This window comes from Bradyrhizobium vignae (assembly GCF_004114425.1).
Classification (GTDB): Bacteria; Pseudomonadota; Alphaproteobacteria; order Rhizobiales; family Xanthobacteraceae; genus Bradyrhizobium; species Bradyrhizobium vignae.
The window spans coordinates 1-57,671 of sequence record NZ_RDQF01000028.1 but is presented as its reverse complement, the minus strand read 5'-3'; the positions used below and the strand labels follow the sequence as shown (position 1 = coordinate 57,671).

The following is a 57,671-nucleotide window of genomic DNA, read 5'->3' as shown; positions in this document are numbered from 1 at the left end:
TTTGGAACATCGGCAAGGGGGCCGGTTTGGATTCAACCTTTGCTTTACGCCAGGGTTGCAGAATGCGCGGCAGTATGCACTTAGTTTACGGAATTCGCGACAGCCACTCGCGGAAGGTAGCCGATGACCCCGCCAGCTTCGGATCCCAACAAGGCCAGCGCCGAGACCTCGATCGTGAAAGTGCTCAACCCAGAATGGGAGAACGCCCGGCGCGTGGACATGCGACAGCTCGGGTTTAAAGGATCGGTGTCCGAGACCGCTCTCGAGCAGATCGAGCAGACGGACGCGCGCGCGCAGCGCGTTGTGACGACCGCGACCCGCTTCGCTTTCCGGTAGATTTTAGGATCCGTTAACCCCTTTTTTGTTCCGCACGGTATAAGTGTGGAATGCGCGTGATTCTAAAGGGCGTAGTGCTTACGCCGCGAGGCGCACAGTCGCTGCGCCAACAGATTGCAGGCGATAGGTCTAACGCCAGCGTGGATGCTCTGCTCGACCACGTAGTCGAGCTCGGGGCAAAATACGCGATTGTAGAATCTCCGTACACAGACCGCGACTATACATCCGACTATCTGAGCTTCTACGCGGGTGCCTTCAAAGCCCATGCGAGGGGCACCAAGCGCATCCATTTTTTTCGGACAGACATCAGCAAACTGTTCGAGCTTCCTCTTTCCAAGCAGGTCGTCGAGCTTGAACGCCTCGCGGCCAAGGACAAGAACTATTGCGGGTTCGCGGTGATCAGGCCTATCGCGCAAGGCCCGATTGGCAGAACCGTTTTGCGCTTTCCGTCGATCGGAAAGCTTACCGTCAGGCCGGCGGCGCGTGCAGATTTCGAATCTCACGTTCTTGGGGTTCGGGTGAAGGTAACCGGAGCACCCTTCATTCAACAGGACATGCGGCTCGGTGCTTGCGCGCAGGCCGCAATCTGGATGGCAGGACGAGCAGTCGAGACTCGGCAACGACGAACGAGCTCATACACAATTGCGGAAATCACCAACCTAGCGATCAACCCGACGGACTCAGAACTTAGCAGATCGCTTCCTGCCGGATCCGAGGGGCTGAATCCCATGCACATGATCCGGGCGTTGCGTGGCATGGGGCACCAGCCACTCCATATGCTCTTCAAGGAGCTCGACAGCGGCCAACAGATTGCTCCGACCATCAATGCCCCGGAAGTCATTCACCGCTACCTTGATTCGGGGTTGCCGGTTGTAATCGCCATGGCGGACATGGGTCATGCGATCTGCGCCGTGGGCTACGTCGAAGTACCTGGCAAAGCCGTCCGCGACGGAGGCACACACGTCGTTTTCGCTCGCGGATTGATCGTACACGACGATCAGAGGGGGCCCTATCGAGTACTGCCTCTCAGCGTAGACGATATCGAACATCTGCCTTCAGCGCGCCTCATGAAGTGGCAGCAAAAAATCCTCACGGTGGAGGAAAACGTCTCTCACATGTTTGTACCGTTGCCGTCACGCGTTTTCCTACGGGCCGAGAACGCTGACATTGTCGTGAGAGACTTTATCAAGAGGGCGAGCTACGTTTCTGAGCAGATCGTGAACGCCGTAGGCAATGGCACCTCCACAGCTGCGGCCAACATCCGAGCGTTCTTCGACGGATTTGCCGCAGGGCGCTGGATACAGCGGACGTACTTGACGACGGCCGCTCGCTACCGACGCCACATCAGCGCAAGCGGGATGAACGAACCGATGAAAAGCGAGATCGTTTCTCGCGCGCTTCCACACTTCATTTGGGTCACAGAGCTGATCGACAGGTCGTCCAAGCAGGAGCGGCGCACCGGCGCTAGGCCTGTAGTCGGACATTTCGTCCTCAATGCAACGAGCAGCACAGACTACAACAACGATCTCTTGATCGCCCAATTTCCGCACTTCATCGTGCACCGCGACGTCAATCCTATCGCGGACAACGGAGATGTCCTAGACGTCCCCGCCGAAAGTATGGTCAGCTTCGATACGAACAACGATTATCTCGGCCGAACCAGGACCGTTGCCTAGCAACCGCTAACGTGCTGGGCAGGCGACGATCGGTGAGACGGGCCGGCCCATGACCTGACTGACTGCTCTGTTTGAGTTGACAAGATCGAAGTCGACCATTTCACAGCAGGAGCCGGTCTCTATCGCGCGGCATAATTGAGCTACCTGCATTGCTGCCGCTGCAAGAGCCGTGCACGGCACGCCGACCGGCTGATTTTCTATTGTGATAGCGCCGCACTCGTCCAAAACCCCAGCTTGAACGAGAGACTGAATATTTCCGCGCTTGACTACATTCCCCTCGCCGACCCGCTCGGAAGGTTCCGCTTCCGGCCAAGCGTCGAGTGGCATTCTCGAGCCAGGAAAGGCATGCAATCGCACGTCGAAGGCCTCGTTCGCCGTCGAGCCAAGTCCGGCATCAATGAGCAGATCAAACTCTGCGGAGGCAGCGAAGCGCCGTGCATTCAAATTGTCGACGCCAACAAGCGCAACTCGCGGCTCGTCTTGATCAGGTCTGGAGGTCGCCAGAAATTTGCGTTCGGTCAGAATCGTACGAAAACCAACGCGTTCAGCCCAATCTGCAGCACACCTGACCTTCGTTCTACCAATCCAGTTCGGCTGCGTAAGAAGCTGGACGCCCAAGTTCTCCCAGCCACAGATATCCGGATCGTTGAGTAACAAGCGGACTTGCGACGTGTCCCGATAGGGCAGCAAGCCCAGCGTAAAGAGCGTCGCTTGCCCCAGGTTTCCCATTCCAAGCAACCATAAATCAGCCGGGAGGTTGCGCAGTTCTGCCGATGCAGGCGACGACTGTCCCTGCGGCTGCCATAGATCATATTCGAGCACTCTTCGGGCTGCGATCGGATCGGACAGGACGGATGCTCGAAATGCAATGGCCGTCGATGCCGCACCGGCGAAAATGCCGCTGAGCTCGTTTCCCGGCGAGGTCCTGGCGACGGGCTTCGGGCCGACGATCGCTTTCCAACCGCTGGCGGACACATAGATGTGGCCCGCCCCCTTCGTGCCTATGCAAATGCGAAAGGCATGGGCGGGAGCCGGCTCCTTCCGACAACCAGCTTCAAGGAGTGCGCGCTTGAACAATCTAGGCAGCCCGTTCCCGACAACCGTCTCACATTCAGGCTGGCGTGAAAGAAAGACACCCCTTCGAAACATCTTGCTACCGCACGCCACGATCGCGATCGCGCAGGCCTGAGCCCATGCCGACTGCTCGACATCGTCGTCGATGATGATTTCGAGCGAGGCGCGATCGAGGGCCATTCTAGCGCCCTGGAGATCCATATCTGGAAGGACCGCCAGGAGCAGTTGGGATCCGCGGTCTGCTTCGATATTTGACGTCATGCAAACCTCCTAACCCGGAAGAGCTTTCGCCCGAGTGAGCTTAGGTCCGACCATCCATCGCGACGGCCTCTGTATTCATGGATGCCAAATTCGCCTGGCATGTAGTCCCGATTGGCATAATTTGGCACGATTAGTGCGAGATGACCGCGCTCGGGTATCATCGGATGGCTCTGATCGACATCGCTTTGGCGATATGACGCGCCTGGATGAGTATGAACGTCAGCGACTACGCTACACCCTTGCTGCTCGCAGATCCGCCACACGTCATCCATCCGCGATCCATCGAAAATGATGATCCCTTGGAGACAATTCGGATCAACCGCGTCGTATGGCAGAAAGGAGGTGATGATTTTCGTCTCACCTTCCACTCTGCCCAAGAGGAAACCTCCGCTCTCGCGACGCCCTTGCCCGCGGACGCGCAGTTCTCGGAGAATCTCACGCCACAAGCGTTCGTCGCAGCGCAGCCGCGGCGTCGGGCGCAGTCGAGACCAAATAGTCCGGATTATTGATAAGACCATGGATGATTTCCAAAAGTGTCACGATGGTTGAGCCGGGCTTCCAGGTGAGTTCTTCGAACTGGTTCGGCCAGTGGTCCCGAGCGATGCGATCGATCGGATGGTAGAGGCATGCGTTCCATGGCGTGAAGGCCACCAGCACACCCGTCCTCCCCATGGGCCGCTGATCAACGCTTAATGCCGTATCGGTCCGGCCGTCCCACAATTGGGAGGTCGGTGCGAGGGCCGGATAACTTCGGCAGTCGACCCGAAGCAGAAACCGCTTCGGTCCTTGCTCGCGCTTCGGCGCCGCAATGGTGAAGTAGGCAATAGGAAACTCGAGAGCTTCTAGTCCCCACTTCCCTCGCTTTGAACCAAGTTTGAACGTGAGGCTGTCGATGTCCGCGCGGAGAGCCGCATGATCCGGCGTCATGAGGCACCTTGCGGCTTGATGCGGAACACGAGCGAAAAGGCGATCTTCTTCTCGCCTTTAGCGATTTGGCCAAGGTGCAGGTCCGGCGGCAGGACTTCTGAGCCGAGCTTCAGCTGGTACTCTGCCGACACGCCTTCGAGGTTGAGTGCCGAAGGCGAGATCGCCCATGCAATGATCGTTTCGATCGTAACGCTTGGAGCGAAATCTCGGTGAACCTGGCGAGAGTTGTAGACCACAGTAACGGTGATCTTGCCTTTGGAGGCGATGTGAATGAGCCGGAATTCCTCGATCACGAGTTCAACAACCCTGCGGTCCTCGGCGAGACACTCTTCCTCATCCTCCAGGAAGACCTCGGTGAGCTCGGGCCGCTTGGTTTCAAGCACGACCGCTTCGATGACCTCCTTGGCGGTCGCGCTGCGTGACACCTGGATCTGACGGGGGCCGCGCTCCCCCTCGATGGCCAGAACCAGTTCGTGCGAATCAACTTGGTTATCCATTTCCGTGCTCCGCGATTGAAGAACGGGCATCTTTTACGCTTTCATTCCCCGAATGTCAATATTACAAACATTATGAATTTACTTGCATCATAAACCGTTGGTAACACAAACATTTCTTGAAGTTTGCTTTTGATGGTGTAGAATAAGGCATGGATTCAAATCTTTATCGTCTGTTCGGAGACCGAGTCCGGGAGCTCCGAGAGACCCGCAGCGTGACCCAGGAAGAGCTTGCGCGCCGGGTCCAGCTCTCACGCGCGTCGATTACGAATATCGAGAAGGGACGGCAGCGGGTGCTGCTGCATCAGCTGATTGAGATCGCGGATGCCCTGGACGCGAAACCTTCCGAACTCATGCCTTCACCGCAGTCGCAATCGGATCCCACCATGCGACGGGACGTAGCGCGCGTCGTGGAGATGCTAAAGAGCGAGAAATCAAGGTCGGATAAATGAAGCCTCGCATCGGCTACGCACGCGTACGCCGCAAGGCTGCAGAGCTTCTTGAGGGCCAGAATTCTCCACCGGTTTCGCTCGATCTCGTAGCGGACTTGCTGGGTGCAGAGATCCGGGAAGTAGAGCTCGATGACGATGCGTCGGGAATTCTATTTCGGGGGAACGGCCGCAAGGTAATCGCGGTCAACAGGTCGCATCACCCTCTGCGTAAGCGCTTCACAATTGCCCATGAACTAGGCCATCTCGCTCTCCATAAGGGAGCAGAGGTTCATGTCGATCAGGTCTTCAGAATAAACTTGAGAGACGCGCGTTCGGCGACCGCTGAAGACGTCGAGGAGATCGAAGCCAATGCCTTCGCAGCCAATCTGTTGATCCCAGCGCAATGGATTAGGCTTGACGTTGCGGGCTACACTCTCGATCTCGAGAATGAGGCGCGCATCGACCCTTTGGCCGAACGCTACCAAGTCAGCAAACAGGCGATGATAGTGAGGCTAACATCGCTATTTTCGCCGAAGTAGTCTGGGAGGGGGCGACCCCTAGGAGACTGAGAGGATAACGTCCCGGGTTGGGGAATCCGCGTCCGCCAGCTTCCAGCTCGGTCCCATTCAATGTGGCCGTTCCGCCCGAACGACGCTCCGGCAGCTCACAGGCCCGGATATCGCCAAGACCGGCCATTCAGCGGCAGCTATCTGCGTCACGACCAGGCGTGCGATGACCCCATTCAGGGAAGAAGACGGGGCGATCTGAACGATGGAACCTGACCGCTGTCGCGCGTTGCGGAACGAGCAAGGCCGGGTAGCAACAGATCGATCCCTAGGTTCTCCAGCAGCTTGGCGAAGGTTCAGAGAACGTTAAAAAACGACGTATCTTCGGGGACTTACGGCGGCGACTCCGAGTGGGGTGCCGCACACATACGGATTGTACGGAACCGCGCCCCCCAAAAGATCGTTGGACGGGGGACCTCGGATATATTACATTCCGGGTCAGATCGCTGGACATAGGGCGTGCGCACAACCAGCCCCTCCTGATGGAAACATCAGGGCCATCGCATGAGATGGACAGCCCCGAGAGGGATCAAGAGGTTCGCCCCGAGACATCTCACGATGTCGCACAGGCCCGAAAGGCCCTGTTTCCTTTTGTCACCACGGTTTCTTTCGGTTCCGATCATAGTTGCGGCCGGGCCACCGCCCTTCAGCCTCAGATTAACCACGCTGGCGAATTTAACCCGGTGAAGGTTGCGACACCTCCTGCATGCGTCGATGGCTTGATATGTCACACTATGTGTGACATGGTGGAACCATGATTTTGTGGTCTACCCATTTGCCGCTCAACGAGCCAGACGATCGCCGGAACATGCTCCTGCGGGGCGTTTCCGCACTCGACCGATCGGGTCCGGTCGCCTTCAAGATGAAGGCGGATGATGGGAGTAACTTTCTCCTCCTGCTGAAGATTGCCTTCACTCTTCAGATTGACCGAGACAGGAAACGGTTCTGGAAGCTCTACCGCAATACACGTCCACGACCTGCTTCCATTCTGAGTCGCTCCAATCTCGATGTCACCATCTATCGCGATGATGCCTTCATTTCCAAAAAGCAGATTGGCGCGATTTCGGAGGAGCTCTCGGGCCTCGTTGATGAGTTGGATGTCGATATCGTCTTCGGGCTCGCGCCCGAAGAACTGACGTTCGACACCGCCCAACTGTCCCACGAGCAAGTGGAGAGCCTCGAAGCCGCCCTTCATGAGGCTGTCGAACGTCGCGTTCGGTACAGCCGCAGGTTCACATTCAAGCGTGATCGCAAGTCTCTCGCTCTCCAGGATGCGGCGCGCATAAGCATCCACTCCTATCGCATCAAAACGGGCATCTCTCCGCCCGAAATGGCTCGGTTCGACCAACTGAACGGATCCATTTCATCAGGAGAAAGCCATGTCCCCGTTCGCAGACGAACGGTCAGCGGACGTTTTCGCAGGTCGCCACAGGAAGGACGTCCCCGAAAACGTCGCGAAGCGCGCTGCACGACAATTCGACATCCTGCTCGCAGCAACCAAGCTCGAGGATTGTCGAATTGCTGGTCGCGGCCGTATCGCCAAGCGCCCGAATACCGATCCTCCCACATTTTGCTGTTACACAGATGGTCAGTGGTGGGTGACCTTCCAGTGGCAATTTGACCGAGCTGTCAACATCAAGCTTGAAGATACCGGCTAACATGATCGATCGACGACCAAGCACTCCGGGTGAGATTCTCCGCGAGGAGTTTCTCACCCCGCACAACATCACCCAAGATGAGCTTGCCAAGGCCATGGGCGTGTCGCGCTTTCGCGTGAACGAGATTATCAATGGCCGCCGCGCTCTCACATCCGAAACGGCGGTTTTGTTAGGTAAGGCACTTGGCACTTCCGCCCGGTTTTGGATGAACTTGCAGGTGGCAGTCGACCTGTTCGATGCCGAGCGCAAACTCGGTGCTGCGGCGGCGTCGGTTCAGTGCCTGCTGGCTGCGACGCCGTCCGAATTCGTGGTCGAGATGCCGTTAGCGTAGCCACAAGATCTCCGCTGATTACCGTAGCGCGCCAACACGCTAACTCCGGGGTCGAGCAACTCCGCAAGCTCGGCATCCTGAAGGAGATTACCGGCAAACGCCGCGACCGGGTACAAGAGGGACCAAGAGGTTCGCCCGAGACATCTCATGACGTCGCACAGGCGCGAAAGGGCCTATTTCCTTTTGTCACCACGGTTTCTTTCGATTCCTATCGTAGTTGCGGCGCGGCGACCGCCCTTTCAACTCATATCGATCAAGTTGGCTAATTTGACCTGGCCGAACGTTGCGACACGCCTGTTTGAGTCGCGCGTGAAGGCGCTCCTCACTCGCATCTTCAAGCTCGCGCGCTTGTCTCCTTTCCAGCGTTCGAGCGTAAACGGAATGACGTAGTGCGATCCTGGTCTGACCCCGCCATCAACTTGACGACGAGACAACGATCGCTTTCGCCGAGCCAGACCGAACCGCGCAGGGCATGTTCGATATGTGCCCAGATATTCAATGATGCCTGATGCCGTTTCAAACAACAACGGCCATCGTCCCTCGACGAAGGGGCAAATATGGGTCGTGTGTCGCCCTCGCTCGCGTCTTCGCTGAAGCAATGATCGGAAAACTCTATCAAGATCGCGTGCTGCTCGCCGCCGCGAACGATTCTTCGCCGATCTCGAAAACTCCCCAAGTAAGCGCCAAGGCATCCCATCGCTGTCATTTCTGCCCACTTTCCTATAAGAGTTGCGGGAGTCGTCGAACGACCGCGATCGACGGACCAGCTTAGGGAGCAGAGCTGGGTCCAACTGGAAAAGGCGACGATCGCAACAATGGGTGCTGGCCTTGGCGGAGAGCGGAACCGACAGGCCAGCATAAACCTGCTGCGTAGGCACGCGCCCAGAGTCGTGAAGACCGCTTCTAAATCAGCAGCCTGATTTCCCAGCCGCTAGTAGAGCGCTCCGCTAACGCGCCGTCAGCAAGCGTCAGGCGAGCTCGCGGTCACCCCAACGTGTGGAGAAAGCCCCCTAAGCCCTCAATTTGCGACAGCTCGATAACGAGCGAGCCGGAATGGGCATCGAGGTGCAGTTCGCAGTGTGAATACTTTTGCCAGACAATCGGCGAGCTCGATGAAGCGATTACTAATGCCGTCAGAAGACTCATCGGCTATCCAGACTACGCTGTGGGGTGATGGAAAACCGGATTATCCGCAGATGGAAGGTATGGAGCCGTCGGGGCAGCCGCGCTCATCGTTAGGCTTCCCGGGCCCTCCGCGGTCATCCTTGAAATGATGCTATCAAACATTCTACTTCGATGACATCCCAGTCAGTCTCTGGAGGACGGTATCATGGCCGCCGTCACCTTCCGCAACCTCTCCAAGGAGGAGCATCGCGCTCTGAAGAATGCGCGCCATTCTGGAGGCCGCGATGCATCCCGAAGGTCGGCTGCGGCTCGGCACCGCACCGTCGAAGATGAGCAAAAAGATCGGGCTCAACAATGCCGATGTCGAGGCACTTGAACATGGCCGCGACGCGCGTGCCCCTGATCCGATGCGCTTCGAATGATCCTGTTCGGTTCCATGTGGTCTCCGAAGCCCGAACCACATCTATCAGCCCGTGACTGGCTCGAGACTAGGTGGCCGAGACGTTTTTTCTCTCTACCGTAGCGCGTCGGGTCAAGGGCAAGGCTGCTGGTGAGTATCTTTTCCAGGAGCTGCCCGATGCGACAGCCACGAGGCCCCGCTCAGCGGTGGCGTCTCAAGCCTTCACTCGGTACAGGCGCAAGGTTGTGTTGGTGCTGGGAAGGGAGAGCAGTCGGAGTATGATTTCCATTCGTTCCGCCGGTGGTTCACGACGAAGGCCGAGCAAGCAGGACAGCCCCCGTGGATCATTAACTACGTGACGGGACACAAGCGCCCTGGTGAGACGCTAGGGAGATATTCGGAGGGCCTGTCCATGGTCCAGATGAGAAAATGTGTTGAGGCAGTCAGGTTGCCGCGTCAACGCGAACCACGTCCCTTGTAGCCAATCAATATTTCGCCGCCCATGTGGATAAGGCGCGGCTCAGGCATCAGCAGGTAGCCGTCTCCGAGCTTCCTCCAATGATCTGTCGAAACGCGCTGCTCGGGGTAAAACCAATCTTTCTGAGCGGCGGCGAAATGGTTGTGACGGTATTGGCTTAAGTTGCTCGTCTGCGTCTCACGAACCACTCTCCTCCGGACCCGTTGCCCAACCCGCAAGCCATCTGACCGATTCACGCGGGGTATTTTACAACTGCGAATTGAATGAGGAGGAGGAGGTATCGAATGGACACCAACATGTTCCCGCGTCACAGACGCAAAGGGCATGCCGTGGGAGCTGCGCAGCCCCCACGAGGCCAGGCCGGAGGGTGGTGGCACGCGACCCGCGCATGCCGACTAGGAGGGGCGATGGACCAATCACGGGATGATGTCTGGCTCAATCTCTCTCCAGCATGAGCTTCACGGCCGTCGCTGCATAGGGTTTGCCCGACTTAGTGGTGTATCCCGCAGCCGCCAACTCCATGGATATCTCACGTAGTGACCGCTTCCCTCCCTTCGGCCTCGCCCGCGCCAATGAACGCGCAAGCCTGACAGTGGCCCGCCCATCTCTGCCGCCCCGGTCCAACGTCTGCTCTGCGATGGATTTCCGGCCCTCAACCTTCACACCCGTGCGGCGCTTACGGTCCCGAGCACCCCTGAGCTTCGCCACCAACATCGCCTTCTCAAACTCAGAGACGGCACCGAGAACCTGACGGATAAGGCGAGCTGTCGGCGTATCATCCAGGAAGGAGGTGGGGCTGTCGGCCGCAATGAGGTCAATGCCGCGTGACTTCAGCATGGCGAAGCCAACCTCCTGCACCATGAGGTCACGCGCAAAACGGTTGGCCGTCTCGACGATGATAGTCTTGGTCCCGTTAGCCTCTAGCGCCTCCATCATCGCCGCGAAGCCCGGACGGGTATCAATGGGGTCGGAGCCCTTCACTGCCTCATCGTAATACGTGCCCGCCAGTACGATGCCTGCCCGCTTGGCATAGACCTCGATAGCTTGGAGCTGGCGCTGCCCGCTGTCTTTATCTTCACCGATATTCGCGGCTGATGAGGTCCGGAGATAGGCGAATGCCTTCATCATTTTCGCTTGCGCAGACATCGCTTAGCTCCGCCCAGCGTATTCAATTCCCTTAGATTTAGATACAGTCAGTCGTCAGCTTTTTCAACTGTACCTTTTGGAATGGCAGCGATTCGCTTGTGAGGCCTAGAAGCGCCCCGCTGCGACCAGAGCGCCTCTGACTTCCAAGTACGGAGCGAACATTTCTCCGCTGGAGGAGCTAACCCGAGGAGGCCACCGCTTGAGACCTCGCACTCCTGGCGGCGTGTGGTATTCGTCTGAACCGAGCTTGGGAAGAGGCGTTAACGATATTCTTGGCTCCCCCGCCGCAACGAGAGAAAAGACCGAAATGAATGCCGATGAAGATCAGGAGCCGATTGAAGGACTCGATCTGACGTCGAGGCCCGAACAAGGCTCACACTACCCGTTGGACGATGTGATGGTGCGAAATGAAACTCGTACCGTCGGCGAGGTAGTGAAGCGGATCGATCAAGGTCGATACGCGATGAACCCCGACTTCCAGAGAGACTTCGTCTGGCCAAAGGATAAGCAGTCCAAGCTTATCGAGAGCTGCGTCATGAGAATTCCTCTTCCGGTCTTTTACGTCGCGGAAGGTGCAGACGGACGCGTCACCGTGGTGGATGGACTTCAGAGACTGAGTACATTTCGTTCGTTTCTCAACGGCGAGCTTCGACTGCAAGGCTTGGGCAAAAAACATCCATTGGAAGGAAAATCGTTCAAGGCGCTTCCGATCAATTTGCGAGAGCGGATCGAAGATACGCAGCTTACAATGTACATCCTGGACAAAAATGCTCCTGATGCCGCCCGTCTGGATATTTTTGAGCGGGTCAACAGCGGAATTCCGCTCACTCGCCAGCAAATGCGTAACGCGCTTTACAGTGGTCCAGCGACAAGATGGCTTGCTGACTTTTCAGGGAAGGAGGTGTTTCGCAATGCAACTGGCGACTCCCTTCAGCCAAAAACGATGCGCGATCGCGAAGCAATCAATCGCTTTTGTGCGTTCTATCTGCTCGACTGGACAACATACACTGCGGGCGACATGGATGAGTATCTAGCGGGCGCTCTCAAGCTCATGAACCGAAGGAGCTTTGATTTTCAGCAGCTTGAAAAACATCTGCTGCTATCTCTAAATCGCAATTCCACTTTGTTTGGCCGACACGCCTTTCGCAAATCGCTAATCTACGGAGCGAGCGATGTGGGACGAAGCGTGATCAATATTGCACTGTTCGACGTCCTCTCAGTTGCTTTTGCCAAAATTGACAACAACATCTTCACTCGCGATTCACTGCCGATCAAAAATGCAATTATCAATCTCATGCGAGATTCGGAATTTAATCATTACATTACGTACTCCACTAACGCCACCTATCAAGTTCATGGCCGTTTTCGAAAGATGAACGAAGCGCTCGGAAAGTTCTTTAAATGATAGAAAGCCTCAAAATTCAGAAATTTAAGTGTTTTCCTGAGCTGCACTTGCCGCTGGCTCCCCTGACGGTGCTTACCGGCTTTAATGCAGCCGGGAAGTCAACTTCGATGCAGGCCCTCCTTCTTCTGGCGCAGGCGTCAAGGTTCTCGCCCGGAAGCGCTGTGGTAGCGCTTAACGGTCCGCTTACGCGGCTCGGATCGGTTGGCGATGTGGTTGCACGAAACTCAGATGGAATGATGTCCCTTGGCGTGGAAGCTTCCGAAGGCTTTGGAAGATGGGAATTAGCGCCATCCCGAGAACTGGATAGCCAATTCATGAAGCTCGAAAGGGCAACGGTTCGGGATGAAGACGGAGCCACATACGAGTCGACGGAGGAGTTTTGGCCCGATCCTCTGAAGAAGTCAGGCCTCTTGGAAGCGCTACGTCGCCTTCTTTACGTGGGTAGTTCGCGAGACACTCCGAACGAAGCGTTCCCATCCCCATCAGAAACTTCAAGTCCGTATGCTGACGTCGGACCGAGAGGTGAATTCGCGCCTTGGTGGTATACTCGAACTGCAGACGATGAGGTCGACGAACGGCGGCGTCATCCAACTGAAGAGCGTTTGACAGTAAGAGGACAGATCGATGCTTGGCTGAATGATCTTTTTCCCGGAGCCTCGGTAAATGCCGACTCAATAGCAAAGACTTCACTAACGCGCCTTGAATTCCGCATGGGACGAAGTGGAGATTGGCACAGACCTTCGAATACTGGCTACGGCTTGGGGTACGTATTCCCCCTCCTTGTGGCACTTACAACCATGAAGGCCAATCAGGCGATCATAATTGATGCTCCAGAAGGTCACCTTCATCCGAAAGCCCAATCCATAATGGGGACGATTCTTTCCCGGTTCGCAGCTTCTGGTGTCCAAATAATCGTCGAATCTCACAGCGACCACATTTTGTCCGGAGTGCGGATTAGCGTCAAAGACAAAGTCCTACCTCCCAACAAAGTCGCTCTGCATTTCTTCCAGGGACGCAGCGGCGAGCAGGACGCGGTGAGTATTGTCACTCCGAGTCTGGACCAAAATGGCTCTATTGATGCGTGGCCGGAGGGTTTCTTCGATCAAGCGGAGCTCGACTTAGCGAGACTCACTGGCTGGAATTGATTTTTAGATGCGAATTTTTTTGAACGAACTTTCGATGGATGGGGGATTCCCCGATCGAGGGTCGGTAAGAGTCGCTTTGATGGAACTGCTTGCAGCGCGATCTCGCTGCCGACACCTGGCGAAAACGCTGTACTGCTCGTTCACTCTTCCAAATCGAAGGGGCTGGCCTCCAGAGACTCTGCAACAGACCATTGCGAGCTTTAGCAGGGATGAAAAGACTCAAGTTCTGGCGTGGTTGAGTCAGCGGGGGCCATTCCTAGAGCAGGACCGACAGGATGTAGAAAACGATCTTTTCTTCTTCGAAACTGAGGACGTTACCGATCTCGGACTAGGCGAGGCTGCACGGCGTCTTACGCACAGAAGCCAGTCGGCGGTCTACAGCTTTGCAAACGGGTCCACGCGCGACTTCAGACGAACGCCACTGCGAGTGATCCACGGGTTACTGGAAGAACCGTATGGGTCTCTCGATGTTCCGAACTGTTGGACCCTAGAGGACTTACTGAAGCTTTCAGAAACTGCAGTTCCTGATCCAGAATCTTGGCGAGAAGTCCTCACTCGATCCCGCGATCAATTCGATAGACTGATACTAGGGGACCACTGTCTAGCTACCCTTCAAGGAACACCGTTCAGCCCGGCTTTGGCGCGACGAATAGTTGCTCTGCTCGGAATTCTCCAAGCTATTATGCAGGAAATGGATGAGAACGGCGCGCTTTCGAGGAAAGGAGAAGAACTTCGGCAGACGTACTTCGTTGGCGATCGGGCGCTGTTCTCTGATGAGTCCGATACCAACAAGGCACAATTCAAGGAAGAGATGACTTTCGTCGATCCGCGCGATGCGGAGAAGCGTCTCACATGCTTCTGGCATGGGAAGATAAACACGCCAAAATTTCGCGTCCATTTTGATTGGCCTGTTAGCTCGCCTCGGGGAGGGCTGAGGGTTCCTTACATCGGCCCAAAGATTTCGAAGAAATAGACTCGGCTCGAAAACATTTTTGGGACTCCCGAGCGCACCCTGGATGGGGAGTCAACTCTGACGGGCTCCACGTTCACGCGCCCACCGGCAAGGCACATGAGGAGTAGCGCGGCAAACAACGCATCGACAAACCGCTCGTTTTCCATTGGCGGGTTAGATGCAGGCTCGTGCCTCACCATCACCCAACTGCGTTCTGATCTTCGCGCCGAGGACAAGCGCAGAGGATCATCCCCGCAGCAGCACCAAGGCACCATCACCCTCATTTCTTAGCATGCTTCTCGAAGCCCGAGGTAGGGATGCACGCAGTGACGAACAGCTTGCCGAACTCAGTAAGCATCATCTTGCTGTGGCGCTGGATGCCCGTTTGCGGTCCACCGGCAACAGTGAAAGTCGGAGTCTGCTTCTCGATGGGCCAGGACGCGAGATTCAACGATTCGAGGTGAGAGTAGGATAACTCCATGAGGTCGGGGAGAAAGAGTTCGTGCTTCGGCAACTCACTACTCTGCACCACTCGATTCACGAACCTGTTCTGCGCCGTGTCCAAATCGAGATGATCCGTCACACCAAAGCTCTTGTCGCGCAGGCGGTACAGTATCCACGCCTCATCCCGACTCAGCAGCGAGATGATTTGAGCGAATGACGGATGCAAAGTCTTCTGAGCTTCAGCATCCACGGACTTGGTGAGAACCTCCTCATAGAGGTCCCACAATTCAGATCCTTCGTGGACATATTGCAACCGCTCCAGGACCGGCCCGACAATCTCCAACGGCGCCTCCGCACGCCTCTTCTCCGGCACACGCTTGCTGATGCGCTCACATGCCCGCTCCAAGCGGTCCTGATAGGCAGCGGCATATTGTAGAGGCGCAAGGAGCAGACGCGCGGTCTTCACGACGTCCGTGCCGATCTTGCCAACCTCCTTAGCCGAACCGCTTATTGCGTCGTCGTACAGCTTTCCAATGGTCTCCTTCGGCACGAGCTTGCCGAGCGATTCCATAATATCCACCACGACCCCCGCCTTCTGTTTGAGTCGGAACCAACTTTGGTGGGGAGAGCGGAACTCCTCAAGTTCGTGGTTCGACTTACGCACTGCTAGTTTTGCGGGTTGGGACAGGTCTTCGGGACACGACGACGATTTCGGCTGAAAGAGAGGGCTTCACGCAGGTGGTGTGGTCAGAAATCTGGTCAGAAAATGGTTAGGGTGGAATTTGGCAGACGCATCAGCCGGTCGAGGGCGTTCTCAGGCCGGCCGCCCTTTTCCGCCTCGCCGGTCGCGCAAGATCTCCATGAGCCTCTGCGGACGGTCGGTCGATCCAGCTTGTCGACGAATCCCAACTCCGGTCGAGCCCGTAGACGTACTTCACAGCCTGTTTGACGACCCGAGAGTTGACCTCGTGAGCCAATTCCTTGGGCGGCCGGTCTTTGAACTTGCGCTCGATTTCTCCGGTGTTGGTCGCGACGAATAAGCGGTGGGGCCCTATAGGGAGGTCAGGTAGCATCCGGGTTCGCTGAACGTCTTGGACATGGAGAGTGGCCTGTCGGACGTGAGCAACGGTGGTGCATCGTCCGGCGTGACCACGGACGAGCGGCCACGTCCTCGGGCATCCGCATCAGCGACATCACGAAGAGCGACCGGACCGACCGCCGCTCAGCATCGTTGCGGATCTTCTCAACGTCGGCCTCGATAATGTCCAAAGCTTTCGCCAGGAAGTCGTCTGCCGGGCTCATGAACTTGTCATCGCCCCCCTGCGCGATCGATTTGGGTACGCCCGGCTTTTCGTAGAGCCAGTCCTTGAAGCCGGCCTGGATCGGATAGACGCGCTGGCGGTAGGTCTTATTTTTGTAGGGGCGGCTGAACTCGCGGACTTTGGCGTCGTCTCCAGCCCAGCGCCTCAAATAGAACTGCTGAAATAGTCGTGTCGGGTGGACTGCTGGGCCTCGCCGCACAGCCAGATCATGTTTGGGCAAGCGGCCTCCGTCCGCGCGGTGCGGGGCTAGATTTACGGATGACCGCAGAAGCCGCACACGACGGCACGCGTCCGCGTCGGCGGGGCCGGCGGCATGTCATCATCGCCGCTCATTTGCGTAACCAAATCGTTTGTAGTGCCTTGTTCGCGTCGCCTCGCCCCTGGTAGAGGCCGAGCAATTCACCTTGGTCCTCGGTTGTCTCGACGCGAAAAAGCGACCAGCGCCTATCCTTGCCCTGCACGATACGGAAAGTCCGACCATTGCGGCGGCAATGAAAGGCGGCGGAGCCGTCGATCGCGGTCCAACTACAGTCGGCTCCTGAGAGGAAGCACAGGCGAGCCTCGGGTTCCTCCTCGGCCTCGATCCAGCCGTCCTCGGTGACGTCCGACAGCGTGCCGAAGATGTCGAAACGTTTCCGCATGCGTTCGGAGAGCTTGGCATAGTCCTTTGGTCGACGGTCTGCCGCGCCCCCGTGGTAAAGCAGGTCGAGTATGCCGACGCCGTCGCGGCGCTGACCGAAGCGCTTGATGGGGCCGCTGCGCCTCTAACCGGGGCACCGCAACCATACCATCGGGATCGTCCGGCGGATTCAATGGTGATTCATCGCCACTCCACCCGCTCCATCCGGAATCGCCACGCGGACGTTCTGCATCATTCCCTGGTCCTCGTGGTCCAGGATGTGGCAGTGAAGCACGAAGTCGCCCACGTATCGGCGGTACCTCGATCGCGTGACGATGGTGTAGCCGGCTTTGACGAACAGCGTGTCGCGCCACTCGCCCTTAAGATTGGCGTACTGAGGATCGTCCGCTTCGCCATCTACGCTCACATCGACGTTCGAGGGGTTGCGGATCTCCATGATCTGAAACGGGTTCACGTGGATATGGAACGGATGTCCCGGCACGCCAGCGGTCAAGGTCCATTCGTCCGCGGATCCGAGAACGAGCACGCGGGGCGCGCCGGTAGGATCATATGGCACGCCGTTCACTCCGAATCCGGTGCCGCCGATCCTCAGATCAGCCGCCTGACGATGTCCCTTGACCTCGGTGTCCGAGACGTCTGGATGCGGGGCGAAGGACGTCAGGCGCAGATCGTTCGACAGATCGTCGCGGACCTTCTGACGCGAAGCTACGGGTATGTGGCGGTCCGCGGCGGCCAGCAACTGAGCCGTCACGAAGGCCCGGAGGTCGCTACCAGGTGAATTCCCGACGCCGACGTTGACGCTTCCGAGCAGCTTGCGGCTCTTCACGTCTGCGTTGATGTTCGCGTTCGCCGGCGCCTGATCGTCGATCACGCAATAATCTCCGGCTTCGGGGAAGACCAGCAGCAGGTCCTCGCGATAGCCCGGTTGCAGCACTGTCGTCTGACGTTGCGCGATCTTACGGCGCGTAAGACCGTCGCTCGCGATCGCGAACTGCGGCAGTGGATCACCCAGACAATTAGCGGCAACCCAATCCTGCTGCGCCTTGGCATCGGCGAGCTGCCCGTAGACAACGCCCGGACGCATCTTCTTGAACTGAAGCTTGACGCTGTCGCGGACGCCCGCATGAGCGATGCGCCAACGTTCGATGCGTCCGGCCTGGGCGCCGGGGAAAAGCGGCAGAACCTCGCCGTTCACGCTCGTGTATCGGCCGGATTCCGGCCAGGAGCCTGGACCAAACTGATCGTAGCTCTCGATGCCGCCCACCTCGCCGGGCTTGCATGCGTAGGCGCCGTTGGCGTCGACCTCGATCTTGCCGCTCGCATCGCGACAGGCATACTGCACCTGCTGCAGCAGCACCGGCCGTTCGGGGTACGGGGCTCCGGTGGCTTCCTTGAGCAGCGTGTCGATGTCGCCAGGGCTCTGAGACGTCGGCGGACGGTTTCCGCGGACGATGAGCAATCCCGCCATGCCGCTGGACACCTGGAGCGCGGTCGAACCGTGCAGATGGGGATGGTACCAGAACGTTCCGGCCGGATGATCCGGGGGGACGTTGTACTCGTACTGGAAGTCCACGCCGGGATTGATGCTGATCAGCACGTTGTCGCTGTTGCCGGCCGGGCTGATCCAAAGTCCGTGCGAATGCAGGTTGGTCCGGTTGAAGCAATGCGGCGTGTTGATCTTGCCGTCCCGCGAGGGACAGTTCTCGTTTTCCGGCTTCAGCAGATTGTGCAACGTGAGCCGGACGGTCTCGCCCGGCGAGATGTCTATGGTCGGCGCGACGAACGGCACCTTTGCCGGCGCGGTCTGCTTGGCATCCTTGTACGAGCGGAGCCGCACAGCGTCGTAGTCGCCGGTCGCCGGATTGTAGATCTTGGAATCCGTGTAATCGATGTTCAACTCGATGACCGCCTCTCCGGAAACCAGGGGAGGACCGGCAATAATGGGATCGAGCGCAAGGAGACTACCGCTGGACCTGGCACGGAGCACTTGCGCGGCAGGCGGCGGCGTCACAATCCGCTTGATCTGCTGATCCTGCTGGGCCGTAGCCGTATCCATGCACGACAGCATCGATGTCGTGCCCGCGAGCATCGACAGCCCGATGACCATGCGTCTTTCGGCAACACAACCAAATCGAAAAGATCGTCTGCGGAGCATGTGCGCTTTCCCGTCGAAACGCCCGATGATGAAATTAGCTTTGTCGCACCGCGATGAAGGACGCGACGTACCCCGCAGGCGCTCCGTTGTGCGGCTTCGCTCGGATAACCGATCCGATCAGTGCGGGCACCTGATCGACGCCATTGGGCCAGCGATACGCGAGCGCGGCCCGGTAGTCGTATTCCCAACCGTCCGTATCCGTTTTCGGCCTACCCGAGCCCACGATGGCCGCCGAGAGCGGCGCCGTTGCGGTCGCCGGCTGAATCGTTCCCGCCAAGTCGAGGCCACCGCCCTCCCAGTCGATCCCGCCCTTCAACGAGTTGCCTTCGGTCTGGAAAGTGAACACGGCCTCGGCGAAGATCAGGCGCAGCGCCTTTTGAGGATCGCCGTCCACGAGCGCCGGACGATTGTGGAAACTCCGGTACGTCCATTTGCCGGCGAGTTCCGGAGCGTCGGCGGCGGATTGGGCCGATGCACGCCCGCCGACGACAAGACCCGCAGCCCCCAACAACAGCCTACGTCGGTCCATCATATCCTCCCGTTCACGGAATTGGCACGTCGATCCGGCTCTCAAGGCAATTCCACGTCTGCGACCCGGAGAGAGGCGCCCTTGCCGCTCCCGCGCACGGCAACGAGGCGCACGGTGACCGTGAGGGCCTCGCCCGCACCCACGTGGGCCGCGAAATCGGGCGGAAGAGCGAAGCGGAAGCGCTGGGCGTCGGATGGATCGTCGGCGACGAACTCCCGGTCGGGCGTGACGCCGAAGCGCCCGATTTCCCGGTCCGAGCCTCCTTCGACGCGACCGTCGACGACGACCTCAACCGGCGAACCGTCGGCAGATGGATGGTAGCGGCTGATCCCGACGATGACCTCCGGCCGGCCGATGGGGGCAGCGGAGGCGCGCCGCGTCGCCGTGATGATTGCCGGCTTGTCGACGGTGGCGAACAGCGGGTCGTTCTCCTGGGCGTGGCTTGTCGAACACCAGAACGAAAGAACGAGCGTACAGACTGGGGCGATCCGACGCATGCGAGTGTTCGCCATGACGTTCTCCCCGCAGTCATGTACACCACTGACATGGGATCACGCGTTGACGAATGCAATCTCGACGGCACCCGGACGTAAAGTGCCGACGGGATCGTTGGGCGCGATGGGGACCGGAATAAACTGCAGATCGATCTTGCCGGACGGAGGCTGCCCACCTGCATAGACGCGTTGCATGGCGCCGGTCAGATCGAGCGCGAACGAAGGGTTGGCATCTCCACCGCCGTGACCGCCATGTTCGCCATGCACGAAGATTCCGAAGCTGCCCACGTAACCGGGATCGCTCACGGGCGTCTGCGCGTTCAGGCCGGGATGGTCCAGGAATACGCGAAATTCCGTGTTCTGCGGCTGCGTGGTCGCGACGTCGCGGACAAAAGCGAATACGCGCGCGCCCGTCGCTCTCTGTTCGCGCGCCGCGGCGAAGTTCAGGAATTCGGTTCCTGAAGAAACCGGGCGACGTCTGGAGACCGCTGCGATCAGTCCGGCATCGACGCTGACCGGCACAGTGAGCGGATTCGAGATCGTCCCGAAGTCCAGACCACTCGGGGAGGCCGTAAACGTCTTGACGTCAGGAGACTTCGGCACGCCGCTGGCGTGCAAGGTCACGAGCTTGCCCTGCAAGGCAATTAGATTCGGGAACGACGTCGCGACGATCGAGGTGGACGGTAGGCCATACGTGTAGCCAAGCGTCTCGGGGCTCGCGAGCTCCGAGACCTTGGGCGAATACGACGAACCGTCGGGGTTCACAAAGTTGTCCGTGAACGTCATGTCCTTCCAGAAATGATCGTCGGAATTCGAATTGCCGAGCGAATTCCACACGGCCCAGAGCCGGTCTAGGTTGCAGTGATGCATGAAGAAGATCGGATCGCGCGGCGACATGGCCGACGGCATCCAGCCGCCGATGCTGTTGTGCACCATGTTGTGCGGCAGACGCTCGAGCGTGCCTTGAAGTCCGGTCCGCTTGAGCACCCATGAAGCGTCGAGGCTATCCTGCCCGCGCGGCCGGCTCGTTCCGAATGACTCGTAGTCCGGAGCCTGCAAGATGTCCTGCAGGACCGCCGGACCGACGAAGCGCGACGGCATCGGATCGGTCGCCGGCCATGTCCGCTTCCAGTCCTGCTGGAAATCGTTGTCATCGACGTACAGCCAGTTCGGCTTGCCGTCTTTGGTCTTCGGATCGAGAAACACCTCCGGCATCGTCGGATTGGTCGTCCAGTCCCAGTACGGCAGAGCGAAGTCGTCGTTGTTCGTCAGCTGCCGGATGATACGTTCGTAGGTCAGGATGTAGGCTCGATGCCAAGGGAGAAAATACCAATTCCCGTGCGGACAGAACTTGTAGGCGCCCGGGTTCAGGCCATGGATGGCGGCGAGACCCGCCCATCCCGTCTTGTCGGCCGCCGACTTCTGCTTCAGCAATCCGACCGCGTCCCGGTAGGTCGCGACAATCGGATCGTTCCAGGCCAATCCCTCGAGCGTCCGGCGCTCCGGCGGCTGGCCTGCGGCGAGCGCCTTCATTCCTGGGATGCTGCTGGCGATCACACCCGCGCCGATCACGGCGCCCTGCAGCATAACGTTTCGCCTGGAGATCACCACGACCGAACTCCTATCGATGCCAATACTAGAGCAGGCTAAACCATCAACCTCGGTTAGTAAACTTATAAGTGAATTTTCTCGTTGTGCCCCTTTTGCTTGTAACATCCGGGTAGGGTCTTTCGCGCCTGGCCGCGTCGGTCGACGATATGCGCCAATGGAGAACATTGCAGGGCTGCGGCCGTCGAGATCGCCAAATCGAGAGGTCTCGTTTAGACCGCCGTATTTGGAGCTTCGCCTATCGATGCAGCTCGGAAAGGTCGTCCTCGATGACGACGGCAAAAAAACTGCTTGGCATCAACAAACCCGCCGCGCTGGTAGCCCCATTCGAGAACCCCGCAGATCACGAAATCTCGCCCTTCACGGATCGGAATTTTTGCGTGGGCGGCCTTCACGGCTTCTTCCAGGCTATCAGCTACACCCGCATACGTTTGATAATCTGTTGGATTGGCCATTTGCTTCGTCCAAATTGTCCTGCGTGAAACTTTCGTCGATTAAAAATCATCGTCCGCATCCTTGCACACTCTATTGACAAAATCCGAGCGCTGAAAGAGCATCGCACGCTTACGTAGATAAAATTTTTCGGTATGCCGAGTGACCCTTCGGCGCAATTCGTTTCGTCGGATCGTATTGGAGTTCTCATGAGATTGCTCTGGGGCATGCGCGCCTGCGCGCTCGCACTGATGCTCTGTTCGTGTCAGTTCGCAGCGGTAGCTCAGACCGCGTACAAGTATCCGCGCGACGACATCGTCGTGGCTATGGGTGGCGGCCTATTCGACTTCATCGACAACTTGAGCGGCACCGGCTACGACGGGTACTATCACAACAACGGCACCATCTGCACGACGCCTCAGGTTACGGGAGCGCTGTCTCAGTTCGGCGACCATCGAAAGTCACACTACAATTTGCTGACGGGGACCGTACAGACGACGGTCGCGCTATCCGTGTTCGCTGAAGTGCGCGCAGCGCAATGCATCAATCACACGGTCATCGTCGGCGCCGGATGCTTGTCCGGAGACCTGCCGCTCGTCGGTCCTCCGAAGGACGACTTCTTCACCATCCTGTTGTGCGCGCTCAACGTGGACAACTTCTTCCAGATCGCATTACCAGTACCGGTGAGGCTTCCTTATCCTATCATGCTGCCGAAGCAGTACGTCGCAAATTTGCCGAACGTTCCATCGGGCTCGAATCTCTCCGTTCAACTATCCTTCGCCAAATGGGACGGATCGAAGTGGGTGCCGGAGACGAAGCCCGCGGATAAGCAGAAGATCTGGCCGATCTCGGGCGATCTCGCATTTCCGGAATATCTCGTCACCGACACGTCCAATCCTGGCGATGTTCTATTCCAACAAGGACGCTACATCGTAGGCAGAGCGAGCGCGACGCATGCCCGCGTGCTCAATACGACCTCGGACCTAAGAGAAGCCCTGAGCAAGAGCGTCGGCCTGACTTCGTACTTTCCCAACAATCCTTATGGCATCGCCACGATCGTCATCCGCGACACCCTTCTGGCACCTCAAACCATAAACTCTCCCTCCGACGAACGCTTCGGCCTCATCGGTGGCCTCTTCCCAATGATTGTAAGCGCCACCTATCAACCGAACGGGTCGACGGACAAATACGGCATCAGCTTCGTGATCGCCGGCGTCACCGCTCAGCTCGGTGGCAACGGCGGTAAACCCACGATCAATGCCGGTATCATCGTCGAAGACCTGAAAGCATGGGACAGCGCGACCGGACAGAACGTTCCCGCGCGGCTCGTGGGAAAGCCGTCGATCTCCATAGCCGCTCCGTCGGTCAAGGCAAGCGGGTCGGTCGAGATGGAATTCTCCGCGTTGGATAATTCCATTGAGTTGAATCCGGGCGCGAAGCACACCGTGGACTTCGGCTCTCTTCTGAAACTGGCCTTGAACCAAGCAATACCGAAAATCGCTTCGATCGAGCCATCGATCACGATCGGACTGCCGCAATGCGTCAGCATGAACAACAGTCGGTTCGAGGCACTCAGCCCGTGTTCGGATTTCAGCGGCGCCAAGGTTGGTTTCCTGTCGAAGGGAGGAGGGCCTGCGCCGGTCACTCTCTCGATCGATTTCTCCAAGACGCAGATCGTCGGGTCTCCGGGGCAGATCGAGATCGATCTTGAGCGCGTTTGTGTTCCGCGTCCGCACACACAGTGCTGAGGAAGCGACGATGCGTCATATTTTCCTGATTTGCGCCGTTGCTCTATCGTTCGTGATCCACGTCACTTGCGCGCTGGCTACGCCGCTGTCGGATGCCCTGATGTTCTGGGAGCCACCGCAAGCACTCCTCTGCAATGCGACCGGCACGCCCTATCCTACGAAATATTCAGCCGGAGACCCAACTCACTGCGACGACGGCGACATGACCCTGTTCAACGGCCTGCTTTGCGCCGCAGGCGACGGCAGAGGATGCGAGGGTGTGCGTCTGTCTCAGGGAGCTGACGGACGTTGGTGGCGATCGCCGCGCCGAATCGGCTGGACGTATCCCAATCACGACGTTTCGTTCTCGCCTGATCAGGCGCTGGGTGTCATGCTGTACGCGGTTGCGACCAGGGACGTGAAGGCTTTTGATCGATGGCTACAATGGATAGCAGACAATCGTCCCTGCCTCATCAAGGTCGGTTCGAACTGCATCAAGGAAGGTTGGCTCAGATATTGTACCGACGACGCTGCCGACAAGCGCTGCACGCTCCGCCCGGGTGACTGCACATATCTGAAGGCAACCGCAAACTATCTTGGCTCGGCGAGGGCCAGGCTCTGCGAAGATGTCATCGACGACCTAGCCGGCGCCGCACCCTTCCCGAAGAATTTGATCTTGTCGGTGCCTGGACAGGCACTTGCATCCGCCACCGCGAATACGCCAGGCTTTCCATTGCACCTCGCGTCGGTTGGCCTGTTCCTGGCGAGAACGATGGGTCTCCAGGATCCTGACCTCGATGCCGCGGCCAAGGTACTGGTCGCCAAACAAGGCGAGAATCCCTTCTTCCAATTCTTATCGGTGGGCAAGGCCCAGGGCGTGACCGACCAGCTATTGGCTCTTTGCCCCACGCAGGCGAGGCCATCGGGCAACCGAAGTCAATGGGCCTGGGAGCGCGATCAAGCGGAACAGGCCTGGAAAGACAGCATGTATTGGGACTGCATCTTTCTGGGAAAGCTGCAGTAGGCCTGAACGGCGTCGCCGTCTTGCCGTCGCCGTTGGCCCGGCCAAGCTTTCAAGAGCTCAAACGGCGGCTTCGGATCGTTTTCCCAGCCGCGGGTGAGAGCGTCTCCGATCAGCGCGATGGCTTCATGGATCTAGTTCCACAAGACACCGCTCGCCAATCGACGCGCACGCGCGCGCAGCCACGCATACCGCCTTTTTTCGAGCCTCCTTGGCTTCCGCCGACACCGCGTAGCTGACCATGTAGCCCAGGAGGGGCTTGAACAGCTTGCGCATCGCCACGAGCATCCGCCTGAAGCGGTACTCGGACGTGAAACAGGAGACTCCCGCGATGACGAACGAGAGCAAAATCATCATGACGGACTGAAGCAGCTTCCCCGGAAGATCCGCGGCCGAAGTTAAGGTCGGGAAGTTTGGCGAAGAGGTCGCGATCGTCGTCACCCGGTACGACCGCGAGATCGACAAGGACGGCGTCGTCAAACGATTCCACCAGGAAGACATGTGCCAGGCGCTCGGCGTGCATCCCGCCGTCAAGTACCAGAGCGAGGGCGGGCCCTCGATCGAGTAGATCTCCAACGACGTGCTGCGCTACGCTACCGATCCGGAGGCGGACAAGGCGGCGTTCGCCGACATGATCGCCTTCAGCTTCCTGGTGCTCGGTACCGACGCGGCACGCGAAGAACTTCTCAGTCATCCACCTCCCGGGCCGGCGTATGTTTCTTGCGCCACTCTACGACGTCCTGAGCTACGTGCCTTACCACGACGACCAACATGAGCGGCGGCGGCTGCGCATGGCGATGAAGATCGGCGGCTACCAAAGTTCTCAGAGGTCCTGCCGCGGCATTGGCGACGCCAGGCGGAACTGATGAAATGGACCCCGACGCGATGATCGCGCGATTGGTGGCGCTCGGCGAGAAGATTCCCGACGCGCTCAGCGACATCCTGAAGGAGGCGAGGGTCGAGGGCCTGAAAGAACCGGTGCTCGACACCATGCTGGACGGAATCTCGGCGCGCGGCAAAGCGATCGTGCAGCAATACTCGGCGTGAACGGGCCGTGCTTGGGATCGTCGACGAGGTACGCGCGACGCCGACGGACGCCGTCGACGCCCGTTCCGGACGCTGAAATCCGATGACCAAATCACTGTTATGAATCCCGCGGGGCTACCGCGGTCCCCCGGTCGATCAACTACGGATCGCTGGAGCGCGCATCCGCACCTGAAGCGGTGGTTTAATCTGGTCAAGGCCGGTAGACGTGATCCGGGCGCAGCGGGCGTTCATCGTACCATGATGGCCGTTCCGGCGCGACCCGAACGGTTGTCAACTAGCCGGCATATGGTAGCCTTTCGATTACATTCCCCCCATGCGCTCGAAGCATCTTCCCCGGTTGGACGTCTCGAGCTTGTCGCGCTTGTAACGACTTTCGCAACCAGCTCGGAACGAACGACGGCTGGCTGTTTCGCCCGCGAGGAATGTATTAATTGTCGGGATGACGCCTAACTCAAAGTCAAGGAGCACTCTCAATTTCTGGCTCAATGTGCTGGCCCTCCTCGCCTGAGCTCAGCAAACTGGCGCAACATGACGAATAGCGCGATCATTCCAGCGCCCAGCTCAGCGATGGCTTGACTGGCTAACAATCCACTGAAGCCCGATATGACAGGAAATAGAAGTACCGCCGGTATGAAGAGATATCCCTGCCTTGCGAAAGATACGACCGCGCTGAGGCGTGCTCTGCCAAGCGACTGAAGCATTGTCGTCACGAAACTCTGAATACCGTAAAGCCCAAAAAACAAATGAAAGATGATGCAGCTCGAGACGGCAATTTCCGTGACCTTGTCGCTATCGCTGAACAACCTGACCAAAGGCCGGACAAAAAGCATGACGGCTGCGGAATACGCAAAGGAAAGCGCAACCGTGATAGAGAGCATGAACTTCGCAACCTTCAGTACACGGGCAAAGTCGCGGGCGCCCCAACCGAACCCCAGGACAGCTTGAGAGCCGATACAAAAGCCGGTGATAGGCAGCGCCCCGATTGTCAAGATTCTTACAGCTATTCCCACGGCCGCAACGAACTCGTCACCGAACCGGGCAGCGGCTCCGTACAAGAACATACCGGCAAGAGCCGATAAGATACTAGTCATTGTCGCCGGCGCCCCAATGAACGCGAGCTCCCTGATGCGATCTACGCGCAACGAGACCTGAGATATCCTGACGGGCACAGTGCCGAGGCGCTTGGTAAAAAACGTGATGTAGAGGCTTATAGCTGCGATCTGAGATAGCAACGTCGCTAGCGCTGCGCCTCGCACGCCCAAGTCTAGTAAGAATATAAAAAGGGAATCAAGCAAAGCGTTCAATATGAAAGCGCTCAGCATGGTCCACATGCTGAATCGTGTGTTACCTTCAGCTCTTGCGATGAAGCCGCTGACGATGTTCAGGAGCATCAAAGTAGACCCCGGCAAGAGGATCGTGGCGTAGTCGAGCGCGATGGGCAGGATGGTTGGACTTGCCCCGAGTGCGACGAAGATGGCTCGTAGGCTCAGAAGCAGGGCGACGGTGATGATCACCGCGATCGGAGCGGCCAACGCGAGCGCCGTACTCGCACCCCGGCACGCCTCCAACTCATTACCAGCACCAAGATGACGAGATATGAAGGAGGCAGTACCCACCCCGATCCCCTCTCCCACCGCAGCGAGCACTAAAATGAGCGGCATCGTCATGCTGACAGCTGCAATCGCCTGCGCACCAAGTGAGCCAACAAAGATCGCGTTGAGGAGCTGCTGTAACGCGTTGATCGACAAGGCGATAACAGATGGAATGGCAAGACGCAGGAGAAGGCTCGGGAGCTTTTGGTCCGATAGATCGATATGCCGGTTTTTCTTCGGCATCGCATCGCGATCGCTTTTGACGACGAGCTCCGCGTTGCGCTCATCCATGATTTACACCGCCCTCAGCGCTACGAATTCATTGATTGTCTGCAACAGCTCCTGTTGCAAGACCGTGCAAAGATGGCGGGTCACCTCATAACCGACCTGGCTCGGATCATACCTCATTTCGATCTGTAGACGGCCGGATTGATATCCGACATCGAACCAGAAGAGGTGGATCGGGGCCGCTTGATCCATGTGTTCGCCGATCCATAGTGGATAAGGGTCTGTGTCTAGAAAACGGCGTGCGAAATGGCGTTGCAGTCCGGCGCGATAATTCACCCCGATTCTGGGCAGTGGCAGGCGATCGAGCCGGCACCGCACGGCTGGATCTCGGTTTAGGAATTTTAGGGTCCGAAAGCCTATTCCCCCATGCGGCAGCGCATTGCGCTGCCGGTATATTGAACGAGCACGATCGGAACGCGACTCCCTTTCGGTGACATTCAATGGAAGCGGGACCACCTCGCTGATGAGGCCAATGATCTGAGATGAATCGAAATCGTCAAACAGCCGACCTCGTGTCGAAGTCAGGCTATCAATCCAGAGCGAATAGTTGCCGAACAGGGCTCCAAACGCACCGGACAGGGCAGCAAGAAACACATCAAAGTCCTGACAATGCGCTGATCTGGCTCCAATACTGAGGAGGCCCGCGGTCGCTTCGCCGTCGATTTCGACATGGTACTTGGCCTGATCTACCCGAAGCGAACGGCCGTTCGAATCCTCCCGACGACCTCCGAGACTTGGATCGTGAAGCTCTCTCGCGCTTTCTTCGGCAACACTCGTGCCGCGGGATAACGCGTCGCTGACATGCAAGTTGAATTGATCGTAGTCAATGCCCTCCCAGTGCTTGAGTTCGTGTAGTGCTTCGCTGTTCGCGTACTGCTCGAGGCGCTTCAACCAGGGAGAGAGCCTCTGTACGGTCTCAGGACCGTTCACATCATGGCCTGCAGCAAGAGCGTTGTATGCGCCCTCCAAGGCTTCCAGGAATAGCCGATAGCCTATTCCATCCACTACGAAATGATGCATCAGGACCAGCAGATAGTAATCGCCGCTTTCCGAAGTGCGGAAGGCGGTGACGTGAACAAGAGGCGTGTGGCCATCAAACCGAAACACGTGTTGACATCTTGCCGAAACGCTCTCGATTGTCCTGCGCTGGTCTGGGCCGGTCATTCGGACGAGATCAATCTCGTCCACGATGCGCTCGGCGGGAGAAGGCCCAATCCCCAGCCGGAGTCCATCTTGGGTTCGGGCAACGCGCAGCCTGAGGCCCTCATGCCGCTTGATGATATCGGCGAGAGCCCGGTCCAGGATCTCGATGTTCAGGATGCCACCGGGCAAGAAGAACAGATCGCCGATGTTAAAATGCTCGTCAAAGCCGACAAGCGAATTCCAATACGATATTACGGGAGGCACAGGCAGTAAGCCGTCCGCGGAAGCGACGTTGTGGGGTTCCGCCTCCGCTTCTCCGGCGGCCAAGTCCCTGATGGTTGGTGTTCGATAAAGTTGGTTGACGGTGAGATTCAGCCCGGCTTTGCGCGCCAGCGTGACGCAACGTACGCTCAGAAGAGAATCGCCTCCGATATCAAAAAAACTACTGTCGATTCCCACACCCTTGGCGCCTAATAGATCCTCCCAGATCCGAGCAAGAACTCGCTCATTCCTGGTGCGGGGCTCAGCAGATGAATCGGTCTCGATTTCGCGGTAAGGAACGGAGGATAGGCGAGCTCGCTCTATCTTTCCGCTCGTCGTCAGGGGAATACTGTCGACCAACCGCAAGGCTGCGGGAATCATGTAAGATGGCAACTTTTTGCGCAGGTGGGCGAAAATCTCTCCGGAGCTTAGATTCTCTCGAGCGGGCACCACGCTCGCGGTCAAGCGGCGATCGTCATCGATGCCTTCTGCGAAGACCGCGGCCTTTGCGATTGCCGGATGAGACTCAAGGGCAACTTCGACCTCCTCCGGCTCGATGCGAAAGCCCCTCACCTTGATCTGGTTGTCCGATCGGCCGCAAATCTCGAGAAGGCCGCTGGTTGAGATGCGTGCGATGTCCCCACTTCGATAGAGCACGTCGTATTGTCCGCCATCATACGGATTCGGCACGAAACAGCGGTCAGTCCGATCTTGATCCTGCCAGTACCCAGCGCTCAGACAGCGGCCCGCGATGCACAGCTCGCCGGGGGCTCCAACAGGCACTCTCTTCAATCGTGCATCGAGCACGTAGAGTTTGACGTTGTCGATTGGCCGCCCGACTGGGACAAGCGCCGAGTTGTCATCTGCAACCGATGTTTGGTGCACGGCTGCATTGGACGCGCATTCCGTCGCACCATAGAAGTTCCACAACGGCACGCCCGGAAAAGACCCACGCCAGCGAGCGGGCAGCGAGGAAGGCATCGGTTCGGCGCTGCTTGTGACCAATCTCAAGGCGGTCCTTTGCCGTTGCCGTTCCTGAGACCCGATGAGACCAGATAGGAGTGGTGGAGAGGCAAAAAAGCGTGTCACGCGATGTTTTGCCAAACTGCACAACAACAAATCTGGAGCCAGCACCTGCCCTTGGGTGAGGATCAGCGTGGGCACACCTCTCAGAAGCCCACCAAAATACTCCCAAGCGGACGCAACAAGGCACGCGGACTTCTGGACAACCATGACGTCGGTGCTGTCAAAGGGAAAGCGTCGCCACATCCAGTTCAGTCGATTAAGAATGGCCGATTCCGGTATAAGAACCCCCTTCGCGCGGCCTGTTGAGGAGGACGTGTATATGAGGTTCGCAATTGGGTGATCTGACGGTGTGTTGCTGGGCGCTAAATCATCCCTCGACACACTGCACGTTTCTAGGGCCAACAGACAAATCGAAGGTATCTCAAAGCCAGGCTCCGTGATATTCGCGTGAACCAAGAGCTTTGCCTGACTATCTCGCAGGATATGTTGGATCCGATCACGCGGATAATCCGGCGCTATCGGCACAACGACAGCATCCAAGCCTCGCGCCGCAAGCATGATAGCGGCAACGTCCGGCGACCGGTCAACAAGCATGGCCACCAGATCGCCGGCTCCCACCTCCATACTCCGCAGTGACGAGCGGATAGCGGCTACGCGCTCACGCAGCTGGCCGAATGTGACCTCCCCGAACTCACCAAAATATGCTAAATTGCTCTGATTGGAGAGGCTGATCTGCTCGAAGGCTTCAACAAGCGGACATTCAGATTCATATCGTTGGGTCGACCCATCCAGCGAATCCAGTATAGTGAGATCTGAGGCGCTGAGGCAGCTTAGTTCCTCAATGGGCACAAGCGGCTTATCAACGCAGGCGGCAATCAGACAGTGCAGATTGTTGGCCATGCGAATAGCCAGATCACTCGAGATTATGTCTTCCGCATACGCGAGCTGGAGTGCAATTTCATCGCCCAGATCTTGCGCGTACAGTGTTAGGTCGAATTTGACATAGCCTGTGTCGTACTCGCGGAATGTCAAAGCCAATTTGTCTTGACCAAGTGGCTCGACGGCTTCGGAGTACATGTTGAACATGACCTGGAAGATCGGTGATCGCCCCGGTTCGCGACATAACCTACTATCCCTGACCATCCATCCGAATGGATAGGCCGCATTTGCGATGGCATCGCTGACCAGGCCCTGAATGCGCGTGGCATGGGCGGCAAAGCATTCACCGCCATCGACTGTGGCACGGATTGGCAGCATATTCAGGAAAAAGCCGACGATGTCGGCGCTGCCAGGTTGATCCCGTACAGCGTGTGGCATGCCGACGACAATATCGTCCTGACCGCTATACATTCGCAGCAGCAGCTTGAAGCACGCCAGCAGTGTTGTCGACGTGGTGCAGCTGTTTCGGCGCGAAAATTCTCTTACGCGACTGGAGAGATCGGCGCCAAGCAGCACTGGATACGAGGCGCCGCGGTATGAATTTGTCTGCGGGCGCGCTCGTCCCGTTCCAAGCGAAAGTACCGGCGGATCATCACCAATCTGACGACGCCAATAGTGACGTTGGCTCTCCAGCGCTTCTGGAGAAGCATGTTGTGTTTCCCACGCCGCGTAGCCCGAGAGTGATGCACGGTTTTCTGGCCAGGGCGCCGCACCATCTAAATATCTTCGCTGAAGATCTCTGAGGAGAACAGAAATCGACCAGGCATCGAGGATGATTTCATGAGCGGTGATCAATATGAGATGGTTGTCGGGACCAGACCGGACCATACGCGCGCGAAACAAGCGGCCTTGTCGAAGGTCAAAACCGTCTTCCACCTCTGTTCGTCGAAACTGCGCGATGAGCTCCTCAGCTTCCGACGAGGTGAGATGAGATACATCGGTCAATCCAAGGCTGGTACATGGCGGAGCATCGAAGCACTGAACCGGACCGTCTTCGTCGATGAAGCGCGACGAAAGTGCCTGGTGGGAATGAATAACCTCGGCCCAGGCGCGAGTGAAGAGAGCTAAATCGATGTTTCCCCTAATTCGCAGGCCCCCTTGAATGATGTAGTTCTTGGCAGTTGGATCGAGCTGCGAGAGGAACCATAGGTGCTCCTGGAGCCGTGTCAGAGACGATCGGTTGAGCTTTCGGTATGTAAAAGCTGCGCGCGAATTGGACTCGGCGCTGGGCCCGATCGAAGCGGCAAGAGATCGAATCGTCCCGTTCAGGACCAGCCTGAAATCAGCTCTCACTCCGAGCAAGGTCTCCAACTGTCCCAATATGAGCATTGCACGGAGAGAATCTCCGCCGAGGCTTATGAATTGGTCATTCACACCTATCTTGCCGATCCGCAAAATACCGGACCAGATTTGACGCAGCCGGATTTCGAGGTCTGTTTGCGGCTCCTCGAATGGCGTTGACAATGGAGGGCGAACAGTGGCCGGGTCAGGCAACGCTGCAAAATCGACCTTTCCGTTCCTGGTCAGTGGAATACTGCTGACGTGGATAATTCTTTCCGGAAGCATGTAGCTGGGGAGTGCCTCAGCAAGAAAATTCTGAAGGTCGCTTTCCGCCAGTTCAGCCGAAGTCGACACATACGCAACCAGCCGCCGCGATTCGGCTTGCGCCTCTGACCCAGCTATATCTCGCGCCGTAAGCTTTACGCCTGCGCAGACAGAGGCGACTGCGACGGCGCCATGCACCAATGGATGAGCGGACAAACGAGCTTCGATTTCTCCCAACTCGATTCTGTGCCCGCGAATTTTGACCTGACGATCGCGCCGACCGAGACATTCCAAAAGACCGTCGGAACGAAGGCGCCCAAGATCACCTGTCCGATATATGCGCCGGAAGGACAGGTCGTTTGAGAACGGGTTTGGCCCGAACGCATCCTTGGTGCGGACATGGTCATTGACGTAACCGGCACCGACACCAACGCCGCTAACACAGATTTCCCCGACTTCTCCTACATTGCACAGCCGTGGTCCGTCCGCGACATAAACCTGAACATTTTCAATTGGCCTGCCGATCGGTACATAAGGCTCAGCCAGCGCAGGCGGCACGGAAACCAGATGATGCGTCACGCCGTCCGCGCACTCGGTCGGCCCGTAGTGGTTGAGAATGGAAACGCGGGGATACAAGGCAAGCCACGCGCGCGCCAATCCGGGTGTTAGAGGTTCTCCGACCGTAGAAATAATCCGCAAACCGTCCATGGCTCGCTCGGCCGCAGCAAGCGACTGCAGATATTCAACAAACACTGCCAGCATGGACGGAACGAATTGCACAACCGTGGCGCCGCATCGTTGAATTTCTTGAAGGAGGGATGACGGCGACCTCAATGTCGCATCACCAATAATCGCTGTAGAGGCTCCGACGCAAAGCCCGGCCAGAAGCTGCCAAAGCGAGATGTCAAAGCAGTGCGATGCCGTTTGCGCGACGCAATCCGTCCGAGTGAGACTTAAAGCGTCGATCTTTGCCGCCAAATGATTGTTTAGGCCGGCGCGCTCGATCATTGCGCCCTTAGGCTGGCCCGTCGAACCAGACGTAAACAGAATGTAGGCAAGTCCATCCTCGTCAGGCGGTGGCACCGCAGACGAAGTTTGGACCCGGCGCAGTGCCGCCTCTATAGCCAGGAATTGCGGGGTGCCTTTGCTGCTCTCCTGGAATAGACTGAGCGGCCCCGGCTGGTCTCGGCCCATCAGCAGAGCGCAGCGGCTCTGCTCGATCATGAATGATGTACGGGAAGCCGGCAGCGATGGATCGAGCGGTAGATACGTTGATCCCGCTTTCAAAATTGCGATGACCGCCGTCGCCCAGTCGAGGTCCCGCTCCCCCCAATAGCCGACAATTGTGCCGCGAGCACCCCGCTCTCTTAGGGTGCTCGCAAGGGCATCCGATCTGGATCGTAGCCCCTCATATGTGAGTTCGTCTGCGCCGTGCCTCAGCGCGACTCTCTCCGGATCCGAACTCGCAAGCCGATTGATCGCAGTGATTGCGTCGACCGGTTGACGTTCCATAGACTGCTTCTTGCCTGTATTTTCCGTAGGCACGCGCCCCGCCATTCGTCGGCTTCTGCGGCGTCCAAATCGGAACGCCGGAGCTCGTCTTGTGCATGCGCAGCCACCCTGACTTTCGCACGTCGTAAGGTTTTGCCCGTATGAGCTTGTCGGTGTTTGCTTCTGGCTCGATGATCAGCAGAAAGACAGGAGGACGCTACGAGCCCGAGTCCACTTTGGCACCTACCTGATGTTGTAGTGGACCCGCCATCGTCTGAATGGCACCCGCAATCAACGCGCCCATAGGCTCGTTACGGCTTGTGATTAGCGTAATTGTCCGATTTCCGCGGCACTTGAGCCGGCACCACCAATCCCGTCGAGAGCGTTTTCGCCACCGGGTATACCGTTAGTCCGGGCGAAAGGCTCTTTCAACGATCCCCAGACCGATGGTGCTCAAGCCTGTGAGCGTCGCATCCTTCTTTGAGTATGGATAACGAGAAGGAGGCCCCACCGGCTCTGTCCACAGGTGCGCCCCATATGCTCACTGAGCTATGGGCAGCGAAGACTCTCGATAATCCGGAGCTTGCGGAAACCGCAATCCGAAAAGCCATTCGTACAGCGAGGGCGACCCAACTCCACCTTCATGCTCATAAGTTTTGTGCCGGTCACGGCGTCGCCGCAATAGCCTGGTCGGCTGAATCGCGCATGACCCTACATACCTGGCCTGAGAGCTCCTACGCGGCCGCCGATGTGTTCGTATGTGGCGACAGTGATCCTGCGAACGCCGCGCCAGTTTTAGTGGACGCGTTTCAGCCCGAGCGGTCTGACGTTCGTCGCTTCCGGAGAGGTGTGTCAAGCAAGCCAACGGGATGAAGGAGTGGTCGGTCACTTGGTATAGCCCCTCCTTTTTTTCCGACTGTAGGCCATCTCCGAACGCGGGTGACGGCGAGAAAAGGCGGCATATCGTATGATCATCCCGCGACGACCTGCGTGAAGAATGCGCAAGTCGGATCGGCCAAACCGATCATCGTCTCAACTGATTTCTCGTTCGCGGCCGCACTGATACTATGTCGCAGCACTCCCTTCTAAAACAGCTTGGTTGCATGCCGAAGTTAGGAAAGCCTTCGCCCGTCCTTGGTGTTCGTTCTTCGTCGATCCAATTGCGGTCAGCTCGGGCACCTCTCCAGCCTCACAATTTGAGCGGTTTCGACAAGGACAGCTCGACAATTGCGTCCATGCGCCGATCTAGACTAGACCGCCCAGATCGCACGCGACGCCGGAAGATACGGCGGTCCAGCTGCTTTTCATCCGACGACGTCTGAACGAGCTGGAAACTGAGATGTCGTGTCATCGCGTAGAGCCCGGAGGCGAGTATAAGGCATAATTCGCGGGCGGCGCAGGCTTGAACGGCTGGCCGTCTGCAGGGTCGAATGGCTCACCGAGACTTCGATCGATAGAGACGCAACCTGCCCATGGGCTTCTGCGTGAGAGGATCAATCCACCGCAATACGCTCGCAAGACTTGCTTGATGAGCTCCTCGACCACTTTTGGCGCTGCGGACTCGGGCCCGGCATATTCCTTTTTCATGTAACCGCTTAAGATCACCTGTGAAATCCGAGCGTCGGTCCTTGCTCCCGATCGGCAGACTTTACCAATCAATCGGTCTAATTTGGCGCTCGCCGCTCTCAGCTACTTGGCCGTAGTTTCAACGCTGCTGGGTTCCATGAGCAGCATCATCTGCACCACAAATCGCAGGCTGCTGATGCTGCTAACGGCGAGCACTAGTCTAGTTCGGCCTTTGCGGTCTACACACCGCATTCTCAGGCGCCATTGTGCAGCCGCCCGGGCAGTCCGCCGGCACTAGTGTGATTGCGACCTTGGTGGGCTGGGGGGAGACTTGACACGTTTGGAGTTGGGCTGAGACTTTGTCCGCCTGCCAAACGCGCAACCTGGTGGCAGGTTTGGTGGGGCAGCGCCAGCTGCTCGCATGGAAAGTGGTCGATGTCACGAGGCCTAAATGCCGCAGCGGGATCTCTCCTGGGCGACCGCGGCAAGGCCCAACATCACGTCGCGGTTGATGCCGAAATGGAGGCGATAGAGCCACCAGATTGCGCAGCACCGGTCGAGATCGGAGATGGCCCGAGCGCGCTTTATTGCTGCGGCTGTCCGCGCTCTCGGTTTCATGCCACGTCTCATCTGGAAACCTGAACGTCTCGGGACCAGTGCTCTAAATGTCGTGAGTTTTCGGTCGGTGACGGCCCGCTGTCGCGCGCGTGCATCGGCAAAGGATTGGGAGCTGAGATTTATGCTTGACATGGGACTGCTTTGCGCGTCTCGAAGCTGGATGGGAACACGCTCATGTGCATCCGAACCTTTCCATAACCTTACGATGCAAGTACTGATTCCCAAACGCCCGGATCTGGTAGTGACATTTGGCAGCGCTTTTATGCGATAAGTACGCGGCGGCGCGCGTCAGCTCGCAGACCGGATGCTGGCGCATCGAATGGATCGGAGTCGGTGGTGTTGGCCGCAGCTCGGAAAAGGGCGTAGGCTCTGGCGGCGCGAGCCCGGAGCCATGCAATATCGCCTCGACTCATCCATGGCCGGTTGACGATGCTGAGCTTTATTCGCGCGTGATGAACCTGCTCCTCGCGACTGGCCGTTATTTGGAGGCGCTGATCCACTGCGACTTCCTGCCGCTGTGGGGGACGGGGTCAATGAATGCCCATTTGTCATTTGAACAACTCGCCGGCCGACCACTGACCGAATGGACACGCGATATAGCCAGGATGTACGGCAAAGCTGCCCGCCTATAACATTGGTTCGGCGCGGTCGACAGCACGTTGCGCAGCTTGATACGGCCTTCACGAATATTGAGGCCAAAGCGAATACGAATCCGTTGCGCACCACCCACTCGCTGAAGCCGCGCCCTTGAACTGATCATATTACCAATGCATTATCATGCTGTGCGCACACGCATGCTCTAAGACCACTTTTCTGGTCACCATGATCGGGATTCGATGAACCCTGTACTTGCGCCGTCTATACCGCAGAGAAGATCCTTTGTGCCAGGCTTGTGAGCGACCGGGTCCATTTTGACTGCGCGCCGATGGGGCGGTTCAGCGGCCGCCCGTGAGCATGGTCGCCACAACAGCTGCTGTTCTTTGTGAATTGCCGCACGGGTTTCATCAGCTTTTGGAAAGCTAGCCTGAGTACAGACCCGCTAGGGTTAGCGACGTGGTAGAGACAGCGCCTTACCAGAATGGGACAGCGCCGAGTCACGTTCCTGCTAACATCAATCCGCAGCGCAGGCGCGGCAGGGACGCGCCGATCTAGCCAACCGACCGGCGCCGAGACGCGCCCGCGCTGCTTCCGGTGACCGAGAAGCGACTCCTGCTGGCAGCACCGTCATGCTCTTTCCGGCATGGACAGCCGGTCAGCTTGTGCCGGGGGAGGCTGACGATGTTAAAGTTTGGGCGCTAGTGGTCTTTCAAGCGATTGCTTCCATGCCTCCCGTCTTACCCGCCACCCTTCTCAACTCTGTCATGAGCGGCGGCGCGTAAGCCCTTTTCATGCAGCTGAGGTGCCGGGCATCTCCAATTTCTTCACGAGGCGGCGGACCAGCTTAAAATTAGCAGACGATCCCACCAATTCAGGTCGGTGATTGGCAGTCGTGCTAAGCCTACAACCTGGGGCACCCTAGGGGGCGAAGTGTCAGCGTTGATACCGAATCGGGCAAGGCTGGCACCAAAGTTAGCGGCGCCTGGCAGGGACAGCGCTTTTCAGAGCCTTGAGCGCCGAGTCATGTCGCCGCTAACTTTTGACGTCGCTGCTCCGGTAGGGACAGCGTCGTCTTTGACGGCTTGCCCACCTCGAGATAGCTGCGCTTGCGGTAGCTCTCAACGATCCGGTTGGTAGCACTGTTGGAGATTGCCCCCTCACGGGAGCAAAGGTGGCGGGCATTGGCCGACCACAGAGGATTGCCGCATCTGTTAGGAACAGCGCGTCCAGGACCAGCGCTTACAGCGGGTTCCACAACGCGAGCGCCGAGCTACCACCGCTGGTTTCGCTGGCATAGTGGGCTAGCAGGACCAGCATCGGATTCTCTCACATGGCGCCAGTCGGCTCGCGCGGCTCCCCGTCTCCTGCAACGTCGGGGAACAGCGATTCGGTGACAGGCACTGAATAATTCGATCAAAACCTATGATTTGGAGGGTTTTTACGTAGATTATAGCCAGTGGTTTGACAGCCAGTGGTTTGATGACCATCGAAATGGCTGCTTTCGCGCATGAGAGCTCGTGCGCTTGTGGCTTACAATGTGCGCCGGATCCGCGTCGAACGCGGTGTTCCGCAAGAGCAATTAGCCTACGATGCAGGTGTTGACCGCTCCTACATGAGCGGTCTTGAGCGCCAACAGGCAAACCCGACAATCGATCTTCTCGATCGCCTGGCCGAAACGCTCGGCGTTGCTGTCTCGGAGCTGTTTGTTCGGCCGTCCAAGGGGGCGCCGCCGCTCGCTACCTTACCTAAAGGTCGCAAGCCGAAATCGGCACGCCGCAAAAGGACATAGCCCCCGTTACAGCACGGAGCTACTGACGCAGATCTTCTGCGATCCCGCATCAGTATGAGTGGCATCGTGCGGACTTTAAGCGCAACCGCCCCCTAATAAGCTGCAATCTCCCTATGGACATCGAGTAATGTGATGAATGTTCATTGTGGCGCCGGAGCAGACAGTGGCGGCTCAAGACGACGAAGTTCCTTTAAACGCCATCCGCGCTTTTGTGACCGTCGCCCGCGAAGGCAGCGTTACGCGCGCCGCCACCGCTTTGGGAACAACACAGAGTTCAGTCAGCCGCTATTTGTCCGTACTGCGGGACTATCTGGGTGCTGACCTGATCGAGCGGCGTGGACGGCGCAGTGACTTAACCGAGTTTGGGAGGCTATTCGCAAACGCAGTCTCTGAACCGATCGAAACGGTCGGCTTCACCGCGAAGAGAATGCGACGCCGTGCAGGCGCAGGAACGAATCGGATTGTGGTCCGCACGTCACTATCGACCTTTGCTTTCTCTCTTCTTATTCCAAATCTGCAGACTTTCTCTGCTGAAGCCGGCGGCGTCATCGTGGACGTCGTGAGCTCGCTCTCGCCACCGACATCTTCGGATGATTTTGATATTCTGATTACACGGGATCTTTCCGTCATCGAGCCCGCCGACAGCTGGGAGATTTACAAAGAGGAGCTGGTGTGCGTCGGCCCGCCAAATCTGGTCGCGGGCCGAGAGCTCTCGATCGTTCGCTCAACCCCGATACTGAACATCACATCACGTCCCGACATCCTGCCGACATGGCTGAGGGCCATGAACCTGTCCTCAAACGACATACGAGCGGGCGCGCGCTATGATCACAATTATCTTGCTCTGCCGGCAGTCATGGCAGGAAAATGCCTTCTTATCGCACCAGAAATCATCGTCAGTGATCTGGTGAGAGGAGGCGCTTTGCAAATCGTCCCCGGCTCCCGCGCTCCAAGCGGCATGCAATATCGCGCCTATGCTGTGGATCGCAGCGCGCACCCCGAGATCGCACGTTCTTTTTGCCGATGGCTGGCCCGTCTTTGCAAGAAGGCAGCACCTGCGCAGGCTGCATAATGCCTAGCAGACGCCCCTCAATCCGGTACCGCGGGAATTCGATGCATTGCTATTCAAGTCGAGAACTCAATTTGAGAAAACCCTCCGGGAAGAGCCGTCAAGCTCTTACGCAGATAGCGCCTCTTCCGTTGCAGCAGTCCCGAGGCCAAAGAGTGAATTCGGAACGCAAAGATTTTATCCTGTCCGCGATCGCACCAGTAGAAGAATAGGCAGCTCACAACTCGGGTATGCCAATGGTCCTCCGCTCATGAACTGTCATTCTTGCGTGTACCCTTGTTGAGCAATGCTCGCCAGCGAAGGCGCATGAGGCGCCGTCCCAGCTTGACAAGTCGAATGGTTCGGCTGCGCAAATCGTCTGTTTTCCAGGCGCGCTCGGCCATACGATGACTTCCAAACAGGCCTTGCGCGATTTGGCGATAGCTATTTCCGTCCAGCCAACCATCCACTGCGCGCAGCGCAAGGATCAGCCGACGCTGCTTCAAAGCAGGCATAGCAAGAGGAGGCTGTCCGAGCGGCCGACGCTCAAGGGCGAGCCAAAATCGACGTGCGGCCCTCAACCGAAGCTCGAAATCGGCGTCGAGCGGCAGATCAACGACGACAGCATACCCGCTCGCCGGAAGCTCTCTTAGCCAAAGGCGATGCTCCGTGCCCCCGAGCGGCACGATCGCATGCCATCCATCCGGCGCACGACGAAGCTCGCCGCCCGGCAGATTGTCGAAATCGAGCTGATAGCTTTTGGGCACAATGCAATTGGCCGCCCGCACGGCCAGTACGGTCGGCAGCACCTCGGGTGCCCAAAAGACTGAATGCTTGTCGAAAGTCTTTTGCGGATCAGCAGGAAAACGAGAGCCCCCACTTGCGTCGGAACTGGCCCGCCGCTGCGCTCGAACGTTCGCGGCGAGATAGCCGCTTATAATCCTCTTGGTAGTCGCGATCCCGGCGCAGCCACTCCCAGGCCAGGTCGGCAGCATCCGCCTTCTTCAGGCCGCTGTACGCTTCCTCAGATCTCCAATCAGTATCCGGCATCGCACCTTTCCCGTACAATTTTCAGACGCGGCGAAATGCATCCGATGATTGTGGCTCTTTCCGGTGGCTTGCTTACCGTGTGCGCGCCTTGCACCCACTTAATCGATGGAATGATCAACTTTTGCGATCGCGACGCATTCCGGCGATCCTGACATCCGCGCTGATCATTGTTTTGGCCAACCGCTACGTAGCAGATCGCGATAGCCGTGGCCCGCTAGCCACTTGGCCCGCGTCAGATGACTTTCGAATGTGCGTCGCGCACGATCCGGTTCAACGGCGGGGTCAAGCCCAAGCACAATTCGCGCGACTTCGCGCCAGTCTGCCTTGTCCGCGTCCGCATCAAGAAGTCGCATGTAGGCAACAGCGTGCTCCTTGTCATATGACGTGAGCTCGTCGACGCTGGGCGCCAATTCTGCGATCTTCGGCTCGGCCGGCACTAGCTGAACTCCTACCAAGCTGAAAAATTTACTGAAATGCGACCAACGATAACCACATTGTGAGCAGTTTGGTACCACCCGAATCGCCGCAGCGCCAAGCTCCCTTTCGCGCCAACAGCGCGGTCGCAGATCGGCTCACAATGACCTGGTGCATCCATCCTGTGACTTTCCTCTTTCGTACCCGTCTTAGGGAACTGATGGCGCTGCTCCCGCGCGAACTTATCGCAATAGATTGGCTATAACCAGTGGTTTCATAAGCATCGGAATGGCTGCCTCTGCGCATGAACGCTCGTGCGCTTGTGGCCTGGAATGTGCGCCGGATCCGCGTAGAGCGCGGCATTCCGCAAAAGCAATTGGCTATGATGCTGTGATCGACCGCTCACACATGGGGGGCATTGAGCAGAAGAAAGAGAACCCGACCATTGATCTCCTGGACCGTATCGCCGCGACCTTGGGCATTCACTTGTCCGAATTCACTGAGCCGGCCAAGGGTGCGATGCCCCCAAGCCGATGTCCAGAGGGCGCAAGCCGGCACGCCCGTATCGGAACAGGACGTAGTCGCCTGCCGCTCTATCGGCAGGCGCAGATTTTTGGATGCCACCCATCGGCGCGCCTGCCGAGCCCTACTATCCGTTCAACCACGATCGCATCCAAGCAATCGACTGGCTGGGTTTCTTGACCAGCGCGTCCGATTCGGTCGCGCGGTGCGTAACGACGTCCTGCCGCTTGAAAAGATAGGTTTCGTCTCCGGAGTCGATACCCGCGAAATAACGTACGCCATCGACGAACGGCGCGGGCACACCGACGTCGACGCGCTGGTTTGTGAGCAAGAAATTTGTGGCTAGCACGATTGGGACGACTACCGGATTGCGGCCAGATCGAAGTTCTATGGCGAACTCTCCAGGCTTCACACATTGCTTCTGAGGATCGCTTGGCGTCGTCTGAACGCTCGCAGGGGCGTCCGGGCTCCTCGACTGCGCTGGCTTTTGGATCGAAGGACCCGATCGCGGCTCGCCAGATGTCGACTGCGTCACCGCAGGCTTCTGCCCGTCACCTTGGGTCGGTTGAGCCTGCTGCGCTCTCGCCGGCGAAGAGAGAAGCACAGTTGTCAGCGCGAAGATGCAAACGGCAAGGATGCGGGATTGAGGCATTTGTTTTCACCGGCGGTAAGCGAACCACCAGATCAATACCCATGGACTGACTCCGGCACGACAAGGGCTTCCGATCAATGCTGCGCATCCTGATTCGATAACAATTGCAGCGGCAACAGGGACGATTTTGCCGGAAATCTGCATCATGCACGTGTTAGCGGATTTGAATCCGAGCTGGCTGCGCCGAAGACATTCGCGACGGAACGCAGCTGCGCCCGAGGCCGGGAGCGACCTTGAATGATCTTTCACTATCTGGTCTCGCCCGAGCCGATGGGGGCCGTCAGTAGGATTTGCATTGCCGACCCCGGTAAGAAGATTTCCCGTGACGAAGAAACCCCAAGACCGCACGCCCCTCGATATTGCTGATTGTCGCCTAATTGGCGATCCGCCGGAAGTGCGCGGCGCATGCGCAAGGGCCGCGCAAAGTAAAGAATCGCGCTTATTCGGGACAGTGGCGACATAGGTCTTTATCACCGGAAGAGCAGGATCCTCGCTCGATCATAAGTTGGAAAGTAGGAGCATGGCCACTTACCGCATTGATTGCGTTCACAAGCCTAATCGGATGAGCCGGCATGAGCACATCACCGATGTCGGTGGACCGAAGCCCGAAGGGGGAAGATGGCGGGACAAAGTGGAAAACGTTGTCCACTTTATCGAGAACAAACATCACCGGTTCTACACGCAAGACGGCAATTCGACGGCCTGGGTTGCTGTGCGAAAAAGCCCCTCGGGACGCAAGTTCATTCAGACTCACGCCGATGGGGTCTGGACTGACAATCTCCTCGCCCTCGACGAGTGCTCGACCTAGCTCAACCGCAGCAGACGCCGACGAGCGAGTTTCTCGTCGATAAGCGCGGGGCAAAGCAATTCTCCAGCGCCAAAAGAGGATCCTTGCGCAGACGCCAACAAAATAGCGGTTCAGCGGGCTCGGCGCGTGGTAACGGCGCCGCGGGACTCAACGTGACCATGCCCCCATATATGGAACGGCCCGCGTGGCAAGCGGTGCGGAGCTCAGCTATGTCGATGTGGAAGTAGCCGATTGGGTAGGTCTTGAACTTGCGTTTGATGCCTTTGCCATCTTCCACTTCCGGCAGCCGCGAAATGCTGTGGCGCTGAAGACATCGATGAAGCGATGAGCGGGTCAGGTGCGGAATCGTGGCCTGAAGAGCGTAGAGACGGTCGTCGAGCGGCAACAGGGTATGCTTTCGAAAGGCCACGATGATGGCCTCGTCCTCTACCGATAGAGAGGTGGACTTTGGCTCCTTGGGTCCGGTCTTCAGATCAGTGACGGAGCCGCGCCTCTTCCACTTGGCGACCGTTTTGGGATTGACCCCATAGCGCTTAGCCAGCGCTCTTAGGCTCTCTTGACTATTTTGTATTGCTCGACGGACCGCCTCCGTCGTGGTGGCTAGCCGTGTAAAATTTGTCCATAGCGCTTCCTTCGAATCGTGCGATAAGGATGCACCATCAAAGCCCGGGACTAAACATTTTAGCTAGCACTTTGATGCTGTTGGAGCGGGCCGTTCCACCACATCAAGTTTTATCCAATCCCGAGTTCGCCCTGACGGTTGGCTTTGCCCGGTTGGGCGGTGGTAGCGACGGGAGCTGGCGCGGAGCCTTCGGCATAGCGCAGCGCCAGATCCCGGCGCGGGTTACAATTGCGAGCAAAATCAGATGGTGTGTTCCACCCGAGCTGCGAGTCGGGTCGGATACCGTTGTAGTCGGCCCGCCAGCATCCGAGCGTGACGCGGGGCCTGGGCCAGCGACGTGAACAGCGTCTCGTTCAAGATTCGTCCCGTAGCCGACCGTTGAAGCTCTCGATGAAGGCATTCTGCATGGGCTTGCCGGGCGCGATGTAGTGCCAGATGACACGGCTCTGATCGGCCCATGCCAGGATGGCGTTGCTGGTGAGTTCGGTGCCGTTGACGCTGACCACCATTTTGGGCTTGCCGCGCTCGACGATCAGCCGGTCCAGTTCGCGGGCCACCCGTGTGCCCGAGAGGGAGGTGTCGGCCACCAGAGCCAGGCACTCGCGGGTGCAATCGTCGACAACGGTTAGGATGCGAAACGGCGGCCATCGGTGAGCTGATCCGACACGAAGTCAAGCGACCAACGGTCGTTCGGTGCCATCGGCACCGTCATCGGCGCCCGGGTCCCGATAGCTCGCTTTCGGCCGCCACGGCGGCGCACCGCGAGCCTCTCTTCCCGATAAAGCCGGAACAGCTTCTTGTGGTTGACCACGTAGCCCTCCCGCTTGAGCAGCACGTGCAGGCGTCGATAGCCGAACCGGTGGCGCTCCTGGGCGATCGCCCTCATGCGCTGGCGAAGGCCAGAAGTCCGCCGGGGTCGCCTAGCGCGGCAGCAGCCAGTGGCTTTACACGCCCGCCGTTCGCTCATCCCATAGGTATCCACGAGATGAGCGACAGCTTTCCGCTTCCCCACGGGCGTCACCACTTCTTTCCCAGGAGGTCCTTCAATACCGCATTGTCCAGCATCGCGTCGGCCAAAAGCCGCTTCAGCCGCGTGTTCTCATCCTCCAGCGACTTCAGCCGCTTAGCCCCAGAGACCTCCATCTCACCGAACTTGGCCTTCCATTTATAGATGCTGGCGTCGCTGACGCCATGCTTGCGGCATAGATCGGCGACCGACACGCCGGCCTCGTGCTCCTTCAAAATCCCGATGATCTGCTCTTCCGAAAAGCGGTTGCGCTTCATGCTATGGGCCAGAACGAACTTCAAACCGGATTAAGCCAAAGGGGCAAGGTCAAACGAGTTCGACTGCGCCGCGATCCGGCGCGACTTGGCGCATATGGGCCGCATTCCTTTGCCGAATGCGCGATAAGAGCAGCGAACGTGACCTCAAATTGTACGAGATTACATGGTCTTTAAGCGACTCTTTTGGGGCTTCAAAATGAAGAGACTTCTGGTACTTTTGCTGCTCGTCCAATCCTTATTGCTTTCCGCCGAGGCTATGGCGCAGGGGCTTCCCGCCCCCTCATACTGGAAAAATGAACGAGGTTCGGAACTGTTTGTTTGGTCTGCCAATAACGGAGCAATACAAGGGATCTTCACAAACCATGCTCAAGGATTTGCATGCCAGGGCATCCCATATCCAGCATCGGGATCCGTTAGTCCAAACGGCTTGTATTTTGTTGTTACTTTCGCCCAGTGCAATTCCTTCACCCGCTGGGTTGGCACAATTAAGGGATCTCAGATGCCAACGTCTTGGACGCTGTCCTACGTCGATAACAAAGGTAAGCCTAGCAAGCTGAAGGGCGCGGACATATTCACCCGCGTATGGTAGTTTTCAATCTTCTTGCGACGCGAGCGACCTCAGATTGGAAGATCGCTCTCGCGACGTTCGCACTCCGAAGCTTCGCGTGATGCTGCTCCCGGCGCGCGCGGGCTACCCTGATTTCCATCGCTGACTGATTTTGACCTTTGGCCAGTCGCCACCAAACGTCACAAACGACAAATCCTCGTCAGCGGCGATTTGATCGATAGGGAGTACTAAGGTGTTATCGCGCCGTCTTCCAACTATGATGCCGGACAACGCCCCCGACTTGGAAATCAACGGAGCACCAATGGCGCTCTTTGCAGCTAACTGACCTCTCCCTCGGCGCGATACGACCCCACAATACGGGTAAGAGACCTTATCGCCGGCGACATCGATCTCGACATCATGTATCTCGCCCAGAACTCGGCCGAGCTTATTGGTCCAGGAAGGTCCCCGGTTCTTCCGAGGCGATCCTGGCGGCTCCAAGATTGCATCGTCATTGACACGCCGAAGCTTCAAAGAACGGCTGTTCCAGAAATTCGAGCTGAACCCCCTCATCGTCGAGAGCTGTTTGGCGCTTCCTACCTCGTTCTTGAACAAAGGCAAATCATCGAGCTGCACAGCACAAAAGCCGAAGTCCTGCCCTCTTTTTCCTATGACAGAGCCGGGATCAACGAAACTGCCAAGCCGCACTCCTTTTCGGCCAGGACCACGCATGAGCTCACAATGCCCGCTCGTGACCCGACCTACCTTGGTATGAGGCAGAGCTAGGGCATAGATTTCCCGCCCACGGCGGACCAGCGCCGACAGCATCATCGAGGCATCTTTGGAGCCATTGATCTTGACCCTGAGAATCGTACCGATTCGCAAGGCATTGCTGCTATGGCTGGTAGGTGCTCTCAGACCAATGCGCTTAGTCATCGATCCCTCGCGAAGGAGCTACATCGGCGATATCTACGGTTGCAGGCCCAATTCTCAACGGAAATATGCCCGCTTGCTCAGCCTTTTCTTTGTCAGAAACAGGTAAAGTTACCGTAATCGGCGCCGAGCCATAGAAGCATTCCGGCCTGATTTCGACATTTGATACCCGGAAACCGTAAGCTCTTGAGACTTGATCCAACGCTTTTCGGACAGAATCGGCAAGTGGCTTCATGCCAATTCCCGCACTTCCAATTTTCCTGTCCTTCCAAGCATAGCGCTTCTCGTCATAGCCTGGGAGCTCAGCGGCGTCAGCAAATTGACCCGCCAGTTCCTTTAGGTGCGCCCCTTCTTCGGGGGTCAACAGTTTAAGTGCGGCGGGGACGGCACCGTGACGCACCACAATCCGATCAAAGCGTCCCGGCGGGTGGATCTGTTCAGGAGTGCCATCGTCGGGGATCATTTCTGTCCCGTTCGTCGATCTCGACAGCTTTCCCTTGACGTGGCTCACACAGCGGGCCGTCCCGTTACTGAAGTGCGCCAGCAACAATTTGTTGATCGGTGCTGCTGCAAACGAGTAGGCGGTCGTGCTTTCGTGGAGCAATGTTACGTGTGGTGCGGGTTTACGCTTGATCATGTTTGCGAAAGCGGCGGCATCCTCGGGCTCGAGCGTCACTGTCGAGTAGAAATGACACGGGTCCGAGCTGTCCTTGCTGCCGGCCAGCACACCATTTCGGCGTGCACTTTCAACCGCGCGAATGTCTTCAACGATCGGCTTATCGGCCAATCGAGTCGCAACAATATGGGCCGCTCTGGTCACATCCTTGCCGAGAATTGGCGACAGCGCATCGATAAGGCCACCGTCACCCGAGCCGCTGACCATGATTTGAGCTTCCTGGTCGGCAATTGCGCCAGGTGACCAATAGCCGGGCGTTTTGATATCTCCGAATTGCACCTCGGCGGCAAAGCCCGTTGCGAGGATGCAGAGATCGGCGCTGAGGCTTCCACCGTTATCGAGATTGATCTGCAAAGGGGACACGGCCCGGTCGATCGAGATGACTTCAGCAGGGACGGTCTCAATCTTCCTCGCGAAAGTCTCCTTCCATTCGGATTTCAGCGCTTCGACGACCTCCGGTACGGAGGCTTGTCCCCAGTTAAGGAACGGCAGGTCCGTGGCCGGCTTCGGCCGTTGGAACGGCCAAAAGATGATGTTTGGATGGAGCTCTCTGTGGGTGGCATTGAGATAATTCGAAAATTCGATTTGGCTCTTGTCGACCAGGATCACACCGACCTTCTGGACGCACAGTGCCGCGGCAACCATGCGGCCTGACACTCCCGCGCCGACGACGCAGACCTTGCGCCGGCCCGGTGCCATGTGACGATCTGTAATTTCTGCCGCAAGGGCCAGCGCCCGTAATTGCTGAGAATAGAAGTTCTGTTGAGGCAGAAATGGATTGAGAACAAAGAGCGTGTCAGCGACTTTGCACGCTTCGTAAACGTGCTGCGACAGCGACTGCGGAATCTGCATAAATCAATTCGGGTTTATCTGGTCGTGCTTCCGCAGGCCTTCGTGCCAGCATGCGGTCACGCGCTCTGATGGAAATTGCGCAATTCAAAGGAGAACGAACCGCTTGAAAAACTCGGGGGATTGTTCGCCCATCCTATCGCCGGCCCTTACGAGCCGGAGCTTCTCATTTTCACCCATGTCACTGTGGCTGCCCCGTCGTTACATTTATGCCGCAATCTTTACAGCGACCATTGGTTGTGTAAAGAGAGATTCTACGAATGAGCCATCAAACCAGATATCCGGCTGTCTCCCAGGTTGGCGTGGCCCCTGCCCAGTCTAGCATGGCTGTGACAAGGGAGTAACGCGATGAAGTCGCTTCCTTTGGGCATCACGTAGCTAGAGGAGCAGTCGTGTTTGTGCTTGAGGTACTCTGACCTCGACGCAGTATTCCTGCGCTTAACTCAATTGGGTGCATTCTTTCAGCGCCGCGAAGGTCTGCGACTCGTTCAGCGCTTGAATATTCCCCGCCCTGACCGAGGATTGGGGAACGACTGTAACCCAATCGATCACGGTGGAAGATCAAACTGGAGTGGCGCCGGGCATCACGGCAGTGACCCCGCTGCCCAAATCGAGTCTTTACGTTTCCAGCGGGAGGAAACGTCACCAGTCCCCAATCCTTTTCGTGAGCCTTGGCGGCACGGCTTCGGCCAACTTCACCGAGGAAATCGCATTTGTTGCAGCCTGCGGCGGATCATTCACGCCACCGTGGAAGCTTGCCAGGATCTCGGCAGGTGCAAGCTCAAATCTCATCGTTGGTCAGCGTACCAATACGAATGATCTGATCATCACCTTGGGGCCGATCAAGACAACGGACAGCAAAGGCAACAGGATCGACTACACGAGCGGAAATACTCCGGTTCAGCTGGAAGACTATGCAGTCAATCAGCATCAAGCCAGGGGGCAAGCCGCGGCGATTGCAGTATCCGTAAGCGGCCAATCCCACTAGTCCAGGGAAGCGGCAGGAGCCAACATGCCAACGTCAACTCGCCGAAGATTTGGCGTTTTCCTCATCGGTTGCGCAACAGTTGCAATAGCCGCTTATCCCCATGCCTCGCAGGCTGCTAAGGATACCGCCCTGGCCCCAATCTATAGCAAAGAGGGCGACACTTGCGGGCCGCCGTCCTTGAATATGACATGCCAACGTCAAGGCAATGGTTCAGCGTTGGCATGCAGAGCCAAGCCGCGAACTCAATAGAATTTCGACACTTAGCTCTTCTCGGCGCTCCTCGAGCACGCTCGGAAGAATCCATGTGCGGCGCAGGGCGCTCGGGCGGTTGACCAAATGCGGGAGCGCCTCAACGAGGAGAGCGTATTGCATGGTGCAGCATCTGGTTGCGGCGCGTCCACGAGGCTGCGTAGGAAGTTTATGGCTCGATCCCGAAGTTCGGCCTCCAGTTTGCTCGCCTCGATGCGCTGGATAATAAGATCGCGATCGAATGGCGGCGCCTTGTGATAGCATTTTCCACCTCCTTGTGGATGAGCGTGCGCCAACGGCGCATCGCCTCAACGGAAGATGGCACCCGCAGGAGCGCGAGCAGAGCGACGCCGCAGGCGGTACGCGGGACCGAGTGCAGCGACAAGACCGGTTAGGAGGGTAGGCAAAGCTCTTGACGTGAGATTGACTGGAGCTTCGAAAACGCCAGAAATCGACTCGCGCTCCAAGGCGTGACTCGCTTAGAGTGCACGCTCCGCATAGCGGTTTCTCCCTTCCATCCTGGGCGTACTGTGGATTTTGCGAGCCAGCCTTTGCCCCGAGCAAACCTGACTTTCGATGTCGTCGATGACCTCGTGGGCGCGCACATGCGCGGCCGGCTTAAGGGAACGCCGCAGGTTCATACGCAGCAACGGAGGTCTGTCCGCTCATCGAGCTCATGATGGAGGCTAGCGCTGGCCGAAGCGGCCCGCTGTTGCAGACGCCGTGGCTCGATTCCGTCACGCAGCTGGATTTTAGAGTTGCGCTTAGGAGCAACCAGAATCTATGGCTCGATGGATCTCGGACCCGAGGCTTCATGCGCACGACATTCGATCCGCGCGTCGAGGCCGACGATCTTTAGCGAAACCTCTTTCTCATCGCGCCGCGAATCCGGAATTTTGGCGCGTCAGAGGTGCCCTTGATGCTGTTGAGCCGCTCAATCAAATCGAGCGCGGTCTCTATTCCGGAATTCTCGATATATCCGCCGTCCACGAGGCGCGCCTGCGGATTGGCGGTAATACAATCATTCCGCAAGGAGACCGTCGCTGCCGGAGTCACCCATGGAAATCGCGCGCTGGTAAAGGCCGCAGCGCTAAGCGGGATCCGCAGCGAGTGGCTCTTGACAGTTTGATTGGCTCCGGTGCCGGCACGATCAAGCATCGAGAGAATACAGAGGTCTTTGTCTTTGGCATGAAGCGGGTCGATATCAAAAGGAGAGACGACAACGCGTTTGCCGCTACCGGCATCTGTTGCGTTCAACAATAGCGCCGGCATATTGTTGGAAGGTGTCCAATGTGACTGAAAATCTGCCTTTAGCAGATTGGATTGATCGCCAGCCTCCTTTTGGTTGAGTATTCTGTCTGCAGCATTCTCCAGCGTGTACTCCAGAAAGCGCGCGCGATCAAAACTTGGGATAGCGAGCCGAGAAAACAGCTGGGTGAAGTCAGTAAATAGAAGACCGGCAACCAAGGGCAAGAGAAAATCCGTCTCTAAGACACTTGCAACGCGCTGTTCTACCTCCCCAGGGGCATCGATATCCTCAGCCCGGCCGACGCCGGCCAGAAAGTCGGCGATCTTCGGGCATGTCTTTGCGTCGGGACCGATCGTATCAAGCGGCGCATCGTCGGCATGAAGCGCGGGTGCGAAAATTACTGAGCCGACGCTCCCTCCGGAGACACCGCTTATCGCAAACAGATGCTGCCGAAATGCCGGACAGAGATCCTGCATCCTGGCAAGAAAGCGCGCCGCATTGTTGGCTGCGTAGATGCCGCTCCCCTGGGCAGCCACAATGAATACCGGATATTCTCCGAGCCTCTCGGCCTCGGCCAGGCGCGGTTTTTGCCGAAGCCAATCCCGAAATGCTTCGACTGCAGAAATGTGCATCTCTTCTGATGGGCCGGTTGCTCCGGCCACGCTGCGCAGCTCGTGGTCATCGCCTCCGAACAACGAGGCAACCAGGAACAAGCCGCCAAACACAACCGGTATAAAAGGAAAATTGAACCTGATCGTCAGTAGCGCAAAGTGGGTGGTGAGACCGGCCACGCACATCGCAAAGCGAGCGATTACACCGAACGATCCGACGAATTGTGCAAGCCTGTCCGGAAACAAAACGAACCCGATCGTCAACAGGGCGATGCCGCCGATCGTGAGCGCGAGAAATCTATAGGGGATGAAATAGGCGATGTTGGTCCGGTTCGCGAGTGCGGCCGAGCGATGTTTTGACCCTATCTGCCAAGCGAATACAACAAACGAGGCAAGCAGGATCAACATGGCAAGCGCAAGGATGAGCAGCATGCTCCGCTCAAAGGCAAGCGCTTGGTCCTGAATGCGGAAGATACTTCCGACTTCCTCGACCTCACCGATCTTTTCAGCCGGGCGCGAGGCGAGTTGACCTGCCGTCGCGGCGACGATCGGCAGAGCTCCGAGCACAACGGGTGCAGCTTCGATATAGAAGGCCAAGCGCCCCTTAGCGGGCGGGATATGAGGCAGGGTTGCGGCAGTAAGCTGAAAAGCGACCGCCCAGATCGTTAACGCAATCACGCCGACGGCGACACACTCCTTGAGCGTTACCCACCCAATGTCGTCAGCGGCTATCCGGTAGAGCTCCTGAATCTGATCTGGCAAGTACAGCAAAATTGAAATGGCGACCGAAAGAACGGCAATCTACCGGAAGTTGCGAAACAAAAGAGCTGCTCGCGCACAGTCATCGCCTGAATTTCCTACACTGTTATCGGAGATAGTCCTGAGCGAGCAAATAAGCTTGGATTCTAGAAATTCGTACCAGCCCTCGTCGAAGGCTTGCGTGGTAGATAGCGGGCGGCCCGCAACAAACTGATCGGAGATCTCCTAGCGGGCACCGCTCTGAAAATTGATAACGTAACCTACAGCAGTGGCGCGATCTATCGAACATTCTCTTGAATCGTAAAGAGATTTTCGATGCTGAGGATCAAGACGCGTGATATCGGTGTTTTTCGCTCTGGATCCGCCACCTTGCGCACTTTTTCTTCTCTCATTCGCTTCGAGCGCAACAAAGCCGCATGACCGCACCTCACTCTCGTGATCGGTTGATCCCAGATAGGCATCACTGGACGCGGGCTTCAACGCTTACGGACACGCGAACAGCGTCAGGCAATTCGCTACTGTGGAAGATTTGCGACCTCACGCCGATCGAGCTCGCCGATTTGCAACCTGCTTATCCAGCCACTGGGGACATGTGATCTCGGCTCGTTTGTGTTCCTGCCGTTGCGATCAGCACCCCAGCAGTGCCAGATGTCGGATCTGTCTCGGCCACTGCCCGACTGAACGTTCGAGACTGTTCTTGACGTGACGGTCGCAGGCTGGCGACTCATTCGATCCACCACTCGGCGGAACGAGATCGCAGCCGTACGAGCTCGGCTCTGCTGCACTTACCGGGGTTGAGAAGCCGCCACTCCTCATTTCCTCGACAGCGGCCCAGCCGACTCCCTGATCCTCGGGCTTCAGAATGGCAACTTCCACACGAAATAGAGAAGCCCAGCAATGGCTCCCCAAAAAAGTATGCCGCGCACAATGACAGGGAGCGCCATGTTAATCGCCGTCTCGCCCAAGCCGCTGTGCCATGGTGATTCCATTGATCGCGTCTGCCAGACCTTCTAAGAAAACCCGATACCACGCATCATCGTCGGGAAGCTCCCAATCACGTAGGCTGCCGACGTAACGGGTCAAAGCAATAACGCCGGCGATCGTGGTTGGCGTTGAACGGATGAGTACATTCGCGTGCTCTGCGAGAATCTCATTCCTTCGGACGCTGATTTCGTCGGCGGCATTAAATTCGGCTTCGTCCTCAAGCCTCGCAGATATCGACACGGCCGCATCGTAGTACGCCGACAGCTCGCGATGACGCTCGATCACGACGAAGATCAGATCGCGATCAGCCGCAGCGATCGAGTGGGTGGAAATTTCATGCGAAGACATGTTGAGCCTGGACAAATAGCGGGCCGATACTAGCAACTCAGCCGCGGTGATAATCGGCGTAGAGTGGCTGTGATCCGCTGTCTTTCTGCTCAATCAGCCTGGGATCGGGCGAGGTCGCTTCCGGTCGGCCGGCAACACGGCCGTAGCGCCAATTTCCGCCTTGCCTGCAGCAGCTTACTGTGAGCTGCGAATAAGGGGGCATCCGAGGAAAGATAGACTGCCTTCGGATCAGTCTGCCGCGACAGGAGATATGACAGGATATCCTGTCAGCTCCGGACGTGAGACCTCAAGCGCGTCTCGCTCGAGCTCGGCGGCAAGTCGCCGGACATCATCTTCGCCGATGCCGATCTCGATGCCGCAGTTCCCGGCCGCGATGGCGGTGTTCACCAATTCGGGCCAGATCTGCAGCGCCGGCACCAATGGGCAGCCGTCATCGACTGCGATGAGGTTGGCGTAGATCGGCGCCGAGAAGGACGGGGCGTCGAGCTTGACCGAGTGATAGACTGCTTTATCCTTGTAGGTTCCGCTGCCACGCGGCACCTATCTCGACGTTGCCGGCCATCACGCGCAGGTTAGGGCCTTCTCGTTCGCGGAGGGTTCGGCCGGAAGGGGGAGCGCCTTGATGTTGAGCGAGAGCGTCTTGATGGTGCCGGTATACGAGCCATCTTCGGCCCGGGTGAGGGTGCCAATCTGAGCCATGGTGATCTCCTGTTGCTGTTACAGCTCGCGACCATCGCAACCTTGATGGCGATCTATGAGCGCCGCAACGAGCGACCCGCAGCCTTGGCCCGCAGCGCCAGCGGAGGATGGCGGGCTGAGCGATCTTGTTGCCTCGCGAGGATTGCCGCCGCTTGGCGGCACGGGAAGAAGATCGCGAACGAGCCATCGCGGGTAAAGGTCGGCGAGCGCAGCGAACGTATTGTGGCGCGTGATCCGCCAGCAAAACGCCACTATTCATCCAGGCTATGACCGTCGCGCGCGCCCAAAGATTGGCCCAAACTGAGATTGATAGGCAGGGACAGTTGCGCGCTCTCGCTCGTTTCTGGATGTATTCGATCCCGTGCTGTATGAGCGCGAAGTTGAACTTGGTCGCGGCAACGATCAGATCCGCGGCCGGAGCCATTCCGACGAAAGCTGTCACCGGGCTGCCGGGCGAAACGGCGCCATTGCCAGCGGCAATTCCCATGACATGGCTTCCGTGTGGATCGTCGGGCATGTTAAGCGGGATGGCTCCCGTGGTGACGCCAACAGGTCCGCGATGTCCTTGAGTGGAGCGGGCAAGAGCCACCTATGGCCGAGCCGAGGGGGGCCCAAGGGTGATAAATCGTTCTGCAAGAGTCGACCTTGCCTGATCAGATCGGTCCCATAAACTGCTCTCCTGAACAGTCCTTGGGGGCGTGGCATGCGAGAATATCCGCCGTTCGCACATTTCACGGTCGTGCTGAAGAAGTGCGGGCGAAGCCGCTGGAAATGGGCGGTCAACGCAGCAGCGGGACAAATTCTTATGTCAGGCTCCGAGCATACTCGAGCGGGAGCACGTTACAAAGCTGATCGCGCGCTCTTCTTGCTCCTTTGTTCTAGTGCGACCCATCTTTCCAAAGCGCGGGATGAGGGACATGACCTCTTGGATCGCGCCGCAACGATCATATCAGAGGCTCGCCGGCAGCGAGACGAAAGTCGCGCGGCTATCGCAAAGCTGCGCCGACCGAGGAACGCTCTCTTCGAAAACATTGAGAAGCTCCGTTTGGCTCACCAGACGCTTATTTTGGAGGCTGCGTCTGCACGACTCTTCATGTGGAGCTCTTCGGAGAAACTGTCAAAAGTTGCACGCTATCGGCCGCCTATGGCGATGGAAGATCCTCCCGCAGATCCATGAAATCGATGAAAGCCTCGTGCCGCCAGCGGACCCGCACGGTGCAAGAACACAACAAAAGTTGAGTGACCGCGCGGCTCGCGGCGGTCTTCTTGACGAGCGCTTCGAACCGGTCTCGGGCTATTTTGCTGTGCAGCTGTACGAGCGGCTTACGGATTCATCTGTATGCCCATGTCGTTGAACAGCTCGTTCTAGATAAAAGCTTCATGCGTGCCCCTCCACGGACCAACTACCTGCCAAGAGAGCCCGATAGCTTGCCCAGTACCTTGTCGACGTGAGTAACCCCAAGCTCCTTGCGCTGCAACTCGACAAGGGCAACCCTCTCGATCTCGGGCAGCAACAGACGACAAGTCGAGCGGCCGTAGTCGCTCTTGTGTGCGTTCAAGGCCTCGACGAGGGTCTCCTTGGCTTCGGCATCAACGTCGAACATCTCTGCTCGCTTTTGAACCGCATGGCTGACCTCATCGCAGCTTTCGCGATAGTAAGCTTCCACCCTCTCGCGCAGATCTTCGCCAGCATCGTCTAGCATCTAATGGCGTGGACGCGTGAGGAAGCAAACCAATACGATCGAGAGCCTCCTTGCGCTGGCCCGCAACCAGGAGGGTTTTCGCCAGCCGCTGAAATTCCGGCGAAAGCCTGAAGCTCTCAAGATAGGTCCGCTACGCGAGCAAACTCTTGCTGCAACGGCTGCACAGCGGCTTGAATCCTCTGCTGCAACTCAGTCCAAGGCCTGAAATGCTCTGTGACCTGCCCCTGCGTATTTCCTCCAGATGGAGTTAGAGTCCGGCCCGAAGAAGGACGAACAGATGAAGCTAGCAAGGTTCACGGAAGAGCAGATTATCGCGGTATTGAAGGAGCATGAGGCTGGAGCAAAGACGGCCGACCTGGATCGCAAGCACGGGGTGTCGGAAGCAACGATCTACAATTGGAAGGCCAAATTCGGCCGCATGGACGTTTCAGAGGCGAAGCGGCTGAGGGAGCTGGAGGACGAGAACGCGAAGCTGACGAAGCTTCTAGCCGAGCAGATGCTCGACGCCGCCGCCCTTCGCGAGCTCCTTTCAAAAAAATGGTCGGGCCCGCCGCCAAGCGCGCTGCGGTCGCGCGTCTGCAGGCCGTCATGAGCCTGTCGGAGCGGCGGGCCTGTTCGATTGTCGGAGCGGATCGGAAGATGATCCGCTATCGCTCCAGTCGTCCGCCGGACGCAGTTCTGCCTGGCCGATTGCGCGATCTCGCCAACGAGCGGCGGCGTTTCGGCTATCCCCGCCTGTTCGTCCTGCTGCGGCGGAGGGCGAGCCATCGGGGATCAACCGGATCTACCGGCTTTATTGCGAGGAAGGGCTCACCGTCCGCAAGCGACGGGCTCGCCGCAAAGCTGTGGGGACCCCGATCCTGATCGAGGCGAGGCCCAATGCCCGCTGGTCGCTGGACTTCGTCCACGACCAGTTCGCCAATGGTCGACGCTTCCGCATCCTCAACATCGTCGACGACGTCACCAAGGAATGCCTGGGCGCCATTCCGGATACGTCGATCTCGGGGCGGCGCGTGGCCCGCGAACTCGCGGCAATCGTCGAGCGACGCCGCAAGCCAGGACTGATCGTGTCCGACCACGGCACCGAGTTCACCTGCAACGCCATGCTGGCTTGGTGCAAGGACGCAGCCATCGATTGGCACTTCATCGCACCGGGAAAGCCCGTGCAGAACGGCTTCGTCGAGAGCTTTGATGCGCGATGAGCTACTCAACCAGACGCTGTTCTTCGATCTCGACGACGCCCGCGCCAAGATCGCCAATTGGGTCGCCGACTACAATCTCGAGCGTCCCCACTCGTCCCTGAAATACCTGACACCCGCGGCCTACGCCGCCCACCTCACCGCAACGGACGATCGGCTGCGCAACCCCGACCAGCTCCGCCAATCGTCCGTTGCTCCACCCGCGCCACTTGGCGTACAAAACGCCGAGACTCCAACTGCCACTGGATGAAAATTCAGTGGCAGGTCAACGTGGATCGCCGTGGCCTTTTCCCAGAAAGTGTGCTCCGCCTTCCTGGTTTTTGGCTTGGCGATGGGACACTCGAGGGTCTCAAGATATTCGGCTGCGTCGCAGACCACATCATGAAGCTCGCTAGGCTCCCCGTCGATCGTGCTCCGAAGATCGTGTCCCGTGGCGTGGTGTAACTGGCGGTGGGACACCGCGTTCGCCGGCGTGGCCGGACAGGTCAGCTGGCGATTGCCGGAAGGCTGACGGTGGGCATCGCTCAACGGCGTGATGGTTTCCAGCGTCATGTAACGGGCACGCTGGACGGCCCACTCATCGTCCTGCTCAAGCAGGATGGCGTCGATCAGGCGCGCACGATGGCATCTTCATTGGGGAAGATACCCACTATCTCGGTTCGGCGCTTGATCGTGAGCGTCATCCAGGGACCACGCACTGAGGGCTGATCTGGTCGGCTAAGAATATCTCGCGGAATGGTTTGTCGCGGGGTCACAATGTCCAAGGATAGTCGTAAGGATAGTCGTAAGAATAGCGAT

The 57,671-nt window shown here is 58.0% G+C and carries 50 protein-coding genes and 7 pseudogenes; 25 read left to right on the top strand and 32 right to left on the bottom strand.

What is annotated here, in order from left to right; all coding sequences use genetic code 11:
• The first annotated feature begins 123 nt into the window (after window positions 1–123).
• Window positions 124–336 carry a hypothetical protein gene (locus EAV90_RS22920; protein WP_129144740.1) on the top strand — a complete coding sequence of 71 codons (213 nt, stop codon included), beginning with the start codon at window positions 124–126 and terminating at the stop codon, window positions 334–336.
• Window positions 337–386: 50 nt separating this feature from the next.
• On the top strand, window positions 387–2,012 hold the full coding sequence (locus EAV90_RS22915) for a hypothetical protein (RefSeq protein WP_129144739.1): 1,626 nt from the start codon (window positions 387–389) through the stop codon (window positions 2,010–2,012).
• A gap of 6 nt (window positions 2,013–2,018) precedes the next feature.
• On the opposite strand, the gene EAV90_RS22910 is transcribed toward EAV90_RS22915, so the two are convergent.
• Genes EAV90_RS22910 through EAV90_RS22895 form a run of 4 tightly spaced genes read right to left on the bottom strand, consistent with a single transcriptional unit; the run spans window position 2,019 to window position 4,771 of the window.
• Window positions 2,019–3,347 (bottom strand): hypothetical protein, encoded by a 1,329-nt coding sequence (locus tag EAV90_RS22910; RefSeq protein WP_129144738.1) that lies wholly within the window; start codon window positions 3,345–3,347, stop codon window positions 2,019–2,021.
• Window positions 3,344–3,865: a Mov34/MPN/PAD-1 family protein gene (locus EAV90_RS41760; protein WP_129144737.1), complete on the bottom strand. Its 522-nt coding sequence runs from the start codon at window positions 3,863–3,865 to the stop codon at window positions 3,344–3,346. Before EAV90_RS41760 ends, EAV90_RS22910 begins: the two co-directional genes overlap by 4 nt.
• Complete coding sequence (locus EAV90_RS22900) at window positions 3,783–4,274, bottom strand: DUF7665 family protein (RefSeq protein WP_129144736.1); 492 nt, start codon at window positions 4,272–4,274, stop codon at window positions 3,783–3,785. The genes EAV90_RS41760 and EAV90_RS22900 overlap by 83 nt, the downstream gene beginning before the upstream one ends.
• Complete coding sequence (locus EAV90_RS22895; RefSeq protein WP_129144735.1) at window positions 4,271–4,771, bottom strand: hypothetical protein; 501 nt, start codon at window positions 4,769–4,771, stop codon at window positions 4,271–4,273. The genes EAV90_RS22900 and EAV90_RS22895 overlap by 4 nt, the downstream gene beginning before the upstream one ends.
• Before the next feature lie 149 nt (window positions 4,772–4,920).
• Between EAV90_RS22895 and EAV90_RS22890 the strand changes: the two genes are divergently transcribed.
• Complete coding sequence (locus EAV90_RS22890; protein ID WP_129144734.1) at window positions 4,921–5,220, top strand: helix-turn-helix domain-containing protein; 300 nt, start codon at window positions 4,921–4,923, stop codon at window positions 5,218–5,220.
• Entirely contained in the window at window positions 5,217–5,738 is a 522-nt protein-coding gene (locus EAV90_RS22885) for an ImmA/IrrE family metallo-endopeptidase (RefSeq protein ID WP_129144733.1), read from the top strand. The genes EAV90_RS22890 and EAV90_RS22885 overlap by 4 nt, the downstream gene beginning before the upstream one ends.
• Window positions 5,739–6,492: 754 nt before the next feature.
• Here EAV90_RS22885 and EAV90_RS22880 read toward each other — a convergent pair.
• On the bottom strand, window positions 6,493–7,113 hold the full coding sequence (locus EAV90_RS22880; RefSeq protein ID WP_129144732.1) for a hypothetical protein: 621 nt from the start codon (window positions 7,111–7,113) through the stop codon (window positions 6,493–6,495).
• A gap of 31 nt (window positions 7,114–7,144) precedes the next feature.
• Here EAV90_RS22880 and EAV90_RS22875 point away from each other — a divergent pair, with 31 nt between their 5' ends.
• Together EAV90_RS22875 and EAV90_RS22870 are read left to right on the top strand one after the other, a co-directional pair.
• Window positions 7,145–7,423, top strand: a complete 279-nt coding sequence (locus EAV90_RS22875) for a hypothetical protein (protein WP_129144731.1) — start codon at window positions 7,145–7,147, stop codon at window positions 7,421–7,423.
• A 1-nt stretch (window position 7,424) separates the two neighbouring features.
• The gene (locus EAV90_RS22870) at window positions 7,425–7,754 is read left to right on the top strand and encodes a HigA family addiction module antitoxin (protein ID WP_129144730.1); all 330 of its coding nucleotides are present in this window, start codon (window positions 7,425–7,427) and stop codon (window positions 7,752–7,754) included.
• A 334-nt stretch (window positions 7,755–8,088) separates the two neighbouring features.
• Here the strand turns inward: EAV90_RS22870 and EAV90_RS41970 are convergent, their stop codons facing one another.
• Complete coding sequence (locus EAV90_RS41970; protein WP_488226161.1) at window positions 8,089–8,451, bottom strand: hypothetical protein; 363 nt, start codon at window positions 8,449–8,451, stop codon at window positions 8,089–8,091.
• 688 nt (window positions 8,452–9,139) lie between these two features.
• Here EAV90_RS41970 and EAV90_RS22865 point away from each other — a divergent pair.
• On the top strand, window positions 9,140–9,301 hold the full coding sequence (locus EAV90_RS22865; RefSeq protein WP_430644742.1) for a hypothetical protein: 162 nt from the start codon (window positions 9,140–9,142) through the stop codon (window positions 9,299–9,301).
• Between the two features lie 434 nt (window positions 9,302–9,735).
• Here EAV90_RS22865 and EAV90_RS22860 read toward each other — a convergent pair whose 3' ends face one another.
• Both EAV90_RS22860 and EAV90_RS22855 read right to left on the bottom strand, forming a co-directional pair.
• On the bottom strand, window positions 9,736–9,945 hold the full coding sequence (locus tag EAV90_RS22860) for a hypothetical protein (protein ID WP_129144729.1): 210 nt from the start codon (window positions 9,943–9,945) through the stop codon (window positions 9,736–9,738).
• 247 nt (window positions 9,946–10,192) lie between these two features.
• Entirely contained in the window at window positions 10,193–10,903 is a 711-nt protein-coding gene (locus EAV90_RS22855; protein ID WP_245509586.1) for a recombinase family protein, read from the bottom strand.
• 199 nt (window positions 10,904–11,102) lie between these two features.
• Here EAV90_RS22855 and EAV90_RS22850 point away from each other — a divergent pair, with 199 nt between their 5' ends.
• The 3 genes from EAV90_RS22850 to EAV90_RS22840 all read left to right on the top strand — a co-directional run bounded on the left by EAV90_RS22850 (window position 11,103) and on the right by EAV90_RS22840 (window position 14,426).
• Window positions 11,103–12,308, top strand: a complete 1,206-nt coding sequence (locus tag EAV90_RS22850) for a DUF262 domain-containing protein (protein WP_245509585.1) — start codon at window positions 11,103–11,105, stop codon at window positions 12,306–12,308.
• Window positions 12,305–13,453, top strand: coding sequence for a DUF3696 domain-containing protein (locus EAV90_RS22845; protein WP_129144728.1), 1,149 nt, complete (start codon window positions 12,305–12,307; stop codon window positions 13,451–13,453). Before EAV90_RS22850 ends, EAV90_RS22845 begins: the two co-directional genes overlap by 4 nt.
• A 79-nt stretch (window positions 13,454–13,532) precedes the next feature.
• Window positions 13,533–14,426: a hypothetical protein gene (locus EAV90_RS22840; protein ID WP_129144727.1), complete on the top strand. Its 894-nt coding sequence runs from the start codon at window positions 13,533–13,535 to the stop codon at window positions 14,424–14,426.
• Window positions 14,427–14,685: 259 nt separating this feature from the next.
• On the opposite strand, the gene EAV90_RS22835 is transcribed toward EAV90_RS22840, so the two are convergent.
• From EAV90_RS22835 to EAV90_RS22800, 8 genes are all read right to left on the bottom strand, one after another.
• Window positions 14,686–15,432, bottom strand: coding sequence for an Abi-alpha family protein (locus EAV90_RS22835; protein WP_208738530.1), 747 nt, complete (start codon window positions 15,430–15,432; stop codon window positions 14,686–14,688).
• A 479-nt stretch (window positions 15,433–15,911) separates the two neighbouring features.
• Window positions 15,912–16,391 carry a DUF4238 domain-containing protein gene (locus EAV90_RS22830; protein ID WP_129144726.1) on the bottom strand — a complete coding sequence of 160 codons (480 nt, stop codon included), beginning with the start codon at window positions 16,389–16,391 and terminating at the stop codon, window positions 15,912–15,914.
• 109 nt (window positions 16,392–16,500) lie between these two features.
• Window positions 16,501–16,812 (bottom strand): hypothetical protein, encoded by a 312-nt coding sequence (locus EAV90_RS22825; protein WP_164937061.1) that lies wholly within the window; start codon window positions 16,810–16,812, stop codon window positions 16,501–16,503.
• A gap of 168 nt (window positions 16,813–16,980) precedes the next feature.
• Window positions 16,981–18,918 (bottom strand): multicopper oxidase family protein, encoded by a 1,938-nt coding sequence (locus tag EAV90_RS22820; protein ID WP_208738529.1) that lies wholly within the window; start codon window positions 18,916–18,918, stop codon window positions 16,981–16,983.
• Between the two features lie 82 nt (window positions 18,919–19,000).
• Window positions 19,001–19,498 (bottom strand): hypothetical protein, encoded by a 498-nt coding sequence (locus EAV90_RS22815; RefSeq protein ID WP_245509584.1) that lies wholly within the window; start codon window positions 19,496–19,498, stop codon window positions 19,001–19,003.
• Window positions 19,499–19,536: 38 nt separating this feature from the next.
• On the bottom strand, window positions 19,537–20,007 hold the full coding sequence (locus EAV90_RS22810) for a hypothetical protein (protein ID WP_129144725.1): 471 nt from the start codon (window positions 20,005–20,007) through the stop codon (window positions 19,537–19,539).
• 39 nt (window positions 20,008–20,046) lie between these two features.
• A complete protein-coding gene (locus tag EAV90_RS22805; RefSeq protein WP_164937060.1) occupies window positions 20,047–21,705 on the bottom strand; it encodes a tyrosinase family protein in 1,659 nt (552 codons plus the stop codon).
• A gap of 104 nt (window positions 21,706–21,809) precedes the next feature.
• Window positions 21,810–22,052, bottom strand: coding sequence for a hypothetical protein (locus EAV90_RS22800; protein ID WP_129144723.1), 243 nt, complete (start codon window positions 22,050–22,052; stop codon window positions 21,810–21,812).
• Between the two features lie 186 nt (window positions 22,053–22,238).
• On the opposite strand from EAV90_RS22800, the gene EAV90_RS22795 reads away from it, so the two are divergent.
• Both EAV90_RS22795 and EAV90_RS22790 read left to right on the top strand, forming a co-directional pair.
• The gene (locus EAV90_RS22795) at window positions 22,239–23,777 is read left to right on the top strand and encodes a hypothetical protein (RefSeq protein WP_129144722.1); all 1,539 of its coding nucleotides are present in this window, start codon (window positions 22,239–22,241) and stop codon (window positions 23,775–23,777) included.
• A gap of 10 nt (window positions 23,778–23,787) precedes the next feature.
• Window positions 23,788–24,780: a hypothetical protein gene (locus EAV90_RS22790; protein ID WP_129144721.1), complete on the top strand. Its 993-nt coding sequence runs from the start codon at window positions 23,788–23,790 to the stop codon at window positions 24,778–24,780.
• 123 nt (window positions 24,781–24,903) lie between these two features.
• On the opposite strand, the gene EAV90_RS22785 is transcribed toward EAV90_RS22790, so the two are convergent.
• The gene (locus EAV90_RS22785; protein WP_129144720.1) at window positions 24,904–25,257 is read right to left on the bottom strand and encodes a hypothetical protein; all 354 of its coding nucleotides are present in this window, start codon (window positions 25,255–25,257) and stop codon (window positions 24,904–24,906) included.
• On the opposite strand from EAV90_RS22785, the gene EAV90_RS41755 reads away from it, so the two are divergent.
• From EAV90_RS41755 to EAV90_RS39625, 3 genes and pseudogenes are all read left to right on the top strand, one after another.
• Window positions 25,208–25,345 (top strand): HipA domain-containing protein, encoded by a 138-nt coding sequence (locus EAV90_RS41755; protein ID WP_164937065.1) that lies wholly within the window; start codon window positions 25,208–25,210, stop codon window positions 25,343–25,345. The genes EAV90_RS22785 and EAV90_RS41755 overlap by 50 nt on opposite strands.
• 115 nt (window positions 25,346–25,460) lie before the next feature.
• Window positions 25,461–25,643: pseudogene (locus EAV90_RS41750) on the top strand (hypothetical protein); the annotation flags it as partial.
• Window positions 25,644–25,647: 4 nt separating this feature from the next.
• Window positions 25,648–25,824: a type II toxin-antitoxin system HipA family toxin gene (locus tag EAV90_RS39625; RefSeq protein WP_164937059.1), complete on the top strand. Its 177-nt coding sequence runs from the start codon at window positions 25,648–25,650 to the stop codon at window positions 25,822–25,824.
• A 482-nt stretch (window positions 25,825–26,306) separates the two neighbouring features.
• Here EAV90_RS39625 and EAV90_RS22775 read toward each other — a convergent pair whose 3' ends face one another.
• Both EAV90_RS22775 and EAV90_RS22770 read right to left on the bottom strand, forming a co-directional pair.
• Window positions 26,307–27,707, bottom strand: a complete 1,401-nt coding sequence (locus EAV90_RS22775; protein ID WP_129144718.1) for an MATE family efflux transporter — start codon at window positions 27,705–27,707, stop codon at window positions 26,307–26,309.
• A gap of 3 nt (window positions 27,708–27,710) precedes the next feature.
• The gene (locus EAV90_RS22770; protein ID WP_129144717.1) at window positions 27,711–34,175 is read right to left on the bottom strand and encodes a non-ribosomal peptide synthetase; all 6,465 of its coding nucleotides are present in this window, start codon (window positions 34,173–34,175) and stop codon (window positions 27,711–27,713) included.
• Between the two features lie 420 nt (window positions 34,176–34,595).
• Between EAV90_RS22770 and speD the strand changes: the two genes are divergently transcribed.
• The 4 genes from speD (at window position 34,596) to EAV90_RS22745 (ending at window position 39,751) form a co-directional block, all read left to right on the top strand.
• A complete protein-coding gene (speD, locus tag EAV90_RS22765) occupies window positions 34,596–34,982 on the top strand; it encodes an adenosylmethionine decarboxylase (RefSeq protein WP_347338813.1) in 387 nt (128 codons plus the stop codon).
• 1,559 nt (window positions 34,983–36,541) lie between these two features.
• Window positions 36,542–36,925: a hypothetical protein gene (locus EAV90_RS22755; protein ID WP_129144714.1), complete on the top strand. Its 384-nt coding sequence runs from the start codon at window positions 36,542–36,544 to the stop codon at window positions 36,923–36,925.
• A gap of 1,472 nt (window positions 36,926–38,397) precedes the next feature.
• Entirely contained in the window at window positions 38,398–38,679 is a 282-nt protein-coding gene (locus EAV90_RS22750) for a helix-turn-helix domain-containing protein (RefSeq protein ID WP_129144713.1), read from the top strand.
• A 136-nt stretch (window positions 38,680–38,815) separates the two neighbouring features.
• Window positions 38,816–39,751, top strand: coding sequence for a LysR family transcriptional regulator (locus tag EAV90_RS22745; protein WP_129144712.1), 936 nt, complete (start codon window positions 38,816–38,818; stop codon window positions 39,749–39,751).
• A gap of 245 nt (window positions 39,752–39,996) precedes the next feature.
• Here EAV90_RS22745 and EAV90_RS22740 read toward each other — a convergent pair whose 3' ends face one another.
• The 4 genes from EAV90_RS22740 to EAV90_RS39615 form a co-directional block, all read right to left on the bottom strand.
• Window positions 39,997–40,536, bottom strand: a complete 540-nt coding sequence (locus tag EAV90_RS22740; protein ID WP_129144711.1) for a DUF2285 domain-containing protein — start codon at window positions 40,534–40,536, stop codon at window positions 39,997–39,999.
• Window positions 40,537–40,582: 46 nt separating this feature from the next.
• Window positions 40,583–40,777, bottom strand: coding sequence for a transcriptional regulator domain-containing protein (locus tag EAV90_RS40715; protein WP_128931960.1), 195 nt, complete (start codon window positions 40,775–40,777; stop codon window positions 40,583–40,585).
• Between the two features lie 164 nt (window positions 40,778–40,941).
• Window positions 40,942–41,214, bottom strand: a complete 273-nt coding sequence (locus tag EAV90_RS22730; RefSeq protein ID WP_129144710.1) for a DNA -binding domain-containing protein — start codon at window positions 41,212–41,214, stop codon at window positions 40,942–40,944.
• Window positions 41,215–41,840: 626 nt separating this feature from the next.
• Window positions 41,841–42,125, bottom strand: coding sequence for a hypothetical protein (locus EAV90_RS39615; RefSeq protein WP_164937058.1), 285 nt, complete (start codon window positions 42,123–42,125; stop codon window positions 41,841–41,843).
• A 760-nt stretch (window positions 42,126–42,885) separates the two neighbouring features.
• Between EAV90_RS39615 and EAV90_RS22715 the strand changes: the two genes are divergently transcribed.
• Window positions 42,886–43,173, top strand: coding sequence for a DUF3892 domain-containing protein (locus EAV90_RS22715; protein WP_129144708.1), 288 nt, complete (start codon window positions 42,886–42,888; stop codon window positions 43,171–43,173).
• A gap of 190 nt (window positions 43,174–43,363) precedes the next feature.
• Here EAV90_RS22715 and EAV90_RS22710 read toward each other — a convergent pair.
• Together EAV90_RS22710 and EAV90_RS22705 are read right to left on the bottom strand one after the other, a co-directional pair.
• Window positions 43,364–43,833, bottom strand: a pseudogene (locus EAV90_RS22710) (transposase family protein); the annotation flags it as partial.
• Between the two features lie 72 nt (window positions 43,834–43,905).
• Window positions 43,906–45,079: pseudogene (locus EAV90_RS22705) on the bottom strand (IS3 family transposase).
• A gap of 196 nt (window positions 45,080–45,275) precedes the next feature.
• Here EAV90_RS22705 and EAV90_RS22700 point away from each other — a divergent pair.
• Complete coding sequence (locus EAV90_RS22700) at window positions 45,276–45,668, top strand: avidin/streptavidin family protein (protein WP_129144707.1); 393 nt, start codon at window positions 45,276–45,278, stop codon at window positions 45,666–45,668.
• A gap of 102 nt (window positions 45,669–45,770) precedes the next feature.
• On the opposite strand, the gene EAV90_RS22695 is transcribed toward EAV90_RS22700, so the two are convergent.
• Together EAV90_RS22695 and EAV90_RS22690 are read right to left on the bottom strand one after the other, a co-directional pair.
• Window positions 45,771–46,562, bottom strand: coding sequence for a hypothetical protein (locus tag EAV90_RS22695; RefSeq protein ID WP_129144706.1), 792 nt, complete (start codon window positions 46,560–46,562; stop codon window positions 45,771–45,773).
• Window positions 46,555–48,087, bottom strand: a complete 1,533-nt coding sequence (locus EAV90_RS22690) for an NAD(P)/FAD-dependent oxidoreductase (RefSeq protein ID WP_129144705.1) — start codon at window positions 48,085–48,087, stop codon at window positions 46,555–46,557. The genes EAV90_RS22695 and EAV90_RS22690 overlap by 8 nt, the downstream gene beginning before the upstream one ends.
• Before the next feature lie 568 nt (window positions 48,088–48,655).
• On the opposite strand from EAV90_RS22690, the gene EAV90_RS22685 reads away from it, so the two are divergent.
• On the top strand, window positions 48,656–49,072 hold the full coding sequence (locus EAV90_RS22685; protein ID WP_129144704.1) for a hypothetical protein: 417 nt from the start codon (window positions 48,656–48,658) through the stop codon (window positions 49,070–49,072).
• Window positions 49,073–50,176: 1,104 nt separating this feature from the next.
• On the opposite strand, the gene EAV90_RS22680 is transcribed toward EAV90_RS22685, so the two are convergent.
• Together EAV90_RS22680 and EAV90_RS22675 are read right to left on the bottom strand one after the other, a co-directional pair.
• Window positions 50,177–51,943 carry a hypothetical protein gene (locus EAV90_RS22680; RefSeq protein WP_208738528.1) on the bottom strand — a complete coding sequence of 589 codons (1,767 nt, stop codon included), beginning with the start codon at window positions 51,941–51,943 and terminating at the stop codon, window positions 50,177–50,179.
• 942 nt (window positions 51,944–52,885) lie between these two features.
• Window positions 52,886–53,272 (bottom strand): hypothetical protein, encoded by a 387-nt coding sequence (locus tag EAV90_RS22675; protein ID WP_129144703.1) that lies wholly within the window; start codon window positions 53,270–53,272, stop codon window positions 52,886–52,888.
• A 282-nt stretch (window positions 53,273–53,554) separates the two neighbouring features.
• On the opposite strand from EAV90_RS22675, the pseudogene EAV90_RS41480 reads away from it, so the two are divergent.
• Window positions 53,555–53,690 (top strand): annotated as a pseudogene (locus tag EAV90_RS41480) (aldehyde dehydrogenase family protein); the annotation flags it as partial.
• Between the two features lie 23 nt (window positions 53,691–53,713).
• On the opposite strand, the pseudogene EAV90_RS41475 reads toward EAV90_RS41480, so the two are convergent.
• Window positions 53,714–53,971: pseudogene (locus EAV90_RS41475) on the bottom strand (DUF736 domain-containing protein); the annotation flags it as partial.
• A 1,403-nt stretch (window positions 53,972–55,374) separates the two neighbouring features.
• A complete protein-coding gene (locus EAV90_RS22660) occupies window positions 55,375–55,674 on the bottom strand; it encodes a hypothetical protein (RefSeq protein WP_129144702.1) in 300 nt (99 codons plus the stop codon).
• A gap of 16 nt (window positions 55,675–55,690) precedes the next feature.
• Between EAV90_RS22660 and EAV90_RS22655 the strand changes: the two genes are divergently transcribed.
• Window positions 55,691–55,879, top strand: a complete 189-nt coding sequence (locus tag EAV90_RS22655) for a hypothetical protein (RefSeq protein ID WP_129144701.1) — start codon at window positions 55,691–55,693, stop codon at window positions 55,877–55,879.
• 72 nt (window positions 55,880–55,951) lie between these two features.
• Window positions 55,952–57,123, top strand: a pseudogene (locus tag EAV90_RS22650) (IS3 family transposase).
• A 235-nt stretch (window positions 57,124–57,358) separates the two neighbouring features.
• Here EAV90_RS22650 and EAV90_RS22640 read toward each other — a convergent pair.
• Window positions 57,359–57,544 (bottom strand): annotated as a pseudogene (locus tag EAV90_RS22640) (transposase); the annotation flags it as partial.
• Between the last annotated feature and the right edge of the window lie 127 nt (window positions 57,545–57,671).

Bases quoted from the DNA above. Each gene is read 5' to 3' on its own strand.
- EAV90_RS22920 (WP_129144740.1), top strand. From the start codon at position 124: ATGACCCCGCCAGCTTCGGATCCCAACAAGGCCAGCGCCGAGACCTCG.
- EAV90_RS22915 (WP_129144739.1), top strand. From the start codon at position 387: ATGCGCGTGATTCTAAAGGGCGTAGTGCTTACGCCGCGAGGCGCACAG.
- EAV90_RS22910 (WP_129144738.1), bottom strand. From the start codon at position 3,347: ATGACGTCAAATATCGAAGCAGACCGCGGATCCCAACTGCTCCTGGCG.
- EAV90_RS41760 (WP_129144737.1), bottom strand. From the start codon at position 3,865: ATGGTCTTATCAATAATCCGGACTATTTGGTCTCGACTGCGCCCGACG.
- EAV90_RS22900 (WP_129144736.1), bottom strand. From the start codon at position 4,274: ATGACGCCGGATCATGCGGCTCTCCGCGCGGACATCGACAGCCTCACG.
- EAV90_RS22895 (WP_129144735.1), bottom strand. From the start codon at position 4,771: ATGGATAACCAAGTTGATTCGCACGAACTGGTTCTGGCCATCGAGGGG.
- EAV90_RS22890 (WP_129144734.1), top strand. From the start codon at position 4,921: ATGGATTCAAATCTTTATCGTCTGTTCGGAGACCGAGTCCGGGAGCTC.
- EAV90_RS22885 (WP_129144733.1), top strand. From the start codon at position 5,217: ATGAAGCCTCGCATCGGCTACGCACGCGTACGCCGCAAGGCTGCAGAG.
- EAV90_RS22875 (WP_129144731.1), top strand. From the start codon at position 7,145: ATGTCCCCGTTCGCAGACGAACGGTCAGCGGACGTTTTCGCAGGTCGC.
- EAV90_RS22870 (WP_129144730.1), top strand. From the start codon at position 7,425: ATGATCGATCGACGACCAAGCACTCCGGGTGAGATTCTCCGCGAGGAG.
- EAV90_RS41970 (WP_488226161.1), bottom strand. From the start codon at position 8,451: ATGGGATGCCTTGGCGCTTACTTGGGGAGTTTTCGAGATCGGCGAAGA.
- EAV90_RS22865 (WP_430644742.1), top strand. From the start codon at position 9,140: ATGCGCGCCATTCTGGAGGCCGCGATGCATCCCGAAGGTCGGCTGCGG.
- EAV90_RS22855 (WP_245509586.1), bottom strand. From the start codon at position 10,903: ATGTCTGCGCAAGCGAAAATGATGAAGGCATTCGCCTATCTCCGGACC.
- EAV90_RS22845 (WP_129144728.1), top strand. From the start codon at position 12,305: ATGATAGAAAGCCTCAAAATTCAGAAATTTAAGTGTTTTCCTGAGCTG.
- EAV90_RS22840 (WP_129144727.1), top strand. From the start codon at position 13,533: ATGGAACTGCTTGCAGCGCGATCTCGCTGCCGACACCTGGCGAAAACG.
- EAV90_RS22825 (WP_164937061.1), bottom strand. From the start codon at position 16,812: ATGCGGAAACGTTTCGACATCTTCGGCACGCTGTCGGACGTCACCGAG.
- EAV90_RS22820 (WP_208738529.1), bottom strand. From the start codon at position 18,918: ATGGTCATCGGGCTGTCGATGCTCGCGGGCACGACATCGATGCTGTCG.
- EAV90_RS22815 (WP_245509584.1), bottom strand. From the start codon at position 19,498: ATGATGGACCGACGTAGGCTGTTGTTGGGGGCTGCGGGTCTTGTCGTC.
- EAV90_RS22810 (WP_129144725.1), bottom strand. From the start codon at position 20,007: ATGGCGAACACTCGCATGCGTCGGATCGCCCCAGTCTGTACGCTCGTT.
- EAV90_RS22805 (WP_164937060.1), bottom strand. From the start codon at position 21,705: ATGTTACAAGCAAAAGGGGCACAACGAGAAAATTCACTTATAAGTTTA.
- EAV90_RS22800 (WP_129144723.1), bottom strand. From the start codon at position 22,052: ATGGCCAATCCAACAGATTATCAAACGTATGCGGGTGTAGCTGATAGC.
- EAV90_RS22795 (WP_129144722.1), top strand. From the start codon at position 22,239: ATGAGATTGCTCTGGGGCATGCGCGCCTGCGCGCTCGCACTGATGCTC.
- EAV90_RS22790 (WP_129144721.1), top strand. From the start codon at position 23,788: ATGCGTCATATTTTCCTGATTTGCGCCGTTGCTCTATCGTTCGTGATC.
- EAV90_RS39625 (WP_164937059.1), top strand. From the start codon at position 25,648: ATGGACCCCGACGCGATGATCGCGCGATTGGTGGCGCTCGGCGAGAAG.
- EAV90_RS22775 (WP_129144718.1), bottom strand. From the start codon at position 27,707: ATGGATGAGCGCAACGCGGAGCTCGTCGTCAAAAGCGATCGCGATGCG.
- EAV90_RS22770 (WP_129144717.1), bottom strand. From the start codon at position 34,175: ATGGCGGGGCGCGTGCCTACGGAAAATACAGGCAAGAAGCAGTCTATG.
- speD (WP_347338813.1), top strand. From the start codon at position 34,596: ATGGATAACGAGAAGGAGGCCCCACCGGCTCTGTCCACAGGTGCGCCC.
- EAV90_RS22750 (WP_129144713.1), top strand. From the start codon at position 38,398: ATGAGAGCTCGTGCGCTTGTGGCTTACAATGTGCGCCGGATCCGCGTC.
- EAV90_RS22745 (WP_129144712.1), top strand. From the start codon at position 38,816: ATGTTCATTGTGGCGCCGGAGCAGACAGTGGCGGCTCAAGACGACGAA.
- EAV90_RS40715 (WP_128931960.1), bottom strand. From the start codon at position 40,777: ATGCCGGATACTGATTGGAGATCTGAGGAAGCGTACAGCGGCCTGAAG.
- EAV90_RS22715 (WP_129144708.1), top strand. From the start codon at position 42,886: ATGGCCACTTACCGCATTGATTGCGTTCACAAGCCTAATCGGATGAGC.
- EAV90_RS22700 (WP_129144707.1), top strand. From the start codon at position 45,276: ATGAAGAGACTTCTGGTACTTTTGCTGCTCGTCCAATCCTTATTGCTT.
- EAV90_RS22695 (WP_129144706.1), bottom strand. From the start codon at position 46,562: ATGACTAAGCGCATTGGTCTGAGAGCACCTACCAGCCATAGCAGCAAT.
- EAV90_RS22690 (WP_129144705.1), bottom strand. From the start codon at position 48,087: ATGCAGATTCCGCAGTCGCTGTCGCAGCACGTTTACGAAGCGTGCAAA.
- EAV90_RS22675 (WP_129144703.1), bottom strand. From the start codon at position 53,272: ATGTCTTCGCATGAAATTTCCACCCACTCGATCGCTGCGGCTGATCGC.
- EAV90_RS22660 (WP_129144702.1), bottom strand. From the start codon at position 55,674: ATGCTAGACGATGCTGGCGAAGATCTGCGCGAGAGGGTGGAAGCTTAC.